The sequence below is a fragment of the Mycobacterium sp. TKK-01-0059 genome (assembly GCF_000709305.1).
In the GTDB taxonomy this organism is placed as follows: Bacteria; Actinomycetota; Actinomycetes; order Mycobacteriales; family Mycobacteriaceae; genus Mycobacterium; species Mycobacterium intracellulare.
Genome location: NZ_KL446995.1, coordinates 346,028 through 403,698, shown reverse-complemented (window position 1 = coordinate 403,698; position 57,671 = coordinate 346,028). Strand labels below are relative to the sequence as shown.

The following is a 57,671-nucleotide window of genomic DNA, read 5'->3' as shown; positions in this document are numbered from 1 at the left end:
GGTTGAAGGTTCGCGTCGCCCCGGTGCGCACCAGCGGCATGACCCCCTACGTGGTCCGATACATCGAATGGTGATCCAGTGAGAACTGAACGGGAAGTCATGCGCCGCAAGCGATTCCGTCTCATCAACTTCGCCTGGATCACCACCGTGGTGACCGGGCTGATGCTTTCTGTGGCCGGCCCCGCTCCGGTGGCCGCGGCCGATCCTGGCGCGTGGGATCCCACCCTGCCGGCGCAGATCAGCGCCGGCGCCCCGGGGGACCCGCTCGCCGTCGCCAACGCCTCGCTGCAGGCCACCGCCCAGGCCACCCAGACCACGTTCAACCTGGGCAAGCAGTTTTTGGGCGGGCTCGGCATCAACATCGGCGGCGATCCCGCTCCCAGCGCGGCCACCCCCTCCAACCCCGGCGGCAAGATCCCGCGGGTCTACGGGCGGCAGGCCATCGAGTACGTGATCAAGCGCATGGGGTCGCAGATGGGCGTGCCCTACTCCTGGGGCGGCGGCTCGCTGGACGGGCCCAGCAAGGGCGTCGGCGACGGCGCCAACATCACCGGCTTCGACTGCTCGGGGCTGATGCGCTACGGCTTCGCCGGGGTCGGCGTGCTGATCCCGCGGTTCTCGGGTGACCAGTACAACGCCGGGCGCCACATCCCGCCGGATCAGGCCAGGCGCGGGGACCTGATCTTCTACGGCCCGAACGGCGGCCAGCACGTCACCATGTACCTGGGCAACGGCCAGATGCTGGAGGCCTCCGGCAGCGCCGGGAAGGTTACGGTCAGTCCGGTTCGTAAGCCGGGGATGACGCCGTTTTTGACCAGGATCATCGAGTACTGATCGCGGGGGCCGGCGACCCATCGGCCGGGCGAGCGTCGACGGGGACCGGCAGGCCTGGAATAGTTGGACGAGGGCACGTCGCTGCCCGGCAGTCGTGTCCGATTGAGCGTGGAGGGTTCTTGATGACAGCAGCAGGTGGGCCGCCGCCAGGCGCCAGTGGTTACTCGGGCCCGGGCGGGCAAGCAGGTTCGCCGGCTCACGAAGCGCCGACGGGCGGGGGCAACGGACTGGCCGCCGAGGTCCAGACCCTCGAGCGCGCCATCTTCGAGGTCAAACGCATCATCGTCGGCCAGGACCAGCTCGTGGAGCGGATGCTGGTCGGCCTGTTGTCCAAGGGCCACGTGCTGCTCGAGGGTGTGCCGGGCGTCGCCAAGACGCTGGCCGTCGAGACGTTCGCGCGGGTGGTCGGCGGGACGTTCGCGCGCATCCAGTTCACCCCCGACCTGGTGCCCACCGACATCATCGGTACCCGCATCTACCGGCAGGGCAAGGAGGAGTTCGACACCGAACTCGGCCCGGTGGTGGTCAACTTCCTGCTCGCCGACGAGATCAACCGCGCGCCCGCCAAGGTGCAGTCGGCGCTGCTGGAGGTCATGCAGGAACGCCACGTCTCGATCGGCGGCAAGACCTTCCCGCTGCCCAACCCGTTCCTGGTGATGGCCACCCAGAACCCGATCGAGCACGAGGGTGTGTACCCGCTGCCCGAGGCGCAGCGCGACCGCTTCCTGTTCAAGATCAACGTCGGCTACCCGTCGCCGGAAGAGGAGCGCGAGATCATCTACCGGATGGGCGTGCGCCCGCCGGAGCCCAAGCAGATCCTCAACACCGGCGACCTGTTGCGGCTGCAGGACATCGCGGCCAACGTCTTCGTGCACCACGCGCTGGTGGACTACGTAGTGCGCGTCGTGACCGCCACCCGTCATCCCGAACAGCTCGGCATGAACGACGTCAAGACGTGGATCTCCTTCGGTGCGTCGCCGCGCGCCTCGCTGGGTATCATCGCCGCCTCTAGGTCGCTGGCGCTGGTCCGCGGCCGCGACTACGTGATTCCGCAAGATGTCGTGGACGTCATTCCCGACGTCCTGCGGCACCGGCTGGTGCTCACCTACGACGCGCTGGCCGACGAGATCTCGCCGGAGATCGTCATCAACCGGGTGCTGCAGACGGTCGCCCTACCCCAGGTGAATGCCGTTCCGCAGCAAGGGCATTCGGTGGCCCCGGTGATGCAACCCGCCGGCGCGGCCAGCGGTCGGTGACCGGGCCCAAGGGGCGGTCGGCTGTCCATCCCCCGTCGATGCAGCGCGGGCAGATCGATGACCCGAAGCTGTCGGCGGCGCTGCGCACCCTCGAGCTCACCGTCAAACGCAAGCTCGACGGTGTGCTGCACGGCGATCACCTCGGGCTGATCCCGGGCCCGGGCTCCGAGCCGGGGGAGTCGCGCGAGTATCAGCCCGGCGACGACGTCCGCCGCATGGACTGGGCCGTCACCGCGCGCACCACCCATCCCCACGTTCGGCAGATGATCGCCGACCGCGAGCTGGAAACCTGGTTGGTGGTGGACATGTCGGCCAGCCTGGACTTCGGCACCACGGTGTGCGAGAAGCGCGACCTGGCGGTGGCGGCCGCAGCCGCGATCACCTTCCTCAACAGCGGCGGCGGCAACCGGCTCGGCGCGATCGTGTCCACCGGCGCGAACATCACCCGGGTGCCCGCCCGCTCCGGCCGCCAGCACGAGCAGACGCTGTTGCGCACCATCGCCACCACGCCGCGCGCGCCGGTCGGGGTGCGCGGCGACCTGGCGACGGCGATCGACGCGCTGCGCCGCCCGGAACGCCGGCGCGGCATGGCGGTGATCATCAGCGACTTCCTCGGGCCGATCAACTGGATGCGCCCGCTGCGCGCGGTCGCCGCCCGGCACGAGGTGCTGGCCGTCGAGGTGCTCGACCCCCGCGACGTCGAACTGCCCGACATCGGCGACGTGGTGCTGCAGGACGCCGAGTCCGGGGTCACCCGCGAGTTCACCATCGACGCGCAGCTGCGCGACGACTTCGCCAAGGCCGCCGCGGCGCACCGCGCCGACGTGGCGCGCACCATCCGCAGCTGCGGGGCCCCGGTCCTGACGCTGCGCACCGACCGCGACTGGATCGCCGACATCGTGCGGTTCGTGGAATCCCGCCGGCGCGGGGCATTGGCGGGGCGGCAGTGACTCGCATATGAGCCTGCCGCTCCTGGGCCCGATGTCGTTGTCGGGCTTCGAACATTCGTGGTTCTTCCTGTTCCTGTTGGTCGTCTTCGGCCTGGCCGCGCTCTACATCCTGATGCAATTGGCGCGGCAGCGGCGCATGCTGCGGTTCGCCAACATGGAGCTGCTAGAAAGCGTTGCGCCCAAACGGCCTTCGACGTGGCGGCATGTGCCGGCCATCCTGCTGGTCGCGTCGCTGGTGCTGTTCACGATCGCGATGGCGGGCCCGACGAACGACGTCCGCATTCCCCGCAACCGCGCGGTGGTGATGCTGGTGATCGACGTGTCGCAGTCGATGCGCGCCACCGACGTGCAACCCAACCGGATGGCGGCGGCCCAGGAGGCGGCCAAGCAGTTCGCCGACGAGCTCACCCCCGGCATCAACCTGGGGCTGATCGCGTATGCGGGGACCGCGACGGTGTTGGTGTCGCCGACGACCAATCGGGACTCGACCAAGGCCGCGCTGGACAAGCTGCAGTTCGCCGACCGCACCGCCACCGGGGAGGGCATCTTCACCGCCCTGCAGGCCATCGCGACGGTCGGCGCGGTGATCGGCGGCGGCGACAAGCCGCCGCCGGCGCGCATCGTGTTGTTCTCCGACGGCAAGGAGACGATGCCGACCAACCCCGACAACCCGAAGGGCGCCTTCACCGCCGCGCGCACCGCCAAGGACCAGGGCGTGCCGATCTCGACGATCTCGTTCGGCACCCCGTATGGCTTCGTCGAGATCAACGACCAGCGCCAACCGGTACCGGTCGACGACGAGACCCTCAAGAAGGTGGCCCAGCTCTCGGGCGGAAACGCTTACAACGCAGCGTCTTTGCAGGAGCTGAAGGCCGTCTACGCGACCCTGCAGCAGCAGATCGGCTACGAGACGATCAAGGGCGACGCGAGCGTGGGCTGGGTGCGGCTGGGCGCGCTGGTGTTGGCGTTGGCGGCGTTGGCGGCGCTGCTGATCAACCGCCGCCTGCCGACTTGAGTCTTCGCCGTCCCGCTGAGCCCGCTTGTAACGCCACGGCGGGATTCCGCGGGCAGATTCATACGGTCAATGCAATTTCCACGTTTGAGGAGGTTGCAGGTGTCAGTTGCTTATCCGCGTTCGATGCGGCGAGAGTTCTTTGATCGGGTGTGTGCAGGGGAATCATTGCGTGAAGCCGGCCGTCAGGTCGGTGTGTCGATCCAGACCGGATGGAGCTGGTGGCATGACGCTGGATCAATGCAATTACGAAGTGGTACGGGCTCTGATACCGGCCTTGCCGAACCAGGTGATCTGACCCGGCCGGGCGCGCGGGGACACCGGCTCAGTTTCGATGAACGCCTGGTGATTATGCGGGGTCTGGACAAGGGCCTCACCCAGGTCGAGATCGCCGACGAGCTCGACCGCGACGCCAGCGTCATCTCCCGTGAGCTCAAACGCAATCGCAATCCCGACGGGGATTACCACGCTGGTCTTGCCCATGCCCGCGCCGCCAAGAAAGCCAAGCGTCCCAAAGCATTCAAACTCCAAGACCGCGCGCTATGCGAGGCCATAGAGGACTGGATGGATCAGGGATGGAGTCCCAAACTGATCGCCGATGTCTTGGCGCGCGATCACCCCGATGACAGGCTGGCACGGGTGAGCCACGAAACCATCTACCAGTGCCTCTACGTCCAAACTCGTGGTCAACTGCGCGCCGACCTGAGTAAGCGTTTGTCGACGAAACGCGCGGCCCGCAAATCCCGGGACCACACCGAACGGCGGGGGAAATTCCACGATGTGTTCACCATCAGCGACCGGCCCGCCGAGGCCGCCGACCGCGCGGTGCCCGGCCACTGGGAAGGTGATCTGATCGTCGGCCCCAACAGCGCCATCGGCACCCTGGTCGAGCGGTCCACCCGCTTTACGATGCTGCTGCATTTGCCCGGCGATCACACCGCCGAGACGGTGGCCGGCGCGATGATCGAAGCGATGCGCCAGTTACCCGAACACCTTCGTCGATCAATCACCTGGGACCGTGGCAGCGAAATGGCCCGCTGGCGCGACATTCACCTGCAACTCAACACCCCGGTCTATTTCTGCAATCCGCACTCGCCCTGGCAACGCGGCACCAACGAAAACACCAACCGCCTCCTGCGCTTCTGGTTCGAAAAGGGCAGCGACCTCAGCGGTTACACCCCAGCAGACCTCAAACGCATCCAAGACACCCTCAACCGACGACCGCGCCCAACCCTTGACCTCGACACCCCCGCCCAACGCCTGGCCGCCCTCCTCGACCAAGCCGCCTAACAAAAATGCATTAGCCACTTGACTTTGAGGCGCGATTTTTCGCCCTGGCGTTACAAGCGGCGGCCTCGGGCGTCGCGCACCCGGCGAATGATGTCGGAGGGATGGTGCTCGGCGATGACGCGGACGACGATCCAGCCGTAACGCTCGAGCATCTCGAGCCGGCCGATGTCCTTGGCGTATTGGGCGCGCAGGGACCGATGGTGGTCGCCGTCATACTCGACCGCGACCTTGATGTCCTCCCACCCCATGTCCAAATACGCCTCGGCCCAACCCCATTCGTTGCGTATGGCGATCTGTGTCTGCGGCCGCGGGAAGCCGGCATCGATCAACAACAGACGCAGCCACGTTTCCTTCGGGGACTGAGCCCCGCCGTCGACCAGTTCGAGAACCACCCTGGCGGCCCTCATGCCGTGGCGGCTGCGGTAGCGGTCCGTGAGCACCTCGACGTCGGCCATCTTCAGCTCCGTCGCTTGCACCAGCGCATCGATCGCGGCGACAGCGATGGCTCTGGGATGACGACGTGCCAAGTCAAGCGCGGTACGCGCCGGCGTGGTGATGCGCATCTGCTCGACGACGGTGATCTCGTCCGGTTCGATGCGTTCCTCCCAGACGTGTACGCCCGGGGCCGGACGTCGATTGGTATCGATGATCTCGGCGGGTCGGGACGGGTCGATCCACCGAGCGCCATGCATGGCGGAGGCCGAGAAGCCCGCCAGGACGCCCCGTCGGCGCGATCGCAGCCAGCACGCCTTGGCCCGCAGCATCGCCGTCAGTTCGGCATCCCTCGGCAGGTACACATCGCGATGCAGGGCGACGTAACGACTCCGCAGCTCATGCCGCGACATCAGTCGAGCGGCCAGGGCTTCACTGCCCAGGAATGGGTCGGTCATGACGAGAGTGTGCTGAGTCACACCGACACCGGATCGCGCTCGTAACGCCACGGCGGGATTTCGCGCGATTTTTCGCCCTGGCGTTACGGCCGGTGGGAAAAAGGGGGACGAGTGAAAAGGGGGAGGTTTCGGCCCGCGTGAGCCGAGGCGATAGGTTGACGGGGTGACTGACACGGCCACCGAGAACACCACCGAAAGTGCTGCCGACTACGGCAGACCCGCATTCGTAGCCCGCTCGGTCCTGGTTACCGGAGGAAACCGGGGGATCGGTCTGGCGATCGCGCAGCGGCTGGCCGCCGACGGCCACAAGGTGGCGGTCACGCACCGGGGATCCGGGGTGCCCGAGGGGTTGTTCGGCGTCGTGTGCGACGTCACCGACAACGAGGCCATCGATCGCGCCTTCAAGGAGGTCGAGGAGCACCAGGGCCCGGTTGAGGTGCTGGTGTCCAACGCCGGCATATCCAAGGACGCATTCCTCATCCGGATGACCGAGGAGCGGTTCGAGGAGGTCATCAACGCCAACCTCACCGGGGCGTTCCGGGTGACCCAGCGCGCCGCGCGCAGCATGCAGAAAAAGCGGTTCGGTCGCATCATCTACATCGGCTCGGTCTCCGGCAGCTGGGGCATCGGCAACCAGTCCAACTACGCGGCCGCCAAGGCCGGCCTGATCGGCATGGCCCGCTCGATCTCCCGCGAGCTGTCCAAGGCCAACGTGACCGCGAATGTGGTGGCGCCGGGCTACATCGACACCGAGATGACCCGTGCCCTCGACGAGCGGATCCAGGCGGGTGCGCTGGACTTCATCCCGGCCAAGCGGGTCGGCACCGCCGCCGAGGTCGCCGGGGTGGTCAGTTTCCTGGCATCCGAGGACGCCAGCTACATCGCCGGCGCGGTCATCCCGGTCGACGGCGGCATGGGTATGGGTCACTGATTTCAACGACGACACAACGACTTTAAGGACGGACATGGCTGGACTGCTCGACGGCAAACGGATCCTGATCTCGGGGATCATCACCGACTCGTCGATCGCGTTTCACATCGCCAAGGCGGCCCAGGAAGCCGGGGCGCAGTTGGTGCTGACCGGTTTTGACCGGTTGCGCCTGATTCAGCGCATCGCCGACCGGCTGCCGGAGAAGGCGCCGCTGATCGAGCTCGACGTGCAGAATGAGGAGCACCTGAACTCGCTGGCCGAGCGGGTGACGGCCGAGATCGGCGACGGCAACAAGCTCGACGGCGTGGTGCACTCGATCGGGTTCATGCCGCAGACGGGCATGGGCATCAACCCGTTCTTCGACGCGCCGTACGAGGACGTCTCCAAAGGCATTCACATCTCGGCGTATTCGTACGCCTCGCTGGCCAAGGCGACGCTGCCGATCATGAACCCCGGCGGTTCCATCGTCGGCATGGACTTCGACCCGAGCCGCGCGATGCCGGCGTACAACTGGATGACGGTCGCCAAGAGCGCGCTGGAATCGGTCAACCGGTTCGTGGCGCGCGAGGCGGGTAAGTTCGGCGTCCGCTCCAATCTCGTTGCCGCGGGCCCGATCCGGACCCTGGCGATGAGCGCGATCGTCGGCGGCGCGCTGGGCGAAGAGGCCGGCGCCCAGATGCAGCTGCTCGAGGAGGGTTGGGACCAGCGCGCCCCGATCGGCTGGAACATGAAGGACCCGACACCGGTCGCCAAGACGGTGTGCGCGCTGCTGTCGGACTGGCTGCCGGCGACGACGGGGACGATCATCTACGCCGACGGTGGCGCCAGCACGCAATTGCTTTAGGGCCTAATGGAATTCGACGCCGTCCTGCTGCTGTCCTTCGGTGGGCCGGAAGGCCCCGAGCAGGTGCGGCCGTTCTTGGAGAACGTCACCCGGGGTCGCAACGTGCCGCCGGAACGCCTCGACCACGTCGCCGAGCACTACCTGCATTTCGGCGGGGTGTCACCGATCAACCGGATCAACCTGGCGCTGATCGAGCAGTTGCGCGCCGAACTGACCGACCGCGGCCTGGACATCCCGGTCTATTTCGGCAACCGCAACTGGGAGCCCTACGTCGAAGACACCGTCGCAACCATGCGCGACAACGGGATTCGCCGAGCGGCGGTGTTCACCACCTCGGCGTGGAGCGGCTATTCCAGCTGCACACAATACGTCGAGGACATCGCTCGGGCGCGACGCGCCGCCGGGCCGGACGCACCCGAATTGGTCAAGCTGCGGCCGTATTTCGACCACCCGCTTTTTGTCGAGCTGTTCGCCCGGGCGATCACCGACGCGGCCGAGACGGTTCCCGGCGCGCGCCTGGTGTTCACCGCGCATTCGATCCCGGTGGCCGCCGACGAGCGGCTGGGCCCGCGGCTGTACAGCCGGCAAGTCGCCTACGCCGCAAGCCTTGTGGCGGCCGCCGCCGGATACGGCGATTACGACCTGGTATGGCAGTCGCGGTCGGGGCCGCCGCAGGTTCCGTGGCTTGAGCCCGACGTCGCCGACCACGTGGCGGCCCTGGCGGAGGCGGGCACGACGGCCGTCGTCGTCTGCCCGATCGGTTTTGTGGCCGACCACATCGAGGTGGTGTGGGACCTCGACCACGAGTTGGCGGGACAGGCCGAGGCCGCGGGGATAGTCATGGTGCGGGCGTCAACGCCCAACGCCCACCCGCGTTTTGCGCAACTGGCCGTCGACCTGATCGACGAATTGCGCCACGGCCGGGCGCCCGAACGCGTGACTGGTCCCGACCCGGTGCCCGGCTGCCTCGCCAGCGTCGACGGCGCGCCATGCGAGCCGCCGCACTGTGCGGCCCGCTATCAGGACTAGTCCGCCCAGGCCGAATGCAGGATCGCGGTCACGGCGGCCATCCGCGCCGAACGCACCACGGCGGTCAGCGGTCGCAGCGCGTCGCTGGCGATGCGGGCCTCCGACGACGACTGCGTGCCCAGCGGTTCGAGGCCGGCGGCGATGGGCGCGGCGAAACGGTCCGGTGAGTCGGACCGGCTCAGCCCCGCGCTGACCGCGATGATGGCGTCGACGTGCGCGGCGTTCTCCAGCACCCGCAGCGCGCGCGACGGCGCGTGATCCGGAATGCGGTGTTGCCGTGCGGATTCCAGCAATTGTTCGACCAGTCCCCGCGGATCGTCGACGTCGGCCGCGGCCGAGCCCAGCCCGATGGTGCCCAGCGCGTCGGCGGCCGAGCGCACGGCGGACCGCAGGGTGTATTCGGCGTCGCCCAGCTCGTAGTGGTCGAGTATCGGGGCGCCGGGCAGCGAGTACACGGTCCACGTCAGCGTGCACAGTTCGGCCAGGCCGGTCTCGTAGTCGTCGGGCGTGTCGTCGTCGTCCTGATAGGAGAATTCGGGGACCAGGCCGACGGCGGTGGCGGGGGTGTGGGGGTTGGCGATGATGATCGCCTCGCCGGCGGACAGCGCGTCCCGCTCGAACTGTGTTCCCGGGGCCAGGCCGCGCACATCGCCGGGTACCGGCAAAACCATGTTGATGGTCCCGCGCATCAGGGGAGGCGCCCCCCGCGTCGACGTGGGGCGGCCCACCGCGGCGCGCAGAGTCTGCAGCAGCGTGACCGTCCCGGCGTCGTTGACATCGGGCCACGGCAGCCCGGTATGACCCGCCGCCACGGCATCATACGCGGTCACCGATTGCTTTGGCGCCCAAACGGATAACGCGTCCAGGACGTCGTCGGGCGCGGCCTTACCCGCGAGCCAGGCATTGGCCCACAGGGACAACGAAACACTGGGACACCACACCAGACGCAGTGTAGTTGTTTTGCCCCGCACAGGCGGATCACGCGTATCCTTGCCGCATGCACGCCGCGCTGCTTTGGCTAATATTCGCGCTGGTGCTGGCCGGTGCGGAGGCGCTCACAGGCCATATGTTTTTGGTGATGCTCGGCGGGGGCGCGCTGGCCGCGGCGCTCACGAGTTGGTTGCTGGATTCGCCGGTCTGGGTGGACGGCGCGGTGTTCCTGGTCGTGTCGGTGCTGCTGCTGGTGGTGGTGCGTCCGCCGCTGCGGCGCCGGCTGACGCCGAACGTGCCGCGGTTGGGAATCGAAGCGCTGGAGGGCAAAACCGCGCTGGTGCTCGAGCGCGTGGCCCGCGACAACGGTCAGGTGAAGCTCGACGGCCAGGTGTGGACCGCGCGTCCGCTCGACGAGAACGACGTCTACGAACCGGGCGAGCCGGTGACCGTGATGCAGATCGACGGCGCCACCGCGGTGGTCTTCAAGGCCGGCCTGTAGGGCTGCGAGAACGGCTGCGAAAGAAAGGAACTCCGATGCAAGGTGCGGTTACTGGTCTGGTGCTGCTGGCGGTGCTGGTGATTTTCGCCATCGTCGTGGTGGCCAAGTCGGTGGCCCTGATACCGCAGGCCGAGGCCGCGGTGATCGAACGGCTGGGCCGCTACAGCCGCACCGTCAGCGGGCAACTCACCCTGCTGGTGCCGTTCATCGACCGCATCCGGGCCCGGGTGGACCTGCGTGAGCGGGTGGTCTCGTTCCCGCCGCAGCCGGTGATCACCGAGGACAACCTGACCCTCAACATCGACACCGTCGTCTACTTCCAGGTCACGGTTCCCCAGGCGGCCGTCTACGAGATCAGCAACTACATCGTCGGCGTCGAGCAGCTCACCACCACCACGCTGCGCAACGTGGTCGGCGGCATGACGCTGGAGCAGACCCTGACATCGCGCGACCAGATCAACGGGCAGCTGCGCGGCGTGCTCGACGAGGCCACCAACCGCTGGGGCCTGCGGGTCGCGCGGGTCGAGTTGCGCAGCATCGACCCGCCGCCGTCGATCCAGGCGTCGATGGAAAAGCAGATGAAGGCCGACCGCGAGAAGCGGGCGATGATCCTGACCGCCGAAGGTATGCGCGAGGCGGCCATCAAGGAGGCCGAGGGCCAGAAGCAGGCGCAGATCCTGGCCGCCGAGGGCGCCAAGCAGGCGGCGATCCTGGGCGCCGAGGCCGACCGGCAGTCCCGGATGCTGCGCGCCCAGGGTGAGCGCGCCGCCGCCTACCTGCAGGCGCAGGGGCAGGCCAAGGCCATCGAGAAGACGTTCGCCGCGATCAAGGCGGGCCGGCCCACCCCTGAGATGCTCGCCTACCAGTACCTGCAGACGCTGCCGGAGATGGCCCGCGGCGACGCCAACAAGGTGTGGGTGGTGCCCAGCGACTTCAGCGCGGCGCTGCAGGGATTCACCAAACTCCTGGGCACCCCGGGCCAGGACGGGGTGTTCCGCTTCCAGCCCTCGCCGGTCGAGGACGCGCCCAAGCACAGCGCCGACGACGACGCCGACGTCGCGGACTGGTTCTCCACCGAAACCGACCCCGCGATCGCCCAGGCGGTGGCCAAGGCGGAGGCGATCGCCCGTCAGCCGGCGGAAGGCCCGGGCGAGCTGACTCAATAGGATTGCGGGATGAGTGCGTTGACTTCCCCCAAGACCTATGCGGCGCTTGGCGCCTTCCACGCCGTCGACGCGGTACTGTGCGGCGTCCAGGTGGCCCCGATCAAGAAGGTGCTGGATGACGTGGGCCTGCCGGAGAACGTTCGGCCCGTGTTGCCGGTGGTCAAGGCGGCCGCCGCGGTCGGCCTGCTGTCGGTCACCCGTTTCCCCGTCCTGGCGAGGGTGACGACGGCGATGCTGACGCTGTATTTCGTGGTGGCGGTCGGCGCGCACGTCCGGGTGCGCGACAAGGTCGTCAACGGCCTTCCGGCCGCGCTGTTTTTGGCCCTGTTCGCCGCGATGACGGTAAAGGGCCCGGACCGGGGTTAGTCCAGCTTCAACTCGACCAGCGGCAGCGGGGTATTCGTGTCGGTGATCGGCGCGCCGAGCGTGTCCTCGAGCACCGGGCGCATCCGCTCCCACGTTTTGGGGTGGCGGCTTCGATAGTCGGCCAGCGTGCGGTCGGCCTCGTGTTGGTCGAGGACGCGCGCGGCGGCGGGCCTGGGCGCGTGGCTGCCGGCGTAGACCCGTACTCGAGGGTTGGCCGCAATGTTGCGGAACCACTGGGCTTTTCGGCCAAATCCGGAGGCCACGACGTAGGTGTCGGGGGACGGGTGGTCGATGACCTCCAGCACCGCGTGGCGCGGCGCTCCGGATTTGCGGCCGATGTGTTCGAGCAACAGGATGCGCGAACCGAACAGCGCGCCCGCACGGGCCTTGTAGATCCAGATCGGTGCGCGCATCAGGTGGCGCGACCGCAGCAGCCGTGCGGCGAGTTTGGCGGGGAGCGGAGACGATTGATCTCGTGACACGCTCCCCATCCTGCACTCAGGGGCGCGGCGCGGGGGACGGTGGCGGCGGGGGCGGCGTCGGGAGACCCTCGTGCGGCGGTCCCGGCCAGGCGCCGTGCGGCGGTTCCAGCGGGCCCGGCGGGCCGGGCGGGCCGGGCGGGCCGGGCGGCGGCGCAAATCCGAACCCGCCCGGACCGGCCATCGGCGGCGGAGGGGGCCCGTGGAACAGCATCGGCGGCGGCCCGGGGGGCGGTGGCGGGCCGGGTGGCCCGACGCTGACGATCCAGGCGAAGGCGATGGCCGCGACGGTGCCGACCGCGCCCACCAGCGCTCCCGCCACCCCGGCGGCGATCACCACACCGGTGGGGTGACGGCGTCGCTCGGGCGGACGGTGGGCGGGCGGCGGATTGCTCGGCGGATTGGTGTCGATGTCGTCGTTCGTGGTCATGTCACGGACGGTAGGAGCCGGATCTGAAGTGGATCTGAAGAAACCCCAGTCCCATCCGCCACTGCCGTCACGAGCGGAAGGAAGCGGTGTTGTGCCCACCTCCGCGCGACAATGGCCGCGACGCCGCGCCAAGAGCGAGATTGTCGCTCGGAGGTGGGCACCAAACACATAGCCGACCTCCTGTGACCAACGAGGCCGCCGTGGCGGGAGAGGCCGGCGCCTTCAGGTTCGTTTCAGCACCGGCGCCGACAATGGTGGTCATGACGGATTGCGTCCGCCCGGCCGCCGGTCGCGGCGGCGGCTTCAGCGTCGGCACACCGCGGGTGCTGGTCGTCGAAGACTCAGAGACCATCCGGGAGATGGTCAGCGAGGCGCTCGCCGATGTCGGCTATCACACCGACGCCCGCTGCGACGGCGACGGGCTGGAAAAGGTGCTCGACGGCATGCGGCCCGATCTCGTGGTGCTCGACGTGATGCTGCCGGGCCGCGACGGCTTCGCGCTGATCGACGTGATCCGCGAATGGGGTGACATCGGGATCGTCATGATCACGGCTCGCGACGGGCTGCCGGACCGGTTGCGCGGCCTCGACGGCGGGGCCGACGACTACGTCATCAAGCCGTTCGAGTTGGCCGAGTTGGTGTCGCGGGTCGGCGCGGTGTTGCGCCGACGCGGGCGGCTGCCGCAGGTGGTTCAGGTCGGCGACGTGACGCTGGACCTCGGCGCGGGTGTCGCCGCGCGCGGCGGTCACCGGCTGGATCTGACCGCCACCGAGCTGCGCGTGCTGGCCTTTCTCGTGGAGCAGCGGGGCAGGATCGTCAGCGCCGGACAGATCCTGAACGGCGTGTGGGGCTATGACGCCTATGACCCCAACCTCGTGCAGGTGCACGTCAGCGGACTGCGGCGCAAGCTCGAGGCGCACGGACCCCGGATCCTGCACACCGTGCGCGGCATCGGCTATCGGCTGCAACCCGAGCGGCCATGACGGGCCCATCGACGACGCCGACTCCGTCGCTGCAACGGCGGGTGACCCTGGTGGTCTTGGCGCTGCTGGCCGTCCTGCTGATGGTGCTCGGGGTGACGATCGACGTCACGATGGGTGTGCTCACCCGACGCAATCTGCACGACCGGCTGCTCGCCGCGACGTCGCGCGCCGACGCGTTGAGCACCGCGCATACCTCACCGGATCTGATCGCGGCCGAACTGAACGGCGGCGGGATACGCGCGCTCGTCGTCAGCCCCGACGGCACCGCCTACGGAGACCGCGGCATAAGCCCCGACCTGACCGCCGGGCCGGTCGAGCCACCGCCGTTTTATCCGCCTCTGCCGCCCTTTCCGCCACCGCCGCCGCCGTATGCGCCGCCCTACCCGCCACCGCCCTACCCACTCCCGCCCCCGCCCGGCCCCCCGCCGGACGCCACCGCGACGGCCGTGGTGCACCCGCTGCCCGACGGCTCCCGGGTGATCCTGGTCGCTGACACCACGCAGACCACGCAGGTCACTCACCAACTGCGTGGGCTGCTGATCGCGGCGGCCCTGGTCACCTTGCTGGTCGCGGCGCTGCTGCTGATCGCGGTGAGCCGGGCGGCGCTACGGCCGCTGGATCGGCTCACCGCACTGGCCACCGCCATCACCACGGGCGACCGCGGCCGGCGCCTGCATCCCGAGCGCACCGACACCGAACTCGGCCGCGCCGCAAGCGCTTTCGACGGCATGCTGGACGCGTTGGAAACGTCCGAGCGCCGCGCCCGGCGCGCCGCCGACACCGCACAGCGCGCGGAGACGGCAACCCGGCGATTCCTCGTCGACGCCGCCCACGAGCTGCGCACCCCGATCGCCGGCATCCAGGTCGCCGCCGAGCAACTCGCACACGGCGCCTCCGAGCACTTCGACGACGGGCAGTACCGTCGCGCGGACCTGTTGCTCTCCGACGCGCGCCGGGCCGGGCGGCTCGTGTCCGACATGCTGGACCTGAGCCGCATCGACGCCGGGCTGGCGCTCGAGCGCGATGACGTCGACGTGGCCGCCGTGCTCGATGGCGAAGTCGACCGAGCCGCCATGCTGGCACCGCAGATCACGGTGCGCCGCACCGGATTACCGTCGCTGACGCTCCAGGCCGACGCGACCCGGCTGTCGCAGATCGTGTCCAACCTGCTCGACAACGCCCGCCGGTACACGCCGGCCGGCGGCGCCATCACCGTCGACCTTGGCGCCCACGACGACGTCGCGGAGGTCACCATCACCGACACCGGGCCGGGCATCCCGGACGACGAGCGGGATCGCGTGTTCGAGCGGCTGGTGCGCCTGGACGCCGGACGCGCCCGAGACCACGGGGGTGCCGGGCTCGGACTGGCGATCGCGCGGGCCCTGGCGCGCGCCCACGGCGGCGAACTCGTGTGCCTGCCCCACGAGGGCGGCGCTCAGTTCCGGCTCAGCCTGCCCAGGGCGTAACGGGCCGATGCGAGCGGTGGCCGTCGCCGAAATCCATTCGGCGCGACCACCGCTCGTTCAGCGCTAGGAGACCGCCTCGCTCACCACCCCGGCGGTGGCGGCTGATGCACCGGTCCACCCGGCCCCGGCGGCGGGGGTCCCAGCGGCCCGCCCGGTCCGGGTGGTGGTGCACCGAATGGCCCACCCGGCGGTGGCCCGCCCGGCCCCGGTGGCGGCGGGGGCGGCGGATCCGCACTCGCCACCGCGGCGCCGAGGCCGGCCACGGCGGCCCCGAGGGTCCCCGCGACCAACGAACCCGCGATGAGTTGCTTGAATTTCACTCGACCCATCCATCCTTCCCATCGGCGTTTCCTTACTTGGCGGCGCGAAACCGTCCGTGTCGCGCCGCTTATCGCGACGGTAGGAAGTCAGCCTGAAGTGGACCTGAAGAAGGAAGATCGGGCCTGGAGCCGCTCCACAAGCAGCCCGTCAGCGTGGGGACGACGGCGCGGTGATCGCGGTCAGGCGCCACTTGTCGAGCCACGGCCGCACCAACTCGGCGACGGAGAATTTGGCGCGGGCGGCGCACCCGGCTTTGGGCGTGTAAGGATCGCCGCCGCGGATGAGGATGCCGACGGCGCTGACGGTGCCGTCGCGTTCGTAGTGGTACACCGGCCCACCCGAATCGCCGCACTGGCCGCTCGCCAGGAACACGACCTTGCTGGCGGTGATCTCCACGATCTGCCCGCAGGCGTCCGCGCCCGAACCCATGCCGAACTTGCACAACTGTTGTCCGACTTGAAGATTGGTGGCGACGCCGGTGACCGGTAGCGACGCGGCGACCGCCGCGGACTGGGGAACGTTGTCACCGTCGAGTGTGATCAGGCCGATGTCGTGCTGTTCGTCGTGGACCCCCTCGCTGATCGTCTCGGTGAACGTGCCCAGGGTGGTGTAGGGAAGGACCCCGCCCAGGTTCATCGTCACCTTGCTCCGCTGACCGGGGCGATTGCAGTGACCGGCGGTGAGAATCCCGGCCCGGCCGGCGCTGGTATGTACCAAAAACCCTGCGGTGCAACCTATTCCACCGGACCCGTCGGCATACTCGACGTAAATGCCGGCACCCGGGCCGATGGCGCTGGCCGCGGGCAGATCGATCGGCGCCAGGGTCGGCGGCGCTAGGGGAGACTGCCGCGCCGGGGTCGCGGCCCTGGGGTACAGGCAGACGGCCGCCACCAGGGCGGCGGTGCTGCACACCGCCGCCAGGACGAGCAGTGTGGTGTGCAGTTTGGCGCGCTGCGGCACGTCGGCGAAACGGCTCTTCGGCGCGCGTCGCCGCTGGTCCCGGCTGGGCAAAAAGCCCAACACGGCCAGCACCGCCAACACCAGGGCACTGAGCGGCAGCGCGACGGTACGAGCCGGCGAATAAGGCGACCCCCAGCTGGCGAACTCCAGCGCGTACACGCCCCCATTAGATCGGTCTTTGCCGCCTCGCGCGGCGCTCTCGACAGAGTTGGTGGATCAGCTCACGGTGGCCGGCTCGGGGGAGGGTTCGTCGTCGACGCGACGGTGCGCCCGGCGGTGGTGCCGACGGAAGTGGCGGACCTCGATGATCAAGCCCGCCAGGCCCAGCGCGCTGGTGATCGCCGACACCAGGTACAGCAGCGAGCTCGGGTGACCGGCCAGCGCGTCGCCGAGGACGACGACGGCGGTGGTGCCGGGCAGCAGGCCGGCCAGCGTCGCCAGCCCGTACGGCAGCGCCCGCACGCTCGACGCGCCGGCGGCGTAGTTCAGCGCCGAGAACGGCACCGCTGGAATCAATCGCAGCGACACGATCGCCAGCCAGCCCCGCCGCCGCAGCCGTTCTTCCACCGTGTCGATCGATCGGTGGCGCACCAGGCGGTTCAATCGCCACCCGGCCGCGCGGACCAGCAGCAGGGCGATCATCGCGCTCGCCGTGCTGGCGACCACCGCGATGGCCACACCCAGCAGCGGGCCGAAGAGGAGCCCGGCCGCCAGCGTGAACGCGGTCCGCGGGATGGGCACCACCGTCACGACGATGTGGGCGACGAAGAACGCCAGCGGGAACCACGGTCCGAGGGACTGCGCCCAGTCACGCATCTGCACCGGCGAGGGCAGCGGAAGCCACGACGCCAGCACCAGCAGCGCTGTGATGCCCACCACTGTCCAGACGATCCGCGACCGGGACACACTGCGCGCGGCCGCGCCGGTCGCGTAGCCGAGATCGCGAAGCGTCGCGGTGATTTTGCTGGTGGCGGAACCCGTCACGGCATCCAAGGTTACGGGGCGCAGATGAATTGGGCGTTGCCCGCGGCTGGCGTTTCGTCCCGAGTCTGCTCGGCTGACGGCACCTGGCGGTTTTTAGCGGAGAGCTCCCATCAATTAGCCTCAGTAGCTAAGTGGTTATCCCCAAAGCTGTAGCCCAAATGCTGGGAAAAGGGAGCAATCGGTGTCCATTGATGTACCCGAGCTCGCCGGCCTAGAACAGGTTCGCGGGCGTTGGCGCAGTGCGGTCGCCGGAGTGCTGGCCAAGAGCACCCGGAAGGACCCCGAGCAGTTGGGGGACGCGCCGGAGCGGCTGCTGGAGACCCCGACGTACGACGGGATCGCGATTCGCGCGCTCTACACCGCGCTCGACGAGCTGCCCGAACCGCCGCTGCCGGGCGAGTGGCCCTACGTGCGGGGCGGCGACGCGCTGCGCGACGTCAAGACCGGCTGGCGGGTCGCCGAGGCGTTCCCGGCCACCCCGGTGCCCGGCGTCGCGGCAGCCGACGTCAACTCCGCGATCCTCGACGCGCTCGGCAACGGGGCCAGCGCCCTGGTGCTGCGGATCGGGGAGTCCGGCGTCGCGCCCGGCCAGCTGTCCGACACGCTGCAGGGCGTCTACCTGAGCATGGCGCCGCTGATCCTCGAAGCCGGCGCCGACTACGCGGCGGCCAGCGACGTGGCCTTGGCGCTGGCCGAAGAGGTGGAACCCGACCAGCGCGCCACCGTGTCGATCGACCTCGGCGGCGACCCGCTGACCGCGGCGCTCAGTGAGCGTGCCGCCCCGAAGATCGAGGACGTGGTCGCCGTCGCCAAGCGGGCCGCCGAGCACACCGGCGTGCGGGCGATCACCGTCGACGGACCCGCGTTCCACAATCTCGGCGCCAACGCGACATGGGAGCTGGCCGCCGGTGTCGGGGCCGCGGTGAGCTACCTACGGATCCTCACCGAGGCGGGGATGCCGATCGGCCAGGCGTTGCGGCAGATCAGCTTCCGGTTCGCCGCCGACGACGACCAGTTCATGACGATCGCCAAGTTCCGCGCGGCGCGCAACTTGTGGGCGCGGGTCGCCGAGGTCGTCGGCGAGCCGGATGCCGGTGCGGCCGTCATCCACGCCGAGACTTCGCTGCCGATGATGACCCAGCGCGACCCCTGGGTGAACATGCTGCGCTGCACGCTGGCCGCCTTCGGCGCCGGCGTCGGTGGCGCGGACTCGCTGCTGGTGTTCCCGTTCGACGTGGCGATCGACGGCGGATTCCCGGACACCGCAACCAGTTTCGCGCGCCGCATCGCGCGCAACACCCAGCTGCTGCTGCTCGAGGAGTCGCACGTGGGCCGCGTGCTGGACCCGGCCGGCGGGTCGTGGTTCGTCGAGGACCTCACCGCCCGGCTGGCCGAGCAGGCCTGGCAGCATTTCCAGGGGATCGAGGCGAACGGCGGATTCACCGAGGCCGTCGACTTCATCGCCGGCCAGATCGGCGAGATCGCCGCCCGCCGCAGCGACGACATCGCGCACCGCCGCACGGCGATCACGGGTGTCAACGAGTTCCCGAACCTCACCGAACCGCCGCTGCCGCACAGCGACTCGTCGTATTCGCCGCTCGCCGCCGGCAAGCTGGTGCGATACGCCGCGGAGTTCGAAGCGCTGCGCGACCGCTCCGACGCCTTCGTGGCCCGCACCGGCGCGCGCCCCCAGGCGCTGTTGCTGCCGCTGGGCCCGTTGGCCGAGAACAACATTCGGGCAACCTTCGCGTCGAACCTGTTGGCCGCCGGGGGCATCGAGGCGGTCAACCCCGGAACCGTCGACGCCGCCGGCGTCGCGGCGGCGGTGGCCGACGCGGGGACGCCGACGGTGGCGGTCATCTGCGGCACCGACAAGCGCTACCAGGACGAGGCGTCCGGTGTCGTGCAGGCGGCGCGCGCCGCCGGCATCGACCGGGTGTATCTGGCCGGGCCCGAAAAGGCCGTGGCCGACGCCGAGCACCAACCGGACCAATTCCTGACCGCGAAGATCAATGCGGTCGAAGCACTGTCGGATCTGCTCACGAGGCTGGGGGCGTAGCCAGTTATGACGACCACTGCACCTGCTGTCGGCAGCTTCGCCGATGTGCCGCTGCACAGCGAACGGACCATAAAACCGGCGACCGCAGCCGCCGTCGAAGAACACGTCGCCGCGGCCGCGGCCGCGCACTGGTACACGCCCGACCAACTGCAATGGCACACACCGGAAGACATCGACGTCAAACCGGTCTACATCGCCGCCGACCGCGCCGCGGTCGAGGCCGACGGCTATCCGCTGCACAGCTTCCCCGGCGAACCGCCGTTCGTGCGCGGGCCGTACCCGACGATGTATGTCAACCAGCCGTGGACGATTCGGCAGTACGCCGGGTTCTCCACCGCCGCCGAATCCAACGCCTTCTACCGACGCAACCTGGCGGCCGGACAGAAGGGCCTGTCGGTCGCGTTCGACCTGGCCACCCACCGCGGCTACGACTCCGACCACCCGCGCGTGCAGGGTGACGTCGGAATGGCCGGTGTGGCAATCGATTCCATCCTCGACATGCGGCAGCTGTTCGACGGCATCGACCTGTCGACGGTGTCGGTGTCGATGACCATGAACGGCGCGGTGCTGCCGATCCTGGCGCTGTACGTGGTGGCCGCCGAGGAGCAGGGTGTCCCGCCGGAGAAGCTGGCCGGCACCATCCAGAACGACATCCTCAAAGAGTTCATGGTGCGCAACACCTACATCTATCCGCCCAAGCCGTCGATGCGCATCATCTCCGACATCTTCGCCTACACCAGCGCCAAGATGCCGAAGTTCAACTCCATCTCGATCTCCGGGTACCACATCCAGGAGGCCGGTGCCACAGCGGATTTGGAGCTGGCCTACACCCTGGCCGACGGGGTGGACTACATCAAGGCCGGCCTGGACGCCGAGCTGGACATCGACAAGTTCGCGCCGCGGTTGTCCTTCTTCTGGGGCATCGGGATGAACTTCTTCATGGAGGTCGCCAAGCTGCGGGCGGGCCGGCTGTTGTGGAGCGAGCTGGTCTCCCAGTTCGACCCGAAGAGCGCCAAATCGCTGTCGCTGCGCACACATTCGCAGACCTCGGGCTGGTCGCTGACCGCGCAGGACGCCTTCAACAACGTCGCCCGCACCTGCATCGAGGCGATGGCCGCCACCCAGGGGCACACCCAGTCGCTGCACACCAACGCGCTGGACGAGGCGCTGGCGTTGCCCACCGACTTCTCCGCCCGCATCGCCCGCAACACCCAGCTGGTGCTGCAGCAGGAGTCGGGCACCACGCGGCCCATCGACCCGTGGGCGGGCTCGTATTACGTGGAATGGCTGACCCATCAGCTCGCGCAGAAGGCCCGCGCCCACATCGCCGAGGTCGCCGAGCACGGCGGCATGGCCCAGGCCATCAGCGACGGGATCCCCAAGCTGCGCATCGAGGAGGCGGCCGCGCGCACGCAGGCCCGCATCGACTCCGGGATCCAGCCGGTGATCGGGATCAACAAGTACCAGGTCGAGGAGGACCAGGAGGTCGAGGTCCTCAAGGTCGAGAACAGCCGGGTGCGCGCCGAGCAGCTGGCCAAGCTCAAGGAGCTGCGGGAAAGCCGCGACCAGCAGGCCGTCGACGCCGCGCTCGCCGAGTTGTCACGCGCCGCGGCCGCGCACGGTCGTGCGGGTGAGGACGGGCTGGGCAACAACCTGTTGGCGCTGGCCATCGACGCGGCCCGCGCCAAGGCCACCGTCGGCGAGATCTCCGACGCGCTGGAGAAGGTCTATGGCCGTCACCAGGCGGAGATCCGTACCATCGCCGGCGTCTACCGCGACGAAGCTGGAAAGGCCGGAAACATGGCCAGCGCAACCGAACTGGTCGAGAAGTTCGCCGAGGCCGACGGCCGCCGCCCCAGGATCCTGGTGGCCAAGATGGGGCAGGACGGCCACGACCGGGGCCAGAAGGTGATCGCGACGGCGTTCGCCGACATCGGCTTCGACGTCGACGTCGGATCGCTGTTCTCCACGCCCGAGGAGGTGGCCCGCCAGGCCGCCGACAACGACGTGCACGTGGTAGGGGTGTCCTCGCTGGCCGCCGGTCACCTGACGCTGGTGCCGGCGCTGCGCGACGCGCTCAAAGAGGTGGGGCGCCCCGACATCATGGTGGTGGTGGGCGGCGTCATCCCGCCCGGCGATTTCGACGAGCTGTACGAGGCCGGGGCCGCCGCCATCTTCCCGCCCGGCACGGTGATCGCCGACGCCGCAATCGGCTTGCTGCACAAGCTCGCCGAGCGGCTGGGTTACGACCTCTAATGATGCGCGCGAGACGGCAACTACCGACAGGGTTACTCGGGAAATGCGTCGCCAGTTGCGGTCTCGCGGTGTGGAAATGAACCCAAAGCAGCTCGCCGAGGCGGTCCGCAACGGTGACCGCGCTGCCCTGCCGCGCGCCATCACCTTGCTGGAGTCCACCCGCAAAGACCATCAGGAGAAGGCGCAGCGGCTGCTGCTGGAGCTGACGCCCGACGCGGGCAACGCGCACCGGGTGGGCATCACCGGGATCCCCGGGGTGGGCAAGTCCACCACCATCGAGGCCCTCGGCATGCACCTGATCGAGCTGGGCCATCGCGTGGCGGTGTTGGCCGTCGACCCGTCGTCGACGCGCACCGGCGGCTCGATCCTCGGGGACAAGACCCGGATGGCGCGCCTGGCCGTGCACCCGGATGCATACATTCGGCCGTCGCCCACGTCGGGGACCCTGGGCGGGGTGGCCAAGGCCACTCGCGAAACGTCGGTGCTGTTGGAGGCCGCCGGTTTCGACGTGATCCTGATCGAGACCGTCGGCGTCGGGCAGTCCGAGGTGACCGTGGCCAACATGGTCGACACCTTCGTGTTGTTGACCCTGGCGCGCGGCGGCGACCAGCTGCAGGGCATCAAGAAGGGCGTGCTGGAGCTGGCCGACATCGTCGTGGTGAACAAGGCCGACGGGAACCACCTTCCGGAGGCGCGGACCGCCGCGCGCGAGCTGTCCGGGGCGATCAGGTTGATCTATCCGCGCGAAACCCTTTGGCGGCCACCCGTTCTCACGATGAGCGCCGCCGAAGGAACGGGCCTCGACGAATTGTGGGACACCGTCGAACGTCACCGTCAGGTGCTCAGCGAGGCGGGGGAGTTCGAGGCGCGCCGCCGCGGCCAGCTGGTCGACTGGACCTGGCAGATGGTGCGCGACACCGTGCTGGACCGGCTGGCGTCCAACCCGGCGGTGCGCAAGATCCGGGCCGACGTCGAGCGAAAGGTCAAGGCGGGGGAGCTAACCCCGGCCCTGGCGGCCCAGCAAATATTGACGGCCGCGTCGGGTTAACGGTTCGGTCAATAATCGGGGGTTTCGCTCCTGCCGGTTGTGTAATCCAAGTAAATTCAAAGTGTGACGGTGGATAACCGAGTCAATCGCCGCGCGGTCCGTGTCCACGATGACCTTGACGCAGGTCACCGTGTGTCCGGCGCGGCGGACTCACACTTCGGGTGCGTCGTTCGTAGCTTTTCCAGCATGTTTCCCGCCCGCCGGTTCGGTGGCGGGGCGTTGGCCGTCTATGTCGACGGCCAGCCCGTCGTGGACGTCTGGACGGGTTTTGCCGACCGTGGCGGCCAGCGGCCGTGGTCGGAGAACACCGCCCCGATGGTGTTCTCCGCGACCAAGGGGATGGCCGCGACCGTCATCCACCGGCTCGCGGACCGGGGGCTGATCGACTACGACGCGCCGGTTGCCGAGTACTGGCCCGAGTTCGCCGCCAACGGTAAGGCCGACATGACGGTGCGGCAGGTGATGCGGCACCAGGCCGGCCTCTCGGGGCTGCGCGGCGCCTCCAAGGACGACCTCCTCGATCACATTGCGATGGAGGAGCGACTGGCCGCGGCGGCTCCCGGGCGGCTGCTCGGCAAATCTGCCTACCACGCGCTGACCTTCGGCTGGCTAATGTCGGGTCTGGGCCGGGCGGTGACCGGCAAAGGTATGCGCACGCTGATTCGCGAGGAGCTCGCCGGACCGCTGGGCGTCGACGGCCTGTACCTGGGCCGGCCGCCGGCCGGGTGCCCGACGCGGGTCGCCGAGATCGTCGCGCCGCAGAACCTGCTGGGCAGTTCGGTCGTCAACTACGTCTCCCGCAAGGTCGCCAACGAACTCTCCGGCGGGTTCCGGGCGATTTATTTCCCGGGCATGGTCGCCGCGGTCCAGGGCGACACCCCGCTGCTCGACGCCGAGATCCCGGCGGCCAACGGGGTGGCCACCGCGCGCGGCCTGGCGCGGATGTACGGCGCCATCGCCAACGGCGGCGAGGTCGACCGCATCCGATTCCTCTCCCGCGACCTGACGGCAAGCCTGACGGGTGAGCGCAGCCTGCGGCCGGACCGAAACATCTACGTGCCGTTGGCTTTCCACCTGGGTTATCACAGCCTGCCGATCGGCGGTGTAATGCCCGGTTTCGGTCACGTCGGGATGGGCGGCTCGGTCGGATGGGCCGACCCCGCCTCGGGGGTGGCGTTCTCGCTGGTGCACAATCGACTGCTGACGCCCCTGGTGATGAGCGATCACGCGGCGTTCGTCGGGATCTACGCGCTGATCCGCAGGGCCGCGGAGAAGGCACGCAAGAGCGGATTCCGATCGGTCACCGAGTTCGGGGCGCCGTACTGCGAGCCGGGAGCCGTCGCCGGCTGACGCGGAAGGCGCCCGCGCAGGCGGTGTCAGGTCCGCGTGCACGGAGCGCCATAACTGGGCGCGTAAATTGACAGGAGCGCTTAACATCGGTCGCCCGATGCGAATGACGGCGTTCGACTAGCTTCGGCTTAGTTGTCAGGGCGATGTAATCTGTGCGGATGCTCGTCAGTTCGTCCTTGCGCATTCCCGCGGTGTCGCCCGAAGACGTCGGCCGGTAATCCAGGCTTTGCGGATGTGTTGATGACTGGACTGCGATATTTGTACCTGGGCGTCGGGCGGCGGGGATTGTTCAGATGAGCGCAAATCCAACAGTTTCCGGCGCCAGTTGCGGGCCCAAGCGGCGATGGTCGACAAGTCCGACGCTCGCCCAGGCATTCGACACCCGAAGTAACGCACTGAACGCGTGGCGACTGGTGCTGGCGTCCGGTGTCATCCTGCAGCACTCTTGGCCGCTCACCGGCCGCAAGATCTACCCGCCGATCGAGCAGCTGCTCACCCAGGTGTGGGTCGACGGATTCTTCGCCATCTCGGGATTCCTCATCACGGCGAGCTGGGTGCGCAACCCGCGGCTGCGCGAGTACTTCGTCGCGCGGATTCTTCGCATCTTTCCGGGACTGTGGGTCTGCCTGGCCGTGGTGGCTTTTGTCATCGCCCCGATCGCCGTGGCGATCCAAGGGGGTTCGCCCGCCAAGCTGCTGCTGTCTCCGTCACCGGCCTTGTACGTGCTGAACAACGCCGTATTGAACATATATTACGAGAGCATCGATGGGACGCCGAGAAGTGTCCCGTATCCGGGAGTGTGGGACGGGGTCCTTTGGACCCTCATATTTGAGTTGTTTTGCTATGTGGCCGTCGCCATTGCCGGCGTGATTGGACTCTACAATCGGCGATGGCCCGCACCAGCGGTATTCGCCTTTTTTCTGGTCGCTACCGCGCTGGTTTCTTACCCGATCGGGACGCTGCCCACTTTCCCCCAGATGATCGTGCGTTTCGCCATTGTGTTCGCGGCAGGAGCACTTCTGCACGAGTTCCGGGACAAGATCCCCGCCCGATGGTCACTCGTCGCGGTGGGCGCGGTCATCGTGGTGGTGGCCGGTTTGGTCGTTCCCAATTACCGGATAATCGCGGCCATTCCGCTGGCCTATGCTGTCGTCGTTTCCGGAGCGCTGATCCACCAGCAGCGCTTGAGATTGCGGACGGACCTTTCCTACGGCGTGTACATCTACGCGTGGCCCGTGCAGCAGCTGTTGGTGATCTGCGGGCTCGGCTTTTTGCATCCGGTCGCGTTCACCGTTCTCGCCGGCGTCGCGACCCTGCCGCTGGCCGCACTGAGCTGGTTTCTGGTGGAAAAGCGTGCCCTTGCGCTCAAATCCCGCTTCAAGCGCAAAGCACGTGTAAAGGACGGTGTGACCGCTGAGTCGCCACCGCCCGCGCACACCGCCGTCGCGGGCGACTAAACCTGCTCGGATTTCACACTGCATAACCTCGATCTCACCTTTACCTAGAGATATTAAAAGGCGTGGGGTCGAAGGACTTCACCTGCTAATACACGTTGCTGAAGAGGTCTCTTGAGGGTGCGGCGGCGTTGCCGGGGACGCGTTATTGGACTTTGCCCCAGAAATTGCAAACTCATGCATAATGACCCGTGATCCCGGGGGCCGCATGACGCGCAATTGAGAGGTGTTGGTCCGCGATGACAGCTGCTACCCGGACGAGTCAAGCCGCCAACCTCCCCGAGGCTTCCGCCCATCCCGGAACCGCTGTTCGTCCGGTTGCGCTGTTCGTGCTGGGAATGGCGAGGTCCGGGACCTCGGCGCTGACCCGGGTTTTGTCGCTGTGCGGCAGCACGCTCCCGGCCGGAATGTGCGGCGCCGACGGAAACAACCCGCGCGGTTATTGGGAGCCGCGCGCGGCGATCATGCTCAACGAAACGATCCTGCGGCGCCACGACAGCAACTGGTACGACCCGACGCTGCGCCTACAGGAGGAGTGCGCGTTCGGCGCCGAGGAGAAGGCGTCCTGTATCGCGGAGATCGCGGCGTATCTGGGCACACTGCCTGCAGCGCCGCTGGTGGTCATCAAGGAGCCGAGGATCACGGCGCTGACCAGCCTGTGGTTCGAGGCGGCGCGCCAGGTCGGCTTCGACGTCGCCGCCGTGATCGCGGTGCGCCACCCGCAAGAGGTTGTCGCCTCGGCGGCGAAGTACGTGAACACCTCGCCGGAGCTCTCGAGCGCATTGTGGCTCAAGTACAACCTGCTCGCCGAGCGGCACACCCGCGGGATCCCGCGCGTGTTCGTCGACTACGGCAATCTCCTCGACGACTGGCATCGAGAGATCAAGCGCATCGCCGCCACGCTGGAAATCGATCTGGACACCGCCGATGAAAGCGCCATCGAGGAGTTTCTCACCCCCGAACTTCGTCGCCAGCGATACGGCGGCCCGGTGGCGGACCATTTCGGCGCGGACTGGATCTCCGCCGTCTACGAGGCGCTGCGCAGAGCCGCGCAGGACTACCCCCTGCACGTAGCGACCCTGGATCGGGTTTTCGAGTCGTATCAGGCTGGTGAGCGAGATTTCCGGATGGCCTTCACGGATTTCCACGCCCGCACCAACAGCATGCTCCGTCGGGTGTTCCGGCCGTTTATCGTCAAGAGGATCCTCGAGGTCGCCGCGATGGTGCACCGGCGCAGGGGAGCCTGGGCCTAGTCCTCAGCGCGACGCCCAAAGGTTAAGTAAGCAAAACAGTTTCGTAAAAACGACACCTAGGTCGTTTGGGCCTTCTATAGTCTTTTGCGGGCGCAATAATTAGATGGTTCTCACGGGGCCCGACTTAGGACATTTTCTGGCGTTGCCCAGTCCTTCAGGGATTTGACCTGCGGATTCGCTGGGCATCGGGTCGAAATCTGCACACTAAATCCTGGGCTCTAGGGTCCTGTGGTGGCCTATGTGCGCACCGTAAAGACCGCCTCGGGCGCGACTGCGGTGCAGATCGTGTGGTCGACCCGGCGTGGGTCGCGCAAGATCGAGCATTTGGGCTCGGCGCACGACGACGGCGAGGTCGAAGCACTCAAGGCCGCGGCCCGCCAGCGCCTGGCCGAGGGCCAAACCACCCTTGACCTCGGGCTGGCCACCGTCGGTATTGATGGTGATCCGTTGGAGATCGTCTCGACGAAGTCGACCCCGCTGTGGGAATCGTTGTGCGCGGCCTACCAGGTGCTCGGTTTCGACGCGGCAACCGGCGGCGATGAGGTGTTCCGCGATCTGGTGTTGGCCCGCATCATCGAACCGACCAGCAAGGCCGACTCGCTACGGGTGCTCGCCGAGACCGGCCTCGAACCCGTCGACTACCGCACGGTCACGCGTCGACTGCCGAATTTCGCTAAACCTGCTGTGCGCCAAGCACTGTCAGCGGCGTGCGCGGCTCGCGCCGGACTGGGCCCCACGTCGCTGGTGCTCTACGACGTCTCGACGTTGTACTTCGAAACCGATACCGGTGACGGGTTCCGCGAACCGGGATTCTCCAAGGAACGCCGCCTCGAGCCTCAAATCACCATCGGGCTGCTCACCGACGCGTCAGGGTTCCCGTTGGCCGTCGAGGCGTTCGAGGGCAACAAGGCCGAGACTGCGACCATGCTGCCAGTGATCAACGCGTTCAAGGCCGCCCACAACCTCACCGATGTCATCGTCGTCGCCGATGCCGGCATGATCTCTGAAGCCAACCAGATCGCGCTGAAAGCCTCGGGGTTGTCGTTCATCCTGGGCATCAAGATCCCGTTCGTGCCCGATGTCGTGCGCGAATGGCGCGACAAACATCCCGACCGGGACATCGACGATGGGCAGATCTTCACCCAACCCTGGCCCGCGACCAGCAGCGAGAAGACCCGCGGCATCCCCGACCGAGTCGTCTACTACCAATACCGCAACGACCGCGCCCGCCGCACGCTGCGCGGCATCACCGAGCAGGTCACCAAAGCCGAGAAGGCCGTTGACGGGCGAGCCCCGGTCAAACGCAACCGATTCATCAAGCTCACGGGCGCCACCAAGAGCGTCAACCGAGAGTTGGAGACCAAGGCCCGCAGCCTGGCTGGGCTGAAGGGCTACACCACCAACCTCGTCGAACACACACCGGAGTTCGTCATCGGGGCCTACCACCAACTCTGGCGCATCGAGAAGAGCTTCCGGATGTCCAAGCACGACCTGCAGGCCAGGCCCATCTACCACCACAAGCGCGAATCCATCGACGCTCACCTGACCATCGTGTTCGCCGCCCTGGCCGTCAGCCACTACATCGAGACCCAAACCGGCTGGAGCATCAAGAAATTCGTCCGCACCGCACGCCGCTACCGAACCGTACAGATCAAAGCAGGCAAGCAAGTCCTGACCGCTGTCGACCCGCTACCCGACAACCTCCGCGACGCCATCGCCAAGATCAACGGCAGCCATGCACACTAAATTGTCCTAAGTCGGGTATAGTCTTTTGCGGGCGCAATAATTAGATGGTTCTCACGGGGGGCAGAAGTTGCCGGTCGCACGTCAAGCCTGACTCTGCATGCGGAGTGCGGCAGGTCGTCTCCTCTTTGCCAAAGTTGTTGAGCGGGCCGGGATTTAGCTCGCCGACATCGTAGTGGGCGCGATGGTGTCGATTCCGAACGGTTGCTGCGCGGGTTGACGCGCGCGTACGCCAGATCGGAAACCCCTGGATATCAACCAAAATCCGATAGTCGCTCAGTTGCACGACCAGTGAAAGGTTTGGATTCGCGATGAGATTGGCCCGAATGACCAAGCCCGTCGAAAACGCCGCCACTTCCTCCAGCTCCCTCGGCGCCGGAAACCGCCCGGTCGCCCTTTTCGTGCTGGGACCGCAACGGTCGGGAACCTCGGCGCTCACCCGGGTGCTCTCGCTGTGCGGTGGCACGCTGCCCGCCGCGATGCTGGGCGCCGACGCCAACAATCCGCTCGGGTATTGGGAACCGCGAGCGGCCATCTCGCTCAACGAAACGATCCTGCGCCGTCTGGGGACCAATTGGTACGACCCCTCGCTTCGCTTTCTGGATGACGATTCACCCACCAAAGAAAGCAAGGCCTGCGTCGCCAAAGTCACCGAGTATCTGTCCACCCTGCCGGCGGCGCCGCTCGTGGTGATCAAAGAACCCCGCATCACGACACTGTCCGACCTGTGGTTCGAGGCGGCGCGCACCGCGGGGTTCGACGTCGCCTCGGTGATCGCCGTACGTCATCCGCAAGAGGTGATTTCGTCGATCGAGAAGTCCTGGCATGTGTCTCCCGCACTCGCGAGCGCGTTGTGGCTGAAATGCAACATCCTGGCCGAACGAAGTTCACGCGGTGTGCCGCGGGTGTTCGTCGACTACGCGAACCTCCTCGACGACTGGCGTCGGGAAATGAAACGAATCTCCACGGAACTGCCGATCGAATTGCACGCCCAGGACGAGGACGCCATCGAAAGCTTCCTCACCCCCGGTTTGCATCGGCAGCGGCACTGCGGCGCCGTGAACGACCTTTTCGGCGCCGATTGGATATCCACGGTCTACGAAGCGCTTCGCGAGGCCGCGCAGGACGACCCCATCGACATGTCAACGCTGGACCGCGTTTTCGCGGCCTACCGGGCAAGCGAGCGCGATTTCCGTAAGGCGTACGAGGACTTTCACGGCTTGTCCAACAGCATGCTGTTCCGGCTTTTCCGGCCGGCCATCGCCAGGCCGGTGATGGAAATTCTCGCCATGGCCCACCGGCACAGGGGGACGTGGGCGTAGCGCCTTTCGCACATTCGGTGCGGCCCGGATGTGCCGCCGATCTGCTCGGCGGAATCCCCTGATACTCGCGGTAAGTGCCCGATATGATCGACCGGACCGCGATCTCGGCGAATGCGTCGACCGCATATTTCCTCGGCATCCGAAACGGGAGGCGTCGATTCGTGTCAGCGTCCGTGCTCATCACCGGCGGGGCGGGATTCATCGGGTCGGCGCTCGCACGTCGTCTCCTGGAAGCCGGATACGACGTCGCCGTGATGGATGTGCTGCATCCCCAGGTACACGGGGGAGATCGGCCGATCGAGCTGCCGCCATCGGTGCGTTTGTTCACCGGCGACGTCACCCACGCGCCCGACTTCGACGCGGTGCTGCGGCTGTTCCGCCCCATGCAGGTCGTGCACCTGGCCGCCGAGACCGGAACCGCCCAATCGCTGTCCGAGGCCACGCGGCACGGCTCGGTGAACGTCGTCGGAACCACCCAGCTCCTCGACGCCCTGAGCCGCTCGGGACTCGTGCCCGAACAACTCGTCCTGGCCTCATCGAGGGCGGTGTACGGCGAGGGCTCGTGGCAATCGGGCTCGCAGATCTTCTACCCGCGACCCCGCAGCCACGCGCAACTCGTCGCGGGTGCCTGGGATCCGCAGGGTCCTGCGGGTGAGCAGGCGGTGCCGCTGCCGAGCCGCGCCGACCGAACCGAACCGCGACCCACCAACGTTTATGCGGCGACCAAGCTCGCCCAGGAACACTTGATGGCCGCCTGGACGTCCGCGCATGACACCAAGCTCAGCGTGCTGCGTTTGCAGAACGTCTACGGACCGGGGCAGTCGCTGACCAACTCGTACACCGGAATCGTCGCCCTGTTCGCGCGGTTAGCGCGCCAGGGACTGGCGTTGGAGGTCTACGAAGACGGCCGCATCGTGCGCGATTTCGTCTACATCGACGCCGTCGTCGACGCGCTGTTCGCGGCGGTAGAGCGCCCGGCAACCCAGCCGCGCTGTCTCGACATCGGGTCCGGCCACGCCACCACCATCCACGAGCTGGCCAACAAGGTAGCCGCCATGTGTGACGCACCCGCACCGACCGTCGTCGGAAAATTCCGCGACGGCGACGTCCGCGCCGCGAGCTGCGACATCGAGCCGGCCATCAACGCACTCGACTGGCACCCGAAGTGGACCCTCGACGACGGTCTGCGCGCGCTGCTCGACTGGATCGGCGAGCGGCCCAGGGACTCCTTCCGGTCCGTTCCTCGGCCCGGTGCTCCCCGTGGCAGATCATCCCGGACCCCGTGACCAGGTTGCAGTGTCACTGCGTCGGGACGGGTGCGGGAAGAAGACGTTCCCGACGGTGGTCTGGTCGTTAAAGTGATGTCCGGGTGTCACCACCACCACCGAGGGCGCAACCGAAGGGCTTGGATTCGCGATGAAATGTGTGTTGGCCAGCTATGGAACGCGTGGCGACATCGAGCCTTCCGTGGTGGTCGCCCGCGAACTGCAGCGCCGGGGACATGACATGGTCATGGCCGTCCCGCCCGATTCGGTGAGCTTCACCGAGGCGGCCGGGCTGGCCGCGGTTCCTTACGGGCTGGATTCGCAGACCTGGCTTGACGTCTACCGCAACTTCTGGACGTCTTTCTTCCGCGGATTCTGGAAGGTCCGGGAGATGCGCGGGATGTGGCGCGAGATGTGGGATCTCAGTGACCAATGCTGGGGGCGGATGAACTCGACGCTCCTGTCGCTCGCGGAGGGCGCCGACCTGCTGTTTGCCGGGCAGAGTTACCAGGAGCCCGCCGCCAACGTCGCGGAGTATTACGACCTTCCGCTGGCCACCTTGCACCACGTTCCGATGCGGCCCAATGGCCAGGTCGTTTCGATCCTGCCGCCGCCGTTGGCCCGGTCGGCGATGACGGCATTCGACTGGTACTGCTGGCGCCTGAACAAAAAGGTCGAGGACACCCAGCGCCGACAGCTCGGGCTCCCGAAGGCGACAGCGCCGTCACCGCGGCGGATCGCTGACCGCGGAGCGTTGGAAATCCAGGCCTATGACGAAGCCTGCTTCCCCGGGCTGGCCGACGAATGGGCGAAATGGGGCGGCCTGCGTCCCTTCGTTGGCACCCTGACGATGGAGCTGATTACCGAGGCCGACGACGACGTGATGGCCTGGATCCATGCGGGGACACCGCCTATCTGCTTCGGATTCGGCAGCATGCCGGTCGAATCGCCGGCCGACACCGTCGAAATGATCGGCTCTGCTTGTTCGCAGCTGGGCGAGCGAGCATTGATCTGCGCCGGCAGGAGCGACTTCAGCGGCGTCCCGCGTGCCGACCACGTCAAGGTGGTGGGCCCGGTGAATTACGCGACGATCTTTCCGGTTTGCCGCGCCATCGTTCACCACGGCGGCTCCGGCACAACTGCCGCCAGCCTGCGTGCCGGCGTTCCCACGCTGATCCTCTCGATGGATGCGAATCAGACCATCTGGGGCGCTCAGCTCAAACGGCTGAAAGTCGGTACCACACGGCGGTTTTCGGCCGCCGATCATCAATCCTTGGTGAAGGATTTAGGCCAAATCCTCGCCCCGGATTACGCGCAGCGCGCCCGCGACATCGCCGCTCAGATGACCAAACCGGCCGACAGTGTCGTCAAAGCCGCCGATGTCGTGGAAAAGTTTGCCGGCTCACGCAGTCGCGCCTGAGACAGCAAACGTGCTTAGCGGCCATTGCGCTGGGGAATTAGGAGAATTTTTGGCCTTCGGATTGGGCGGGCGGACCCATCCGGACGACTTCCCATTTTCCCAAGACACGATGTCGACGGTCTGGCACACTGACCTAATAGCAGGCGACAACGCCTAGGTTCAGCCATACCACACAAGGGGGTCGTCATACTTCTACGGTCCGGGGGAAAGGCCGATGAGGTTGGCTTCGCCGCACTGGACGACACGGGTGCGCTCTCACTACTCCGTCCGGTCGCCGGATGCCAAATCCGTTGCGAAACAACTGCAACCAATGTCGCACGTGCAAAGACAGCAGTCAAAGTTGCCCACGCCGTCAGAGATTGATTAAGGTTACGTCGCGATGAAATTTGCTGTGGCAAGCTATGGAACGCGTGGCGATATCGAGCCTTGCCTCACCATCGGTCGTGAACTGATGCGCAGAGGCCATTCGGTGCGTATGGCTGTTCCGCCTAATCTGGTCGATCTGGCTGAAGCTGCTGGGCTTCCCGCCATCGGCTACGGGCCGGATATGCACGACTTTTGGAGCGACGAGTTCATTCGGGACTTCTGGAAAAATTTTCTCAAAGGTCCGATCAGCTTGATGCGCGAAGCTTGGGAACCAGTTCTGAGAAACTGGCACGAAATGAGCTCGGCGCTGATGTCGGTGGGCGCCGAGGCTGATTTGCTGTTCACCGGCCAGCTTTACCAGGATCTAGCAATTAACGTCGCCGACTATTACGACATTCCGATGGCGACGTTGCATTACATTCCGATGCGCCCGAACGGCCGGCTTGTGCCGAGGGTGCCCGGGCCCGTGGTTAGGGCCGGCATGTCGCTGTACGACTGGGTCTGTTGGCGGATGAACAAGAAGGCGGAGGATAAGCAGCGACGTGGACTCGGCCTGGCTACCGCTACGGTCGCTTCACCGAGTCGGATCGCCAAACGCGGTTCGCTGGAAATCCAGGCCTACGACGACGTTTGCTTTCCTGGGCTGGCCAACGAATGGGCTAAGTGGGGTGGGCAGCGGCCATTTGTGGGCTCGCTGACCATGGAACTGACAACTGAATGCGATGACGAGGTGTTGGCGTGGATCGCCCAGGGCACGCCGCCGATCTGCTTCGGTTTCGGCAGCATGCCGGTCGCCGAGTCGCCGGCCGATACGGTGAGAATGATCGGTGCTGCCTGCGCGGAGTTGGGAGAACGGGCATTGATCTGTTCCGGTTGGAGTGACTTCAGCGACGTCCCCCAGTTGGACCATGTCAAGGTCGTCGGCGTGGTCAATTACACGAAGATCTTCCCTGCGTGCCGCGCGGTCGTCCATCACGGCGGCTCGGGCACCACGGCTGCCGGTCTGCGCGCAGGAATTCCCTCGCTGATCCTCTGGACGGCAGGCGATCAGCCGCTCTGGGGGGCGCACATCAAGCAACTGAAGGTGGGCACCTCCCGGCGGTTTTCAGCCAGCACGCCCGAAACCCTTATGGCAGACCTGCGGAAAATCCTTGCCCCGGAATACCTCACCCGCGCCCGTGAAATGGCGACGCGGATGAGCAAACCCGCCGAGAGCGCAGGGCACGCCGTGGATCTTCTGGAGAATTTCGCTCGTTCACAAGTTTGCGTCCCCGGGTTGAAGCAGGGCGAAGCAGCTGAGCCACCGCAGCGCGGCAATATCGGCCGCTAACCCGTAACTTGATCCTCGTGAGGAAGCGGCCATCCGCTGCCGCACACGGCATCGCGTGAGCACGCGAGATCGACGGTGCGGCTTACTGTGGCACAAGCCCTCTGAGATCGCTGAAATGCTAGGTATAAGAGACGGTTTGCCTACTACAAGGGATGGCGAAACAGGTCATGGTGAACGCATCGCATTCCCTACGAATGCGGCGCGCGCCTCAATGTTATGGTTGCCGCCGTGGCAACAGGGCTAACGACCGGCACTCGCCTCAGGATGTTGTGGGTGCGCACCGAATACTGGCTTGCGCGCACCCTGCTGCCGGATGTCTACGCCAACGACGCGTTGATCACTTTCAACAATTTTCACGGGTTCCTCGATGATCCCGAGTTCCAGCGTGCCTACCAGCGCGGTGCGCGCACCCTCGGCAACGAGGATTGGTACCAGTGGCAATGGCGCGTGCATGTGGGGCTGTGGGCGGCCGCCAGCGCCAGCCATCTCGAGGGCGATTTCGTCGAGTGCGGCGTCAGCTATGGGTTTTTGAGCAGTGCCATCATGGAGTACCTCGATTGGGATCGGCTGGGCAAGACGTTCTACCTGCTTGACACATTCGCGGGACTCGACCCGCGGTTCGTCACCGACAACGAACGCCAAACCGGGGCGTTGGAAAAAAGCGAAGGACAGCTGCGCAACGGGATGTACGTCAACGGTGTCGACAATGTGCGTGTTAACTTTGCGCAATGGCGTAATCATCGCATCATCGTGGGCGCGGTTCCGGAGACACTCGATCAGGTCGATGCGCCGTCAGTAGCTTACCTGCATATCGACATGAACTGCGCGCCCCCCGAAGTGGCTGCATTGCGTTTCTTTTGGCCGCGACTCACACCCGGTGCGTTCGTGCTCCTGGATGACTATGCGAACCGGGGACGCGACGAGCAGCGCATCGCCATGGATGAGGTGGCGAGCGAATTGGGAGTGAAAATTTGCACGCTCCCGACCGGTCAGGGTCTGCTAATCAAGCCAGCCCGCTGAGGTTTGGTAATCGTCAAGCGAAACAGACAGTCTCGCAATGGTTTAGCAAATTCGACTCGCCAGGTTTGCATCTGCCGAAAATGACGCCATCTATCCGTTCCTAGGCGGTTCCGGCGCGGTCGCGCCTGGCCTGCCGCAGGGTAGCAAAATACGCCTTCGCCAGCTTCTTGAACTCCTGGTTTGGGTTTACGACATGCGCCAAGAACCCGATCACGCGGCTGACGTTAAGCAGACCGAAATAGGCGGATAATCGCGCCTTGCGGACGAACCCTGATTGCTCCCCGTGCTGCCGCCAATAGGTATTCTCGTCGCCGCTAAAACTATCGGTCGGTGCAGCCGTGTAGTAGTAAAGCGCTACCGATCGTCTCCATTTGCCTTCAGCAATGGGAACCGGGAACCCGTGCACGGACCCGTCGTCGGTGCGGAAGATGACGATCCTTCCCCAGTCCGGTACGACCGTCTGGATAGCCTGACCCTGCTGGTCATAGAGCGATAGACAACCGCCGTCCTCGAGCGACCAGGCGTCATTCAGGTAAACGAGGACGTTGATGCGTCGGTGAAGATTCGAGACGCGGTGGTAGTGAAAGTCGGTATGGGGACTCAGGACACCACCTGGACCGCTGAGGTGTAGGCCACCCCCGATCAGATAGGGATCCGGAAGTAGCTGCTTGATGCCAGTAATTTGCTCAAGCACCTTCAAAAATCGCGGTTCGGAAAGCTCTCGGATGAGTGCCCTAAAAGGCTCCGGAATCAGGCCGATGTCGAAGCAGTAACGCTTGTTGTGCTGGTAACGGTTGCCCGACTCAGCCCAGCCCGGCCACGACATGTCAGGAAACGCGTTGGCCGCTGATGGAGAAAGGCGAAGAAGGTCGTCCAGAACGAGGTGCGGAAAAGGCTCGGCCGCCTCAAACTCACGCCGCAGGTCGGATGCGTTGCACTCGAGTTCCTCGACGTTGAAAATGGCATCTGCCATGGTAGTTGTCCCCTGAAGTGTGCGGCTCGAACAATACTGACGATACAACGTTGCGGTGCCTGGCCCGGCGGTTCAGAACGGCCGACTGATGGATGCCGACTCATCCGCGGTTATTCACAGCGGGCAGAAGCGTCTCCACGACAGACAGACTGGGTTGAGATCGCGCCTAGCCTCTTCATCAACGTGTAACCAAAAGGGCCCACCCTCACATCGGGCTCACTGTATCCGCGCTATCTGTATCTTTTCGACCTTCCGGCAGCTAGCACCGCTGTGGCGTCGGGATCGATCGTACGGCACAACAGAGATGAGAGGGGCTAAATGATGCAGGCTCGGGGGCCGTTGCCGCGCGGGCCAGCTGGGCCGAGGCTGACGTGACGGTGGGGACCACCTTGCTCGTGTACGATCTGGCCAGAATCGATCCAGCTATTCGGCGCAGTTGCTTGCATACAGGCACAGCAAATCGTCGGTGAACAGCAGAATACTTTGGCTACTAGTTTCGGAAACTCAAACGCGCGTCGATGGCGGCGACCGGGGGCTAGGCTCATCGCCGGAAGTACTGGCATGGGAGATAAGGGGCAACTTTGACCGTGACGGCTCGGGATACACAATCTCTGTATCTGGACCTGCTGCGACGCAACCTGACCAGATACGGTCTCGACGAGCTGGTACCTGTGGGGTGGTACCACCTGGGACGGCCTCTTTTCAAAGCTCGCAACTTCGTGCTCGTGCGGAAGCGCCGATTCGATCAGCACAAGCGCGACTTAGGCCTGGACTGGCCTGCCGACGCCGAAACAATGATTGGAATGCAGAGGCTCACCAGTCTGCAGCACTGTGTTGAGACCGTCCTGGACGAAGACATTCCCGGCGATTTGGTGGAATGTGGGGTGTGGCGCGGAGGCGCTTCCATTCTGATGCGCGCCGTTTTGGCAGCTTATGGCGATGAGACGCGGCGTGTGTGGTTAGCCGATTCGTTCGAGGGCCTGCCACGCCCGGACACTGCGAATTACAAAGCAGATAAGGGCATTAGACTAGATCTCTTTCGCTTCCATCGGGTATCGGTAGAGGAAGTCAAAGCTAACTTTGAGCGCTATGGGATGCTCGATGACCGAGTCCGCTTTCTGCCTGGCTGGTTCAAAGACACCCTGCACGTTGCTCCGATAGACCGCATTGCTGTCTTGAGGCTGGATGGCGACCTCTACGAATCCACGATCCAAGCGCTCGATGCGCTCTATCCGAAACTGTCGTCCGGCGGTTTCTGCGTCATAGACGATTACCATGCAATTAACGCGTGCAAGCAAGCTGTCACGGACTATCGCGCCAAACATGGAATCTCGGCCGAGATTGTAGAAATAGACGGGACCGCTATCCTGTGGCGCAAGGACTGAAGCGGCTTTGGAGCGGCTATCGTCGGTGAAAATGCCTGGGGCGTAATGAATCCGGTGCTGTCGCCCCAAGCTCAGCGACATCGCGACCCGACGGCTTTCGGTACGATAGGCCGCGCGCGACGCGGCTGGACGAGCGGAGGCCGGTGAAGCTAGGACAGGTATTCGACCCGCGAAATAACGCGCTAAACGCGCTGCGTCTAGCGCTCGCCGCCGAAGTGATGCTGTTCCATTCTTGGTCCGCCACGGGCCGTCTGCCTGCCACAGCCATTCGCCAGCTTCTTTTCGCGGTAGGGGTTGACGGATTCTTTGCGATTTCCGGGTTCCTCATCTCTCGGAGCTGGCTCAGCGATCCGCGAGTTCGTGACTACCTTGTGGCCCGAGCCCTTCGCATCCTCCCCGGGTTTTACGTCTGCCTGATCATCACCGCGTTCGTTTTCGCCCCAGTCAGTGTGGCGATTCAGGGTGGCTCGCCAAAGAAGCTCTTGGGGTCCACGGGGCCCATCGAATACATCTTGAAAAACAGCGCATTGGCCTACCTGCAGCAAGGTGTCTCCGGAACACCGCATGGAGTTCCTGCCGCAGGCGATTGGAACGGGTCTTTGTGGTCGCTCGTATACGAGGCGATGTGCTACCTCGCTGTCGCTGGCATCGGCTTGGCCGGGCTTGCCAGTCGCAAATGGATTTCTCCAGTGATGTTGGCATTCGCAGCTTTTGGGGCGATGTTACTTCCGCCGCTCACACTTACGCAGGCATGGACCATCCCCCAGCTCGTTGTGCGCTCGGCCATCATGTTTGCGGCTGGAGCCCTCCTCTATCAGTGGCGAGACGTGATCCCTGCGCGATGGTCGCTCGTCGCGGTGAGCGTGATCATGGTCCTTGCGGCTAGCCAACTGCCGGATTACCGCTTGGTAGCTGGCCTTCCGCTGGCCTATGCCGTCATCGTGTCAGGTTCCCTGATCAAGCATCGGCGCTTGATATTGCGGACGGATCTTTCCTACGGCGTATATATTTATGCATTCCCAGTACAGCAGCTGTTGGCCATCTGCGGGCTTGTGAATCTTAATCCGCTTGTGTTCTTTCCCGTCGCGGCTATAGCCACGTTGCCGCTGGCCGCCGCGAGCTGGTTCCTGGTCGAGAAGCCAGCGATGTCGCTCAAATATCGGCTCAAGCGGAAGTGGTCTGCCCCTACCGCATCTCAAGCTGAGGTTCATAACTTCGCCGCCGGCGATCTTGGTGCCGGACAGCCGACCCCAGATGACTCGGATAGCGCCTAGTGCCCTGCATCTGAATCGCATGGCCCGTGCCAGACCAATCATCTCGCGGGGTCACCGATGTTGCTACGACGCCCTTGAAGCGCCATCAATCGCCTCGAGATGGAGATTTTCTTGAGGGCTTTAGAAGGTGTCAACGAAAGAAGGCTGGATACCGCGAAGGGGCTTCGGAGAAGCTGACCTTGTGGACGGGCGGATGCTTGTTGAGGCGTCATCAGCGCTGGGCCGTGGCGAACGCCCTCCGCCAACGGGTTTCATGGTCCTTGACACGGGTAGGCCTCTGCTATGGCATTAGCATTGATCACCGGCGCGTCCAGTGGAATTGGTCTCGAGCTAGCGGAGCTATTTGCGGAGCGGGGATATGACCTGGTGGTGGCGGCCGAAAACGACGGGATCTACCCAGCGTCCACCACGTTGTCGCGGTGGGGCGTCGATGTTCGGCCGGTACAGGTTGACCTACGTAACCCGGAAGGCGTCGAAAAGCTCTATCGGCAGGCCACAGAGGGTGATCGTCCGATCGATGCGGCCGCGCTGAACGCCGGCATCGGCGGCGGGGGAAGTTTCGTCGAGGGCGACCTGGCGCACGATATGTCCATCATCGACCTCAACGTGCGCTCGACCGTGCACCTGGCCAAGCTGGTGCTGCGCAACATGACCCGGAGCGGCGCGGGGAGGGTGCTGCTCACGTCGTCGCTGGCGTCGATGGCGCCCGGGCCTTTCGAGGCGGTTTATCACGCCTCCAAGTCGTTCGTTCAGTCCTTCGCCGGGGCCTTGCAGGACGAATTGCGTGATACCGGAATCACTATCACCTCCCTGCTCCCCGGCACCATCGAGACCAACTTCTTCAACCGCGCGGGTATGGACGAGACGCGTGCGGGGCAAAAGCCGAAGGATGACCCGGCCGAGGTTGCCAGGCAGGGTTTCGAGGCGATGATGCGCGGGGACCGCAAGGTCGTCGGCGGATCTCTGACCACCAAGACCGTGGGTGTGGCCCTGCGTTTCCTGCCCGATTCGCTCAAGGCGGTCGCCAGTCGGATAAATTCTACCCCCGCCGGGCGACGATAAGGCGGCCTCAGCCAACCACTTTCCGGTGGACGGCCTCCTCCAAGAGGTCGGCGGTGGTCCCGATGCTCTCGGCGGGCTTGCTCATCCGGGCGGAGAGTTCCCGGGCTCTGGTCGCGTAGTCCGGGGCGAGGATGGTACGCAGGTCCGCCACCAGCGAGCGTGGGGTGGTGGCCGAAAAGCGTCGGGCGGCACCTACTTTCAAGCGTTTGATCTGGGCCGCCCAATACGGCTGATCGGCCGAACTCCACAGGGCCAAGGTGGGGATTCCCGCGCGCAGGCTCGCGGCCGTGGTGCCCGAACCGCCGTGATGAACGACCGCACGGCAGGCGGGGAAGATGGACGCGTAGTTGACCGGGCCGACGACTTTGACGTGGTCGAAATGCGGCACGTCGCTGAAATCTGTGCCGCCGAAGCAAATGAGCGCCCGCTCGCCCAGCTGTGCGCACGCCGCACCGATCATTTCGACGGTGGCGGTGGGTGATTCGACGGGTATGCTCCCGGACCCGAAGCAGATGGGTGGTGTTCCCGAGGCGATCCACGAGGCGACATCGTCGTCGGCGTCGGTCGCCAACTCCATGGTGAGTGCGCCGACGAACGGACGGCGGCTACCCCATTTCGCCCATTCGGCGGCCAAGCCGGGAAAAAACACGTCGTCGTAGGTTTGGATTTCCAGCCAACCGTGGTCGGCGATTCGTCGCTGCGAACGATGTGTCGCCTTGGGCAGTCCGAGTTCTTGGCGCTGCGCGTTGTCGACCTTCATCGTCGAGCGCCAAAACAGCCACTCGATCGCCGTCATCGTCGAGCGGACCAAAGGGGCCGGCATGCTGGGCACCAGGCGGCCGTTGGCGCGCATGGGGAAGTGATGCAACGAGGCCAACGGAATGTCGTAGTACTCAGCCACATTGGCGGCGGCCTGCTCGAAATTCAGGCCGGTGGCGAGCAAGTCGGCGCCGTCCGCGAGCGACTTCAGCGTCGTGCTCACGTCCGGCCAATACTTGATGATCGGGTCCCAAACTTTGGGCAGCTGCCTGATCGGATTGCGGAAGAAATCCGCCCACATGTTCCGCAGGAATTCCTCGTCGAGGAACTCCTGCACTTTGGGGCCGTAAGGAACGGCTACCAGCCCGGTCGATTCGACGAAGGCAACCAGTTCCGGGGGGACGGCCAGTCGTACGTCGTGCCCTCGGCGCACCAGTTCGCGACCCACGGCGGCGGAAGGCTCGATGTCGCCGCGAGTTCCGTAACTCGCCAGGGCAAACTTCATTGTGGGTCCCAGCCTTGTGTTCCTTGACTTCGAATCGGTCTGGTCGTTGTGCTGAGACTAGCTAATCAGCGCATCTCCAGCGTGAAGAAGACTGTGAAATCAGCGGGCAGCTTACCGCGTGAGCGATGTCGCCCCTGTGTCGTCGACACTGTCCGCGACGGTGGCGCCGATTACTGATGGTGCTCGGAAGTGGTTGACCGCGGAGAATGGGCCAAGTCAACAGGTTGCCCAGGCATCGGGTGTCGCACGGCCCTTCAGTCAGACGATTTCGCGATAGATTCGTGCCGTGTCTGCGGCGCACTTGTCCCAGGAGAAGGCGGCGAGGCGTTCATATCCACGCGCTCGCAGGTCTGCTTGCAGGGCCTCGTCGGTTGCGACGCGCTCAAGAGTAGTGCGTAATTCCTCGGGGCTATTGGGATCGAAATATGCGCCTGCGTCTGCGACTACTTCGGGGATCGATCCTGCGTTGCTGCACACAACCGGGCACCCGTGGCTCATGGCTTCGAGGGGTGGAATCCCGAATCCTTCGTATTTTGAGGGGCAGATGAACGCGGCGGCCGCCTGGTAATGTGCCGCGAGTTCGCGGTCGGTGCCTGACTCGAAACGCACCTGGTCGCCGATCCCCAGCCGATTGATTTCTTCCTGCTCGTCGCGGCGCAACGGGGGTCCGCCGAAGGCTATCAATTCGAATTCCCGCAGTACCGGAGAGCTGCTATACGCCTGCAGCAACGTGCTGAAATTCTTATATCCCCCTCGCAGTCCGACGTACAAGAGCGTCGGTCTTTGTCCGCGTAAACCGTCCTGTGCCGAGTCAGCTTCGGCAGTCAGCGAATAGCCAAGGTGCACGACACTGGTGCGCGCTGGGTCGATATCGTGAAGACGTACCAGGTCTTGCCTGGTGTTCTCGGAGATGCAGATGATGTGGTCGGCGCGTTTGACCGCCGCGCGCTTGGCGGCGATCGCAAGTTTGGCGTTAGGCATGAAGAGCTCGTGGATCATGTCGTAGACCGTGACGACGCGGCGCCGTGCCTTACCCAATGGTTTGGCGGAGAAATAGGTTTCGTGCACGATGTCGGGATTGGCTCCCCTCCATGCTAGGGGCGCAGCCAACCGGTTTGTCAGTCCGAGCGCAAGGGGGATGCCTGCGAATTCGGAGCGCACGTACTTGCCCCGCGTGAGGCCGCGGGCGGAGTCGTTCGCCAGGTAGTTGTTGATGTGCAGTGGGGCGATGACCGATGCCTCCACGCCGTGGGCGGGAAGGCGGCTTGCCAGTTCGACGAAATAGCGTGAAACACCACCGTATCGCTGGTAAGCGAAGATGTGATGGTCGAATGCGACTTTCATAGGGGCTGGACTCCCGTGTGTTCGGCCTCAACCATGGCTTTGACGACGTCGTGCATTCGGTAGGTCGGCGACCAGCCGAGCACGTCTCGTGCTCGGGACGCATCGCCGAGCCCTCCGGTGAGATCGGAAGGGCGCCTAAGCGCCTCGGAAAGATCGGTATGTTCTCGCCAGTCAAGACCGAGGTGATTAAAGGCGGTCTGTGCGAATTCTTCGAGAGTGTGGCTTTGTCCGGTGGCGATCACGAAGTCTGAGCCGCTGGGTTGCTGCAACATGCGCCACATCGCGTCGACATATTCAGGTGCCCATCCCCAGTCTCGTTTGATGGCAATGTTGCCCAGCGTCAAACGTGAGCGCTCGCCTTTGGCGATGCGGACCGCGGCGGCCACAATCTTCTTGGTCACGAAACGCTCGGGGCGCAACGGCGATTCATGGTTGAACAATATGCCGGTGCTGGCGTGCAGCCCGTATGCCTCCCGGTAGTTGGCGACCAGCCAGTGTGCTGTGCTTTTCGCTACGGCGTAGGGGCTGCGGGGGCGGAAGGGGGTTTGCTCATTTGCCGGCTGGCCTTCGGTGTCTCCGAAGCATTCACTGGAGCCGGCGCTGTAAAAGCGGACGGGCTCATCCAGAAAACGTATCGCTTCGAGCAGATTGATCGTGCCGACGGCCATGCTGTCCAGGGTTTCCACCGGCTGTTCAAACGATAGCCCGACTGAGCTTTGGCCGGCTAGGTTGTAAATCTCTTGGGGTTCGGTTTCCCGCAGTACGTTGAGCACGCTGCGGAAGTCATTGGCCGCCATGGATTCCAGGCGAACATGATCCCGGACTCCGAGCCGCACCAGGTTGGGGAAGCCACCGATCTGAGCGTCTCGCGACGTGCCGATTACCTCGTAACCTTTGTCGAGCAGCAGGCGCGCCAGATAAGCGCCATCTTGGCCTGAAATGCCGCAGACAAGCGCTCGCAATAAACCCTCCTGGGGATCGCCCGCACCACCAAAAGTACCGAAGGAAAGAACAGTCCGAACGTACGCCACGGTTGGACCGATGAGCAATCCAACCTCCGTCGGTGCGCTGGCGAAAGATCGTGATCGTGCACCTGTCGTTGCCGCAGGTGAAGCCGGGTAGGCGCACCCGCAACCGGGTCGATGGCCCACCACCGGCAGATTGGCACTCGTTCGACATGATCATGCAGTTGGCCGGTCTCACCGCAGTCGATCCAGGTCAGCTCCTGGGCGATCGCCGCACCAGTGATCGTCACCAAACTCAATCGTGCGCATGATCGTGTCGGCAACAACGTTGAGCGGGCAGGCACTGGCCTCAGACACGGGCAACCTCGGTGGTGTGGCGGTCGAGTATAGGAACCCGAATCGTCACGCACCGAGGTCCCACCTCAACTCAGCGACACGCATTCACCGTGATCAACCAACCAACCACGCACTCTCATTTCGGAAGAGCCGTTAAACTCGTGGGGTCATTGCGCATCGCCAACCCGGCTCTGGTGATCTACATGGCGGCGCAGGCGTTTGTACGGCGAAGTTATGCTGAGCCGTTCGAGGATGTTGGTTTCGGGATAGGGAGCAGTACGGAGTGCGAATTGAGATAGGAAAGCGCCCGTGAACGAGCAGGAAAAAGTTGGCGCTGTATGTGGGCTTACCCTCCTCTCTTCTCAATGGATTTCCGCGTCCACTAGTGCTCGATACTCATACCATTTCGCCGCGCTTGGGGGCCCCGCAGGATATTGCGGCGACGATTGTCGAAGCCCTGCCGGGTCGGTGCCCATCCGGATCGTCCCTGGGGGCACCGTGACAACCCGAAAACCGTCGTTTTGGAAGTACCTTGAGAACCGTGTGGAGTTCGAGATCGATGACTCCCTGGACAATAAGCTGCTGATGTCAGTGGCGCCGCGCGGGTTCCTGCGCAGAAAGATGTGAACGTGAATGGCCAAGTTCGAATAAGTGTCGGCATTCCCGTCTACAATGGCGGGGCGTCTCTTGAGCAGGCCCTCAGATCTATAAATTCTCAGTCGTTCCGCGACTACGAGGTGATCATCTCCGACAATGCGTCGACAGATAATACAGCTCAAATCTGTCGAGAAATGGCTGCAATTAATCCCCGAATAAAGTACTTTCGCCAGGAAAACAATATTGGCGCCGCTGCCAATTTCAAGTTCGTTTTGGATAAAGCAGTCGGTGAATATTTTCATTGGCTTGCCGCAGACGATACGCGGTCAGACAATTTCTTGGAGTTGAATATCAACTTCCTGGAGGAAAATGTCGACTATGTAGCGTCAACCTGCCCGAACAGGTTCATGGGGCAGGCTGAAGCGGACAATGTCACCTTCTCGCTTGTCGGCACTCCGGGCGAACGCTTTGCGGGCTTTATGGACCATTGCTGGCAATCTCAAGCTGTGTACTACTCTGTGGTTCGGACCGCGATCCTGCGCCAATGTGATGTCATCGGTCAGTCATTCTGGGCGGCAGATTGGGCGATCGATCTGTTCCTTGCCTCGCGTGGAAACATAAATCGAACCGATGGCGGCTGGTTGGAACTCGGTGTGTCGGGAGCCAGCAGCCGCGCGGACGCATACCGTGTTCTCCGAGGTCGCCGCATCGAAGCTGTACTGCCGTTCTTCACTTTCTCGGCCTACGCGCTCAAATTGGCTAAGTCTTTCCCCCTGACCGACAGGGTGTCGCTATTGTCTCGGCTCGTAGTACTCAACTGGCGCGTGGCCTATGGGAGAGTATTCACCGCGTTGTATCAGCGGTACAAGGCCGGTATGCGCCCAATGCTGAGGGGCGACTGAATGCTGCGCAGTACCAAGTAAGTCACTATTTTGTTATCGCCTGGGTATCAAAGCGGTTAGATCAGCTGCCCACGGCTCTGTACAGAGCTTGCCGGGCTGTCGCAGCCTTGCTAAGAAGCCGCACGTCACCGGATCCTGCGGAGATACCCGTCCGGCGCCATGGTTAGTTGTAATTTTTGCGGAATTTTGCGGTCAATCTCGAACTCGGAATGCGACTTGAGAAATTCCCAGACTGCCGTCTTCGGGTTGTTGCCTGGGCCCCACGGCCGGTCGGGGTATTTGTCCGCGCCCAAGTCCTCGATTACGGTATCGAATACCACGCAATAGCTATTCGGAGTCACAAGAGGTGCGTAGGCCGACAATTCGGCAAGGACGTGCTCATGCGTGTGGTTGCTGTCGAGACAAACGAGCACGGGGCCATCGCTGCGCGCCAGACCGTGAACCTGTTGAATTATGTCCGGGTCAACGCTGGACCCTTCGATCATCGTAATGTATTTATACATTGGGTGGGCTTCTATCGCAGCACGATTATGAGCCCGTATGTCGATATCGACGCTGATTACGCGTCGGCTGGGAGCCCGCACGTCAAGAGGTGTGTCATTGGTGATCGCGTCACACATGTCAAGCAGTGCGAGCATGGAAGCGCTGAGGATCAATGACCCCCCATGCGCGATCCCCGTCTCGACAATCACACTAGGCTTAACCTTCCAAATCAACTCCTGTAGACAGACGATGTCCTGCGGGTATTGGATGATCGGCCGGCCGAGCCACTCGAAATTGTACGAGTAGCGATGCGTAACGCTTCGATCGGTCCATTCGGAAGATAGGCGAGCGATTTCGTGGTCTTTCGCGAGAGCCTCTACATTCTCGATCACGCTCCGCTGATGGTCTGTCAGACTTTGGTCGGCCACGTTCATTCTCCTAAGGTGATTGACGGCCCCAGCTCAAGCGGAGTCGAGAGTCGAGCCCGCCGGAGAGGATGATACTTGTGTCGATTTTCGGTGTCTCCTTGTCTGAGACGCCGGTGGTTGGAGTCCGCACTTGGAAGTTGCGATTTGGGGGACCGGCCGTGGCCGTCGTCGCTGTTCATTCGACGGCAACGCGCCCGGAGATCCCCTCACACAGTACCGATCACTATCGTGCCGAATCCGCAACTGAAGCTACCCAAGGCGGGCCCGGTGTCTCACCACCCCCGCACCGTTTAGCGCAATCAGCGGCATGGCGGTCCTGTGTTTCAAGCAGCGGAGCAACACGAAAACGCTCGGTGCAGTGAAACGCCAAGTCAACCACGGCACCAAACCAACCTGCACGACGATGTCACCGGAGGTTTGCAACTCATGACACTGCTGCGTCGATCATGTGTGGTTATTGCCCACTAGCGACGCCTCAAGCGGATGGACGACTCTTGGTAAAACCTTGACAAAAAACGTAAAGCAGCCCGGGTGTGCGCAACCGCATGACATGGCATACGAAAGGGGTATGGCTGCCCCTTTTATCGTTGTGCTGTATGCGTGCACCGACTGATCAAATCAGATCAATTTTCCGTAAGTCGTCAGAATAGCCCGGGTGTTTACGACGCACATACCTGACGAACAGAAGACGCGAGATGCTGGAGTTGCTGTATATGGGTACACCTGGGTGCGGTACTGCCATGGACAATGTGTGCAGATGTATCAGTGTAAGGCCATTCCCATATCGTCATCTCTCATTGCACACCAACAACTTTCGGAGGGTCAAACGCATTGTCAGGTTTGGCGCCAAAACGTAGCAAATCGTTACGGCCATACTCGTCGGCTATGTTTTCCACGAGTTTGCGTACTGTAATTCCTTGTCCTGAACAGATGTTGACAGCGCCTTTGCGATCACTTAGCGCGGTGTCCACAATCATGCTGGCTGCGTCTTTCACGTCCATGAAGTCCCTGACCTGATCCCCACGCGATAGCAGCACCTCTTCACCCGCTGTGAGTTGCCGGCGCACATAGGGAATCAGGCGACGCTCATCCTCGCCCTCGCCATACAGGTAGAAGATCCGGCACCACGCAAAGCTGTCGGCATCGAAGTAGCGGCTCAGCGTCATGTAGGCCGACGCCTTACACGCCGCGTACAGCGTAGTGGGTGCCAGCGGGGTGGTAGTGGTCAGTACGCCTGCTGCGGTGTCGTATTCAGCGCAGGTACCGATACCGACGAATCTCTTACCCCCCGCTTCGTGAAAGGCTTTGGCCAGTTTCAATGTGCCGGTGAGGCATTCCATGTTCTGTGGGGATTGCAGATACTTGCCGGGCTCGGCGTACCAGGCCAGATGGATGAGTGTGTCGGAGCCGGCCAACAGTTCAGATAGGTTGGAGATGTCCGTCGTGAACAGGTCGTTCACCGTGGCCACATCGACCGACGTTGGTAGATCGCCGCCGTCGCGAACCACAGCCCGTACGCGCTGACCGCGCTCGAGCAGCTCCCTGAGCACCTGCCGGCCGACAAAGCCGGTAGCTCCGGTCACGACGACAGTCATGACCAGACGAGGATGTCGACGAAGACGGGCTTGGCCCCCAGGTGGACGATCGGCGCCGCCGAGGCGATCCAGTTGGTGTCGGCCATGATGACCTCGTCGCCGGGCCCGATTCCGAGCGCAGCCATGCCCATGTGCAGTAGGCCCGTGCAACTCGACGTGGCGATCGCGTGCTTGACGCCGAGGTGCTCCTTATACGAGTTCTTGAACCTCCCGATGTACGCATAACACTGCTCACCCCAGCCGTTCGCGGCGGCATCGGTGGCGTAGCCCACCTCGAGGTCGGTGATCGACGGCTTGGTGTACGCGATACGGGGCTTCACAGGAAGCTCAATTCAGGAACCGCCGTCACGAAAATCGCACCTGCCTCGGCAAGATCTTTCAGCTGCGTCCGCACTTCCTGAGCGATGTTCCTGGGCAGGATCACCACGTAGTCTGGCGAATTTTCCCACAGCGCCTGCGGCGCGCGGATTGGAATGTGGCTTCCCGGCAGGAATTTCCCTTGCTTGGATGGTGCGGCGTCACAGACGTAGGGCAACAGGTCGGGCCTGATACCGGCGTAGTTCAGCAAGGTGTTGCCTTTGGCGGCCGCTCCGTAGGCGGCCACTCGTCGGCCGGCACGCTTCTGTTCGATCAGAAAGGCCACCAGATCGTCCTTCACCCGGTCGGTTCGCTTCTGGAATTCGGTGTAGGTCTCCAGCCGAGTCACCCCGAACTCGGCCTCGCGCGCGAGCAGCGCGGCGACGCGGTCCCTTGTGACGATCGCTGCGTCGGTGTGGCAGCCATATACCCGTAGGCTACTGCCGTGAGTTGGCAGCTCCTCGACATCCCACACGCGCAGGCCGGCTTCGGCGAAGATGCGGACCACCGCGGTGAGTGACAGGTAAGAGAAATGCTCGTGGTAGATCGTGTCGAACTGGGTCTGCTCGATCAATGGGACAAGGTGCGGAAATTCCAGTGTGACAGTGCCTTCCGGCTTGAGCGCTGCAGCCAATCCCCGGGTGAAGTCGTTGATATCGGGCACGTGTGCGTAAACATTATTGCCGGCGATCAGATCCGCCGACCGTCCTTCATCTGCCAGCCCGCGACCTAGGGCTTCACCGAAGAATTCCCGCATGACTGGGATGCCCAGCGCCTCGGCAGCCGCCGCCGTGCTTGCCGTCGGCTCGATTCCCAGGCAGGGAATCCCCGCTGCCACAAAGTTTTTCAGAAGATAGCCGTCGTTAGAGGCGACCTCGATGACGAAACTCTCGGGCCCAAGCTGCAACCGGTCGGTGATCATGCGCGCGTAGTCGGCGGCGTGATCGAGCCAACTGCTCGAAGTGCTGGAGAAGTAGGCGTAGTCGGCCCTGAACAATTCCTCAGCCTGGGCGTAGTCCTCGGTCTGCACCAACCAGCACCGGTGACACACCCTCACGCGCAGCGGGTAGTGCACCTCGGGATCGGACAGCTGCTCGGCGTAGACATAGGCGTTAGAAGGCGGTGCAAAGCCCAGGTCCACAAAGCTGTGTTCCAACGCCATGTCGCAGTGTCGGCATTTCATAAGGCGACTCCGGTGAAATCGGCACTCAATAGCGGATGGGAAAGGTCACGGGGCGAAAGGTCTTGTGGCGGCAATGGCCACGTGATGGCGAGCCGCGGATCGTCGTGCCGTAGACCGCCCTCGGAGGCCGGGTTATAGAACGCGGTGTGCAGGTAGAGCAACTCGCTGTGGGGCTCCAACACCTGGAAGCCGTGGGCGAAACCCTCAGGAATGACTAGCATTTGCGCGTCGTCCTGGGTCAGTTCCACGGCGTGCCACTGCAAGAAGGTCGCGGATCCGGCGCGCAGGTCGACCGCGACGTCCACGACCCGACCGCGAAGGCACCGGATCATCTTCATCTCCGCGTGCGGCGGGTGTTGGAAATGCATGCCGCGCACGGCGCCGACGCTGCTGGTACGGGAGTGATTGATCTGCACGATCTGGCGCTGGCCCAGCACGGGCTGCAGTTCCTCGGCACAGAAGAGGCGGGTGAAGGCGCCGCGGGCATCCCGGTGCGGTACCGATTGCGCAATCTTGACGCCGGCCAGCGGTGTGTCAAGGATTTTCATGTTGTCGCCCAACCTAATCCCGCGCTGGCCGCATCGGCGACGTAGGTCTCCAGTTCCTCGGCGCTCGGCAGTGCACCCGATTCCATCAGAAGGCGATACCAGATGGCTGTGTGATGGATTGCCTGGTCCAGCTTCCACACGGGACGCCACCCCAACTGTATCCGCGCCTTGGCGCTGTCGAGTTGCAGTAGGCCTGCCTCGTGCGGCTGGGGATCAGATGTCACTTGCCAGCGCAGCTGCGGCCAGGTGTGCGCAAGATCGTGGAGTACCTGCTCGACGGTCCGGTTTCCTTCGCCGTCCGGCCCAAAGTTCCACGCGTCGGCGCAGGCAGTGTCGCCCGCCACGAGTCGCTGACCCAGCACCAGATAACCGCTGAGGCAATCTAATACGTGCTGCCACGGTCGCGTCGCGTGCGGCGAGCGAATGACGAGGGGCTCGCGGGCGGCAACCGAACGCACCAGGTCTGGAATCAGTCGGTCCTCGGACCAGTCGCCACCGCCAATCACATTGCCGCCGCGGGCCGTTGCGAGTAGCGGTGCCGACGGCTGTTGCAGAAACGCGGTCCGATAGCTCGCAGCCACCAACTCGGCGCCGGCTTTGGACGCGCTGTAGGGATCGTGACCTCCCAGGCGGTCTCGTTCACGGTACGCCCAGGGCCATTCGCGGTTTTCGTAACACTTGTCGGTCGTGACGACGACGATGGCACGCACGTCCGGTGTGCGGCGGGCGGCCTCGAGCACATGCGCAGTGCCCATCACATTGGTGGCCCAGGTGGCGATCGGCTCGCGGTAGGAGCGACGGACCAAGGGCTGTGCTGCCAAATGGAATACGATCTCGGGTTTTGCAGTGTCGAATACCCGACGGACTTCCGCTTCGTCGCGGACGTCGATGCGGTGATCCTGGATCGCTAGTTGCAGTAGGTTCCAATGGCTCGGCTCGGACGTCGGATCTAGTGCGATGCCGGTGACTTCGGCGCCCAGCGATTGCAGCCACAGACACAACCAGCTGCCTTTGAAGCCGGTATGACCGGTAACCAACACGCGGCGCCCGCGATACGCCGATCCGAAAGCGTTCAATTCCAGCATTTCCACGGCGCTTCGCCGCTACTCCAGAGTTCTTCGAGCATGTTCTTGTCCCGCAGCGTGTCCATGGGCTGCCAGAAGCCGGAATGCTCGAAGGCCATCATTTCGCCATCGGCAGCGAGACGGGTCAAGGGTGGGCCTTCCCACGAGGTCTGGTCGCCCTCAATGTAATCGAGTACCGAGGGCGACAGGACGAAAAATCCGCCATTGATGAGGCCGCCATCACCTCGCGGCTTCTCGACAAAGCCCGTTACTTGTTCACCGGCGCACTCCAGGGCCCCATAACGTCCCGGCGGGAGCACCGCGGTAACCGTGGCGCGGCGGCCGTGTTGGCGGTGGAATTCGACGCTCGCGCCGATGTTCACGTCGCTCAGCCCGTCACCATAGGTAAAGCAAAACGCTTCGTCATCCCGAATGTAGGCTTCCACTCGCTTGAGGCGCCCGCCCGTAAGGGTGTTCTCACCCGTATCCACCAGCGTCACTCGCCAGGGCTCCGCATGGTGCCGGTGGACTTCCATCTTGTTGGCGGACATATCAAAAGTGACGTCCGACATGTGGAGGAAATAATTGGCGAAATATTCCTTGATCACATACCCCTTGTAACCGCAACACACAATAAAATCGTGGATACCGTGGTGGGAGTAGAGCTTCATGATGTGCCATAGGATTGGTCGTCCGCCGATCTCCACCATGGGTTTGGGGCGGATCGTGGTTTCTTCGCTCAGGCGAGTACCAAACCCGCCGGCCAACAATACGGCTTTCATCGGCATCCCTTTCGACAGCTCCGTCGGCTACTTCCGGATCTAACGCGCCGCACCAGGCCCACTGTGCCACGAGACATCTGACTGACTACCTAGATCCAGTGTGCGGGCGCGGCGCGCCCCCTTGGGCCGACGCTTTGCTAAGAATAAAGTTGCTGACCGAGAGATCGCGGATCGGCCCGCGACGGGTGCGGGCAGCGGGAATAGGACTCACGTGGAACTCAATCTCAATCCGCTGGCCCTCCTCGCGCAAGCCCTGACGGCGGGCGAAGCTAGGCAGCGCACTCTGGTTGGCCGCGGGCTCGCGTGGCAGGTGCGTGAACGGGAAGTCGTCAACGGCCTAGCCGACGTGGAATTCTCGGTGTTCAGTCAATTCGGCGACGACGGCATCATTCAGTGGCTCATCCATAGGCTTTCGGGATTGAGCGAGACGTTCGTAGAATTCGGCGTCGGGGACTACCGAGAGTCCAACACCCGGTTCCTGCTGCTGAACGACAACTGGCGCGGACTGGTGATGGATAGCTCCGATCGAAACGTCGCCGTCATCAAGCGCGACGAGATTTCGTGGCGCCATGATCTCCAGAGCGCATGCGCCTTCGTGACGGTAGAAAATATCAACCAGTTGATGCTGGATCATGGGTTCGAAGGCGAGATCGGACTTCTTCATATCGACATTGACGGCAACGACTACTGGATCTGGCGTGGCCTCACTGCCGTACGACCCGCGATCGCGATCATGGAGTACAACAGCGTGTTCGGCGCCGAACGCGCGATCACGATCCCCTACGACCCGAATTTCAGTAGAGCACGCATCAACAATCTGTACTTCGGCGCCTCGCTGCCGGCTATGTGCGACCTCGCTACTTCCAAGGGATATGACTTTGTCGGTAGCAACAGTGCAGGGAACAACGCTTATTTTGTTCGCTCCGACCTGCAGCACGGACTTAAGGTCCTGACCGCTGCGGAGGGCTACGTGACATCCAAGTTCGCCGAGTCCAGGGACAGCAAGGGCCGGCTGACTTATCTCCGGGGCGAGCGGCGATTGGCTTCCCTAAAAGGATTGCCCGTGATCAATACCCGGACGGGCGCCGAAGAGGAGCTCTGAGTGTTGATCGACCCCTCGCCGTGTGACTGTGCTGGGCGATTACGACCCAGAAGGTTCTACCTGCGCGACCGGTAAACAGCCTGGAACAGAAGCGTGAAGGGAGCCTAAGCGCCGCAGGCAGGGACGTGACTCACCTAAGAGAATCGTGCATTCAAGCTGGGGCTCGTACCATGACCTCTTGACGTAGCAGGGACGACTTCGATGATGGGATGCCAGACGTTTGGGTGACGAGCATGCACCGACAGAAGTAAGGATCTTATGAAGCGAGCGCTCATAACCGGAATCACCGGACAGGACGGCTCGTATCTTGCCGAGCTGCTGCTAGCTAAGGGATACGAGGTCCACGGGCTCATCCGTCGAGCTTCAACGTTCAATACCTCCCGGATCGATCATCTCTACGTCGATCCACATGAATCGGGTGCGCGACTACTCTTGCACTACGGCGACCTCACCGACGGCACCCGATTGGTCACTTTGCTCAGCACCATCGATCCCGACGAGGTTTACAACCTTGCTGCGCAGTCGCACGTGCGTGTCAGCTTTGACGAACCGGTGCACACCGGCGATACCACGGGCATGGGATCGATCCGACTGCTCGAGGCCGTTCGCCTCTCTCGAATCGACTGCCGCTTTTACCAGGCCTCCTCGTCGGAGATGTTCGGTGCGTCGCCACCACCGCAGAACGAGCAGACACCATTTTATCCGCGCTCACCATACGGCGCGGCAAAAGTCTTCTCTTACTGGGCGACACGCAACTACCGAGAAGCGTACGGTTTGTTCGCGGTGAACGGCATCTTGTTCAACCACGAATCGCCCAGGCGCGGCGAAACATTCGTGACCCGAAAGATCACGCGAGCAGTTGCGCGCATCAAAGCCGGCGACCAGTCAGAGGTGATGTCCCAGGAGCGGTGTAAAAGGGGCGTCACGTAGGCTCCCTGTTTTGCGTTGGTGATTTTATGCGATCGCTGACGAATTGGATGCCGCCACGGCGAGCATGTCTTGGTCTTACTTAGATCGCCTCAATGCTCACTGACGCCGGTTTCGGATTGCCGGTCGAATCCGTTGCAGCAGTTGGAAGTCCCGTCGGTGGCAAGTCGACCGTTGTGTCCGACAGACCGTGCATCCGATCACCCCGGCGCGATGGAAAGGAATCACCGGAATCATCGAGGTTTTAACCCTGTGCTGCTGATGGCTCGTGAATAGATACTCGATCGGACCGCCCACTCCTCGAACGGGAGGACATCTTTGACCACGACCGTGCCCCAAGGCCGTCAACTGCACCTCGCTGGGTTTTTCTCGGCTGGCAACGTGACCCACGCCCACGGTGCGTGGCGTCACGTGGGCGCTACGAATGGCTTTCTCAGCGGTGAGTATTACAAGCGGATCGCTCGGACGTTGGAACGCGGGAAGTTCGATTTGTTGTTTTTGCCGGACGGTTTGGCGATCGAAGACAGTTACGGTGGGGATCTTCAGACCGGCGTCGGCCTGGGCGGTCAAGGCGCGATCGCCCTGGAACCGACCAGTGTTGTTGCAACAATGGCCGCGGCGACCGACAGATTGGGTTTGGGCGCGACGGTTTCCACGACGTACTACCCGCCCTACCACGTCGCGCGGATCTTCGCGACGCTGGACCATCTGTCGGATGGCCGGGTGTCCTGGAATGTGGTGACGTCGCTTAACGACTCGGAGGCGCGCAATTTCGGGGTCGACAAGCACCTAGAACACGATATCCGCTACGACCGTGCCGACGAGTTCCTTGAGGTCGTGAAGAAGCTGTGGAACTCCTGGGGCGACGATGCTCTGCTGTTGGACAAGGCGGGCGGGCGGTTTGCCGACCCGAAAAAGGTCCAATACGTTGGGCACCAGGGCAAATGGTTGTCGGTTCGCGGCCCGTTGCAGGTCCCCAGGTCACCGCAGGGCGAGCCGGTTATCCTGCAGGCGGGATTGTCACCGCGCGGTCGGCGCTTCGCCGGGCGGTGGGCCGAAGCGGTGTTTAGTATCTCGCCGAATCTGGACATCATGCGTGCGACCTATCAGGACCTCAAGGCGAATGTGGCCGCCGCTGGCCGCGATCCGGACCAGACGAAGGTTTTCACGGCGATCATGCCGGTCCTCGGAGAGACTGCGGCCATCGCCCGAGACCGGCTGGAATACATCAACTCGCTGGTGCATCCTGAGGTCGGTCTGTCGACCCTGTCGAGTCATAGCGGGATTGATCTCTCGGCGTATCCGTTGGACACCAAGTACGCCGATATCGTGGCCGACCTTGGTGACCGGCATGTGCCGACCATGTTGCAGATGTTTTCCGCGACCGCTGGCGGCAGCGACTTGTCGCTCGGGGAACTGGGACGGCGATACGGGACCAACGTCGGGTTCGTGCCGCAGTGGGCGGGAACAGCCGAGCACATCGCCGAGCAACTCGTCAGCCATTTCGAGGCTGGTGCCGCAGACGGGTTCATCATCTCTGCGGCCTATCTGCCCGGCGTCTACGACGAGTTCGTTGATCAGGTGGTGCCGTTGCTGCAGGAGCGCGGAGTGTTCCGCACCGAGTACGAGGGAACTACCTTGCGCGAGCATCTCGGGTTGAGCCGCCCCACCGGTAGGAGCGTGCAATGACCACGACTCCGGTCGAGCGTGATGTCCTGGCCTACAGTAACTGCCCGGTTCCCAATGCGCTGCTGACCGCCTTGGAAGCGGGTTTGTTGGCGCAGGAGGGTATCGCCCTGGAGGTGTTGAGCGGCGCCCAGGGCGCTTTACACTTCACCTACGACCATCCCGCCTACACCAGGTTCGGTGGGGAGATCCCGCCGTTAGTCAGCGAGGGGCTGCGGGCACCGGGGCGTACCCGCCTGCTGGGCGTCACCCGCTTCGCCGGGCCTCAGGGCTTTTACGTGTGCGCGGACAGTCCGGTGCGGTCGCCCGCCGAGTTGGCGGGCCGCCGGGTCGGGGTCTCGGCGGCGGCGATTCGCATCTTGCGCCGCGAGCTGGGTGACTATCGCCAGCTCGACCCGTGGCGGCAGACATTGATCGCCCTGGGCACCTGGGAGGCTCGGGGCCTGCTGTCCACGCTGGAGCGCGGCGGTGTGAAACTGGGCGATGTCGACCTGGTCGCCATCGAGACTCCCGGCGTGGATCTGCCCGCGGACCGGTTGAGCGCCGCCACCAGCGTCAAGGGCGCCGATCTGTTCCCCGCGGTGGCCCACCACCAAGCCGGCGTCCTAGACGCTGGCACAGTCGACGCGCTGTTCAGCTGGTTGCCGTGGGCTGCCGAACTGGAAGATCTCTACGGCGCTCGTGTACTGGCCGACCTCAGCGGCGACCAACGCAACCTATACGCCAGCGTCTGGACGGTCAGCGCGCAGCTGGTCGAGACCCACCCCGATCTGGTGCAGCGGCTCGTCGACGCCGCGGTGCGCGCTGGCCAGTGGTCCCGTCACCACCACGACGAGGTGGTGACAATCCATGCCGCCAACCTCGGCGTGGCGCCCGCGGCGATCGACCGAGGATTCGGCCCCGACTTCGCTGAGCACCTAGTGCCACGCCTGGACGAATCCGCCATCAACCTGCTGGACCAGACACAGCGGTTCCTCCTCGACAACGACCTGATCGATCACCCGGTCGATCTTGAGCAATGGGCCGCACCGGAGTTCTTAGCCGCAAGCCTGAACCGATCGACACCAGGAAACGGATCATGACACTGACGACCAACACCGCGAAGCCCCGGCCAGCCGACCTCGCCGACCCCGTTGCCGTAGCGCGTGATCTGGCCCGGACATGGCAGGACGGCCTCATCGAGCGCGACCGTGCCGGCGGATCGGCCACCACCGAACGCGAGGACCTGCGCGCCAGCGGCCTACTGTCGCTGGCAGTTCCGCAACGGTTCGGGGGATGGGGTGCTGACTGGCCCACCATCTTCGAGGTGATCCGCGAGATCGCCAAAGTAGACGGCTCCTTGGGTCATCTGTTCGGGTACCACACCGTGTGCATCGCGTTCATCGAGCTCTTGGGGTCGAGCGAACAGACGGAGCACGTCTACCGCCAGGTGGCGCAACACAACTGGTGGGCCGGCAACGCATCCAGCGAGAACAACAGCCACGTGCTGGACTGGAAGGTCCGTGCCACACCCCACGAAGACGGAAGCTACCGATTTGAAGGCACCAAGCACTTCACCAGCGGCGCCACGGATTCAGACCTGCTGCTCGTCTTTGGAGTAGTTCAAGACGCGTCAGCGCAGCAGGGATCGATCATCACCGCGGTGATCCCGACCGACCGAGCCGGCGTCACAGTCAACGACGACTGGGACGCCCTGGGCATGCGTCGCACCGACAGTGGCACCGTGGAGTTTCACGACGTGGAGGTGCGCGCTGACGAGGTTCTCGGGGGCCCCAACGCCATCATCAATGACTTCTTCCAGTTCCAGCCCGCCAGCCTGTTCGGGCCACTGGTCCAGCTGAGCTTCGCCAACGTCTACCTTGGGATCGCGCAGGGGGCGCTCGACGCCGCGCGCGACTACACCCG

Annotated in this window: 52 protein-coding genes and 1 pseudogene (2 of these 53 running past the window's edge); 35 read left to right on the top strand and 18 right to left on the bottom strand. The window is 64.5% G+C overall.

What is annotated here, in order from left to right; all coding sequences use genetic code 11:
- The 6 genes from ripA to K883_RS23695 form a co-directional block, all read left to right on the top strand.
- Positions 1 to 74, top strand: partial view of an NlpC/P60 family peptidoglycan endopeptidase RipA gene (ripA, locus tag K883_RS23720; RefSeq protein ID WP_051197740.1) — the end only. It extends 1,363 nt beyond the left edge of the window; 74 of the gene's 1,437 nt are visible here — the last part of the coding sequence; its start codon lies beyond the left edge, outside the window; the stop codon is at positions 72 to 74.
- A 25-nt stretch (positions 75 to 99) separates the two neighbouring features.
- On the top strand, positions 100 to 834 hold the full coding sequence (ripB, locus tag K883_RS23715) for an NlpC/P60 family peptidoglycan endopeptidase RipB (RefSeq protein ID WP_008257972.1): 735 nt from the start codon (positions 100 to 102) through the stop codon (positions 832 to 834).
- A 122-nt stretch (positions 835 to 956) separates the two neighbouring features.
- Positions 957 to 2,090, top strand: a complete 1,134-nt coding sequence (locus K883_RS23710; protein WP_020822895.1) for a chaperone MoxR1 — start codon at positions 957 to 959, stop codon at positions 2,088 to 2,090.
- Between the two features lie 38 nt (positions 2,091 to 2,128).
- Positions 2,129 to 3,040 carry a DUF58 domain-containing protein gene (locus tag K883_RS23705; protein ID WP_020822894.1) on the top strand — a complete coding sequence of 304 codons (912 nt, stop codon included), beginning with the start codon at positions 2,129 to 2,131 and terminating at the stop codon, positions 3,038 to 3,040.
- Positions 3,041 to 3,047: 7 nt separating this feature from the next.
- Entirely contained in the window at positions 3,048 to 4,055 is a 1,008-nt protein-coding gene (locus K883_RS23700) for a VWA domain-containing protein (RefSeq protein ID WP_008257965.1), read from the top strand.
- Positions 4,056 to 4,148: 93 nt separating this feature from the next.
- Positions 4,149 to 5,342 (top strand): IS30 family transposase, encoded by a 1,194-nt coding sequence (locus tag K883_RS23695; protein WP_369751691.1) that lies wholly within the window; start codon positions 4,149 to 4,151, stop codon positions 5,340 to 5,342.
- Positions 5,343 to 5,392: 50 nt separating this feature from the next.
- Here the strand turns inward: K883_RS23695 and K883_RS23690 are convergent, their stop codons facing one another.
- Positions 5,393 to 6,232 (bottom strand): type IV toxin-antitoxin system AbiEi family antitoxin, encoded by an 840-nt coding sequence (locus K883_RS23690; protein WP_020822893.1) that lies wholly within the window; start codon positions 6,230 to 6,232, stop codon positions 5,393 to 5,395.
- A 163-nt stretch (positions 6,233 to 6,395) separates the two neighbouring features.
- On the opposite strand from K883_RS23690, the gene fabG1 reads away from it, so the two are divergent.
- The 3 genes and pseudogenes from fabG1 to K883_RS23675 form a co-directional block, all read left to right on the top strand.
- A complete protein-coding gene (gene fabG1 / locus K883_RS23685; RefSeq protein WP_008257961.1) occupies positions 6,396 to 7,163 on the top strand; it encodes a 3-oxoacyl-ACP reductase FabG1 in 768 nt (255 codons plus the stop codon).
- A gap of 34 nt (positions 7,164 to 7,197) precedes the next feature.
- Positions 7,198 to 8,007: an NADH-dependent enoyl-ACP reductase InhA gene (inhA, locus tag K883_RS23680; RefSeq protein ID WP_009953267.1), complete on the top strand. Its 810-nt coding sequence runs from the start codon at positions 7,198 to 7,200 to the stop codon at positions 8,005 to 8,007.
- Between the two features lie 6 nt (positions 8,008 to 8,013).
- A pseudogene (locus K883_RS23675) lies at positions 8,014 to 9,061 on the top strand (ferrochelatase); the annotation flags it as partial.
- On the opposite strand, the gene K883_RS23670 reads toward K883_RS23675, so the two are convergent.
- Entirely contained in the window at positions 9,033 to 9,977 is a 945-nt protein-coding gene (locus K883_RS23670) for a hypothetical protein (RefSeq protein ID WP_014711972.1), read from the bottom strand. The pseudogene K883_RS23675 and the gene K883_RS23670 sit on opposite strands and share 29 nt — an antisense overlap.
- A 56-nt stretch (positions 9,978 to 10,033) precedes the next feature.
- Between K883_RS23670 and K883_RS23665 the strand changes: the two genes are divergently transcribed.
- Genes K883_RS23665 through K883_RS23655 form a run of 3 tightly spaced genes read left to right on the top strand, consistent with a single transcriptional unit; the run spans position 10,034 to position 12,000 of the window.
- Positions 10,034 to 10,468 (top strand): NfeD family protein, encoded by a 435-nt coding sequence (locus tag K883_RS23665; RefSeq protein ID WP_008257952.1) that lies wholly within the window; start codon positions 10,034 to 10,036, stop codon positions 10,466 to 10,468.
- A 35-nt stretch (positions 10,469 to 10,503) separates the two neighbouring features.
- The gene (locus K883_RS23660) at positions 10,504 to 11,634 is read left to right on the top strand and encodes an SPFH domain-containing protein (protein WP_014711971.1); all 1,131 of its coding nucleotides are present in this window, start codon (positions 10,504 to 10,506) and stop codon (positions 11,632 to 11,634) included.
- A gap of 9 nt (positions 11,635 to 11,643) precedes the next feature.
- Positions 11,644 to 12,000, top strand: a complete 357-nt coding sequence (locus K883_RS23655; RefSeq protein WP_008257948.1) for a DoxX family protein — start codon at positions 11,644 to 11,646, stop codon at positions 11,998 to 12,000.
- Here K883_RS23655 and K883_RS23650 read toward each other — a convergent pair.
- Both K883_RS23650 and K883_RS23645 read right to left on the bottom strand, forming a co-directional pair.
- Positions 11,997 to 12,491, bottom strand: coding sequence for a nitroreductase family deazaflavin-dependent oxidoreductase (locus K883_RS23650; RefSeq protein ID WP_036456021.1), 495 nt, complete (start codon positions 12,489 to 12,491; stop codon positions 11,997 to 11,999). The two genes, K883_RS23655 and K883_RS23650, sit on opposite strands and share 4 nt — an antisense overlap.
- A 7-nt stretch (positions 12,492 to 12,498) precedes the next feature.
- The gene (locus tag K883_RS23645) at positions 12,499 to 12,909 is read right to left on the bottom strand and encodes a hypothetical protein (RefSeq protein ID WP_036456019.1); all 411 of its coding nucleotides are present in this window, start codon (positions 12,907 to 12,909) and stop codon (positions 12,499 to 12,501) included.
- 251 nt (positions 12,910 to 13,160) lie between these two features.
- On the opposite strand from K883_RS23645, the gene K883_RS23640 reads away from it, so the two are divergent.
- Both K883_RS23640 and K883_RS23635 read left to right on the top strand, forming a co-directional pair.
- Entirely contained in the window at positions 13,161 to 13,892 is a 732-nt protein-coding gene (locus K883_RS23640) for a response regulator transcription factor (RefSeq protein WP_036456178.1), read from the top strand.
- Positions 13,889 to 15,358 carry a sensor histidine kinase gene (locus K883_RS23635; RefSeq protein ID WP_036456017.1) on the top strand — a complete coding sequence of 490 codons (1,470 nt, stop codon included), beginning with the start codon at positions 13,889 to 13,891 and terminating at the stop codon, positions 15,356 to 15,358. Before K883_RS23640 ends, K883_RS23635 begins: the two co-directional genes overlap by 4 nt.
- A gap of 80 nt (positions 15,359 to 15,438) precedes the next feature.
- Here K883_RS23635 and K883_RS27700 read toward each other — a convergent pair whose 3' ends face one another.
- The 3 genes from K883_RS27700 to K883_RS23625 all read right to left on the bottom strand — a co-directional run bounded on the left by K883_RS27700 (position 15,439) and on the right by K883_RS23625 (position 17,623).
- Entirely contained in the window at positions 15,439 to 15,687 is a 249-nt protein-coding gene (locus K883_RS27700; RefSeq protein ID WP_156035658.1) for a hypothetical protein, read from the bottom strand.
- 139 nt (positions 15,688 to 15,826) lie between these two features.
- Positions 15,827 to 16,798, bottom strand: coding sequence for a S1 family peptidase (locus tag K883_RS23630; RefSeq protein ID WP_036456015.1), 972 nt, complete (start codon positions 16,796 to 16,798; stop codon positions 15,827 to 15,829).
- A gap of 57 nt (positions 16,799 to 16,855) precedes the next feature.
- Positions 16,856 to 17,623, bottom strand: coding sequence for a TVP38/TMEM64 family protein (locus tag K883_RS23625; RefSeq protein ID WP_036456014.1), 768 nt, complete (start codon positions 17,621 to 17,623; stop codon positions 16,856 to 16,858).
- A 181-nt stretch (positions 17,624 to 17,804) separates the two neighbouring features.
- Between K883_RS23625 and mutA the strand changes: the two genes are divergently transcribed.
- The 12 genes from mutA (at position 17,805) to K883_RS23565 (ending at position 35,509) form a co-directional block, all read left to right on the top strand.
- On the top strand, positions 17,805 to 19,682 hold the full coding sequence (mutA, locus tag K883_RS23620) for a methylmalonyl-CoA mutase small subunit (protein ID WP_036456012.1): 1,878 nt from the start codon (positions 17,805 to 17,807) through the stop codon (positions 19,680 to 19,682).
- Between the two features lie 6 nt (positions 19,683 to 19,688).
- Positions 19,689 to 21,938 (top strand): methylmalonyl-CoA mutase, encoded by a 2,250-nt coding sequence (scpA, locus tag K883_RS23615; protein ID WP_036456011.1) that lies wholly within the window; start codon positions 19,689 to 19,691, stop codon positions 21,936 to 21,938.
- Between the two features lie 76 nt (positions 21,939 to 22,014).
- The gene (gene meaB, locus K883_RS23610) at positions 22,015 to 22,986 is read left to right on the top strand and encodes a methylmalonyl Co-A mutase-associated GTPase MeaB (protein WP_036456008.1); all 972 of its coding nucleotides are present in this window, start codon (positions 22,015 to 22,017) and stop codon (positions 22,984 to 22,986) included.
- Positions 22,987 to 23,049: 63 nt separating this feature from the next.
- Positions 23,050 to 24,336 (top strand): esterase/beta-lactamase LipL, encoded by a 1,287-nt coding sequence (locus K883_RS23605; RefSeq protein ID WP_036456007.1) that lies wholly within the window; start codon positions 23,050 to 23,052, stop codon positions 24,334 to 24,336.
- Between the two features lie 293 nt (positions 24,337 to 24,629).
- Positions 24,630 to 25,793: an acyltransferase family protein gene (locus tag K883_RS23600; RefSeq protein WP_051701183.1), complete on the top strand. Its 1,164-nt coding sequence runs from the start codon at positions 24,630 to 24,632 to the stop codon at positions 25,791 to 25,793.
- Between the two features lie 335 nt (positions 25,794 to 26,128).
- Positions 26,129 to 27,043, top strand: a complete 915-nt coding sequence (locus K883_RS23595; protein WP_036456006.1) for a sulfotransferase family protein — start codon at positions 26,129 to 26,131, stop codon at positions 27,041 to 27,043.
- A gap of 276 nt (positions 27,044 to 27,319) precedes the next feature.
- A complete protein-coding gene (locus tag K883_RS23590; protein ID WP_014711087.1) occupies positions 27,320 to 28,789 on the top strand; it encodes an IS1634 family transposase in 1,470 nt (489 codons plus the stop codon).
- A gap of 308 nt (positions 28,790 to 29,097) precedes the next feature.
- Positions 29,098 to 30,108: a sulfotransferase family protein gene (locus tag K883_RS23585; protein ID WP_036456005.1), complete on the top strand. Its 1,011-nt coding sequence runs from the start codon at positions 29,098 to 29,100 to the stop codon at positions 30,106 to 30,108.
- A gap of 173 nt (positions 30,109 to 30,281) precedes the next feature.
- A complete protein-coding gene (locus K883_RS23580) occupies positions 30,282 to 31,394 on the top strand; it encodes an NAD-dependent epimerase/dehydratase family protein (RefSeq protein WP_255358961.1) in 1,113 nt (370 codons plus the stop codon).
- 130 nt (positions 31,395 to 31,524) lie between these two features.
- Entirely contained in the window at positions 31,525 to 32,793 is a 1,269-nt protein-coding gene (locus K883_RS23575) for a glycosyltransferase (RefSeq protein ID WP_036456004.1), read from the top strand.
- Between the two features lie 379 nt (positions 32,794 to 33,172).
- Positions 33,173 to 34,489 carry a glycosyltransferase gene (locus K883_RS23570; RefSeq protein WP_051701182.1) on the top strand — a complete coding sequence of 439 codons (1,317 nt, stop codon included), beginning with the start codon at positions 33,173 to 33,175 and terminating at the stop codon, positions 34,487 to 34,489.
- Between the two features lie 216 nt (positions 34,490 to 34,705).
- Complete coding sequence (locus K883_RS23565) at positions 34,706 to 35,509, top strand: class I SAM-dependent methyltransferase (RefSeq protein WP_179945126.1); 804 nt, start codon at positions 34,706 to 34,708, stop codon at positions 35,507 to 35,509.
- A gap of 100 nt (positions 35,510 to 35,609) precedes the next feature.
- Here K883_RS23565 and K883_RS23560 read toward each other — a convergent pair whose 3' ends face one another.
- On the bottom strand, positions 35,610 to 36,482 hold the full coding sequence (locus tag K883_RS23560) for a 2OG-Fe(II) oxygenase (RefSeq protein ID WP_051701181.1): 873 nt from the start codon (positions 36,480 to 36,482) through the stop codon (positions 35,610 to 35,612).
- A 587-nt stretch (positions 36,483 to 37,069) separates the two neighbouring features.
- Between K883_RS23560 and K883_RS23555 the strand changes: the two genes are divergently transcribed.
- From K883_RS23555 to K883_RS23545, 3 genes are all read left to right on the top strand, one after another.
- Entirely contained in the window at positions 37,070 to 37,867 is a 798-nt protein-coding gene (locus tag K883_RS23555; protein ID WP_036456002.1) for a TylF/MycF/NovP-related O-methyltransferase, read from the top strand.
- A 143-nt stretch (positions 37,868 to 38,010) separates the two neighbouring features.
- Positions 38,011 to 39,141 (top strand): acyltransferase family protein, encoded by a 1,131-nt coding sequence (locus K883_RS23550; RefSeq protein ID WP_036456001.1) that lies wholly within the window; start codon positions 38,011 to 38,013, stop codon positions 39,139 to 39,141.
- A 282-nt stretch (positions 39,142 to 39,423) separates the two neighbouring features.
- Positions 39,424 to 40,203, top strand: a complete 780-nt coding sequence (locus K883_RS23545; RefSeq protein WP_036456000.1) for an SDR family NAD(P)-dependent oxidoreductase — start codon at positions 39,424 to 39,426, stop codon at positions 40,201 to 40,203.
- 7 nt (positions 40,204 to 40,210) lie between these two features.
- Here K883_RS23545 and K883_RS23540 read toward each other — a convergent pair whose 3' ends face one another.
- From K883_RS23540 to K883_RS23530, 3 genes are all read right to left on the bottom strand, one after another.
- Positions 40,211 to 41,467 (bottom strand): glycosyltransferase, encoded by a 1,257-nt coding sequence (locus K883_RS23540; protein WP_036455999.1) that lies wholly within the window; start codon positions 41,465 to 41,467, stop codon positions 40,211 to 40,213.
- A 258-nt stretch (positions 41,468 to 41,725) separates the two neighbouring features.
- Complete coding sequence (locus tag K883_RS23535) at positions 41,726 to 42,811, bottom strand: glycosyltransferase family 4 protein (RefSeq protein WP_014382797.1); 1,086 nt, start codon at positions 42,809 to 42,811, stop codon at positions 41,726 to 41,728.
- A complete protein-coding gene (locus K883_RS23530) occupies positions 42,808 to 43,860 on the bottom strand; it encodes a GDP-mannose 4,6-dehydratase (RefSeq protein WP_237394579.1) in 1,053 nt (350 codons plus the stop codon). The genes K883_RS23535 and K883_RS23530 overlap by 4 nt, the downstream gene beginning before the upstream one ends.
- A gap of 881 nt (positions 43,861 to 44,741) precedes the next feature.
- Between K883_RS23530 and K883_RS23520 the strand changes: the two genes are divergently transcribed.
- A complete protein-coding gene (locus K883_RS23520) occupies positions 44,742 to 45,611 on the top strand; it encodes a glycosyltransferase family 2 protein (protein WP_237394578.1) in 870 nt (289 codons plus the stop codon).
- Positions 45,612 to 45,736: 125 nt separating this feature from the next.
- Here K883_RS23520 and K883_RS23515 read toward each other — a convergent pair whose 3' ends face one another.
- From K883_RS23515 to rfbF, 7 genes are all read right to left on the bottom strand, one after another.
- Positions 45,737 to 46,528 carry a cephalosporin hydroxylase family protein gene (locus K883_RS23515; RefSeq protein ID WP_036455997.1) on the bottom strand — a complete coding sequence of 264 codons (792 nt, stop codon included), beginning with the start codon at positions 46,526 to 46,528 and terminating at the stop codon, positions 45,737 to 45,739.
- A gap of 788 nt (positions 46,529 to 47,316) precedes the next feature.
- Positions 47,317 to 48,117, bottom strand: coding sequence for an NAD-dependent epimerase/dehydratase family protein (locus tag K883_RS23510; RefSeq protein WP_036455996.1), 801 nt, complete (start codon positions 48,115 to 48,117; stop codon positions 47,317 to 47,319).
- Positions 48,114 to 48,437, bottom strand: a complete 324-nt coding sequence (locus K883_RS23505) for a DegT/DnrJ/EryC1/StrS family aminotransferase (RefSeq protein ID WP_036455995.1) — start codon at positions 48,435 to 48,437, stop codon at positions 48,114 to 48,116. The genes K883_RS23510 and K883_RS23505 overlap by 4 nt, the downstream gene beginning before the upstream one ends.
- The gene (locus K883_RS23500) at positions 48,434 to 49,657 is read right to left on the bottom strand and encodes a class I SAM-dependent methyltransferase (protein WP_255358946.1); all 1,224 of its coding nucleotides are present in this window, start codon (positions 49,655 to 49,657) and stop codon (positions 48,434 to 48,436) included. The genes K883_RS23505 and K883_RS23500 overlap by 4 nt, the downstream gene beginning before the upstream one ends.
- Entirely contained in the window at positions 49,654 to 50,217 is a 564-nt protein-coding gene (locus K883_RS23495) for a dTDP-4-dehydrorhamnose 3,5-epimerase family protein (protein ID WP_231119624.1), read from the bottom strand. The genes K883_RS23500 and K883_RS23495 overlap by 4 nt, the downstream gene beginning before the upstream one ends.
- Complete coding sequence (gene rfbG / locus K883_RS23490; protein WP_233042791.1) at positions 50,202 to 51,290, bottom strand: CDP-glucose 4,6-dehydratase; 1,089 nt, start codon at positions 51,288 to 51,290, stop codon at positions 50,202 to 50,204. Before rfbG ends, K883_RS23495 begins: the two co-directional genes overlap by 16 nt.
- Positions 51,278 to 52,051, bottom strand: coding sequence for a glucose-1-phosphate cytidylyltransferase (rfbF, locus tag K883_RS23485; protein WP_026071340.1), 774 nt, complete (start codon positions 52,049 to 52,051; stop codon positions 51,278 to 51,280). Before rfbF ends, rfbG begins: the two co-directional genes overlap by 13 nt.
- Positions 52,052 to 52,262: 211 nt before the next feature.
- Here rfbF and K883_RS23480 point away from each other — a divergent pair, with 211 nt between their 5' ends.
- The 5 genes from K883_RS23480 to dszC form a co-directional block, all read left to right on the top strand.
- Positions 52,263 to 53,153 (top strand): hypothetical protein, encoded by an 891-nt coding sequence (locus tag K883_RS23480; RefSeq protein WP_036455992.1) that lies wholly within the window; start codon positions 52,263 to 52,265, stop codon positions 53,151 to 53,153.
- 258 nt (positions 53,154 to 53,411) lie between these two features.
- The gene (locus K883_RS23475; protein WP_081914405.1) at positions 53,412 to 54,083 is read left to right on the top strand and encodes a GDP-mannose 4,6-dehydratase; all 672 of its coding nucleotides are present in this window, start codon (positions 53,412 to 53,414) and stop codon (positions 54,081 to 54,083) included.
- A gap of 327 nt (positions 54,084 to 54,410) precedes the next feature.
- The gene (locus K883_RS23470; RefSeq protein WP_036456163.1) at positions 54,411 to 55,769 is read left to right on the top strand and encodes an LLM class flavin-dependent oxidoreductase; all 1,359 of its coding nucleotides are present in this window, start codon (positions 54,411 to 54,413) and stop codon (positions 55,767 to 55,769) included.
- On the top strand, positions 55,766 to 56,848 hold the full coding sequence (locus tag K883_RS23465; protein WP_020821772.1) for a type 2 periplasmic-binding domain-containing protein: 1,083 nt from the start codon (positions 55,766 to 55,768) through the stop codon (positions 56,846 to 56,848). The genes K883_RS23470 and K883_RS23465 overlap by 4 nt, the downstream gene beginning before the upstream one ends.
- On the top strand, positions 56,845 to 57,671 hold the 5' portion of the coding sequence (gene dszC, locus K883_RS23460; RefSeq protein ID WP_015388811.1) for a dibenzothiophene monooxygenase. It continues 421 nt past the right edge of the window; 827 of the gene's 1,248 nt are visible here — the first part of the coding sequence; its start codon is at positions 56,845 to 56,847; its stop codon lies off the right edge, out of view. The genes K883_RS23465 and dszC overlap by 4 nt, the downstream gene beginning before the upstream one ends.

Coding starts and splice junctions, on each gene's coding strand:
- inhA (WP_009953267.1), top strand. CDS start 7,198: ATGGCTGGACTGCTCGACGGCAAACGGATCCTGATCTCGGGGATCATC.
- K883_RS23595 (WP_036456006.1), top strand. CDS start 26,129: ATGGCGAGGTCCGGGACCTCGGCGCTGACCCGGGTTTTGTCGCTGTGC.
- K883_RS23500 (WP_255358946.1), bottom strand. CDS start 49,657: ATGAAATGCCGACACTGCGACATGGCGTTGGAACACAGCTTTGTGGAC.
- K883_RS23655 (WP_008257948.1), top strand. CDS start 11,644: ATGAGTGCGTTGACTTCCCCCAAGACCTATGCGGCGCTTGGCGCCTTC.
- K883_RS23465 (WP_020821772.1), top strand. CDS start 55,766: ATGACCACGACTCCGGTCGAGCGTGATGTCCTGGCCTACAGTAACTGC.
- K883_RS23510 (WP_036455996.1), bottom strand. CDS start 48,117: ATGACTGTCGTCGTGACCGGAGCTACCGGCTTTGTCGGCCGGCAGGTG.
- K883_RS23535 (WP_014382797.1), bottom strand. CDS start 42,811: ATGAAAGTCGCATTCGACCATCACATCTTCGCTTACCAGCGATACGGT.
- K883_RS23705 (WP_020822894.1), top strand. CDS start 2,129: ATGCAGCGCGGGCAGATCGATGACCCGAAGCTGTCGGCGGCGCTGCGC.
- K883_RS23515 (WP_036455997.1), bottom strand. CDS start 46,528: ATGAACGTGGCCGACCAAAGTCTGACAGACCATCAGCGGAGCGTGATC.
- meaB (WP_036456008.1), top strand. CDS start 22,015: ATGAACCCAAAGCAGCTCGCCGAGGCGGTCCGCAACGGTGACCGCGCT.
- K883_RS23650 (WP_036456021.1), bottom strand. CDS start 12,491: ATGGGGAGCGTGTCACGAGATCAATCGTCTCCGCTCCCCGCCAAACTC.
- K883_RS23635 (WP_036456017.1), top strand. CDS start 13,889: ATGACGGGCCCATCGACGACGCCGACTCCGTCGCTGCAACGGCGGGTG.
- K883_RS23565 (WP_179945126.1), top strand. CDS start 34,706: ATGGTTGCCGCCGTGGCAACAGGGCTAACGACCGGCACTCGCCTCAGG.
- rfbG (WP_233042791.1), bottom strand. CDS start 51,290: ATGCTGGAATTGAACGCTTTCGGATCGGCGTATCGCGGGCGCCGCGTG.
- K883_RS23545 (WP_036456000.1), top strand. CDS start 39,424: ATGGCATTAGCATTGATCACCGGCGCGTCCAGTGGAATTGGTCTCGAG.
- K883_RS23690 (WP_020822893.1), bottom strand. CDS start 6,232: ATGACCGACCCATTCCTGGGCAGTGAAGCCCTGGCCGCTCGACTGATG.
- K883_RS27700 (WP_156035658.1), bottom strand. CDS start 15,687: ATGGGTCGAGTGAAATTCAAGCAACTCATCGCGGGTTCGTTGGTCGCG.
- K883_RS23645 (WP_036456019.1), bottom strand. CDS start 12,909: ATGACCACGAACGACGACATCGACACCAATCCGCCGAGCAATCCGCCG.
- K883_RS23700 (WP_008257965.1), top strand. CDS start 3,048: ATGAGCCTGCCGCTCCTGGGCCCGATGTCGTTGTCGGGCTTCGAACAT.
- rfbF (WP_026071340.1), bottom strand. CDS start 52,051: ATGAAAGCCGTATTGTTGGCCGGCGGGTTTGGTACTCGCCTGAGCGAA.
- K883_RS23585 (WP_036456005.1), top strand. CDS start 29,098: ATGAGATTGGCCCGAATGACCAAGCCCGTCGAAAACGCCGCCACTTCC.
- scpA (WP_036456011.1), top strand. CDS start 19,689: ATGACGACCACTGCACCTGCTGTCGGCAGCTTCGCCGATGTGCCGCTG.
- K883_RS23710 (WP_020822895.1), top strand. CDS start 957: ATGACAGCAGCAGGTGGGCCGCCGCCAGGCGCCAGTGGTTACTCGGGC.
- K883_RS23560 (WP_051701181.1), bottom strand. CDS start 36,482: ATGGCAGATGCCATTTTCAACGTCGAGGAACTCGAGTGCAACGCATCC.
- K883_RS23540 (WP_036455999.1), bottom strand. CDS start 41,467: ATGAAGTTTGCCCTGGCGAGTTACGGAACTCGCGGCGACATCGAGCCT.
- K883_RS23575 (WP_036456004.1), top strand. CDS start 31,525: ATGAAATGTGTGTTGGCCAGCTATGGAACGCGTGGCGACATCGAGCCT.
- K883_RS23640 (WP_036456178.1), top strand. CDS start 13,161: ATGGTGGTCATGACGGATTGCGTCCGCCCGGCCGCCGGTCGCGGCGGC.
- K883_RS23600 (WP_051701183.1), top strand. CDS start 24,630: ATGAGCGCAAATCCAACAGTTTCCGGCGCCAGTTGCGGGCCCAAGCGG.
- K883_RS23475 (WP_081914405.1), top strand. CDS start 53,412: ATGAAGCGAGCGCTCATAACCGGAATCACCGGACAGGACGGCTCGTAT.
- K883_RS23660 (WP_014711971.1), top strand. CDS start 10,504: ATGCAAGGTGCGGTTACTGGTCTGGTGCTGCTGGCGGTGCTGGTGATT.
- ripB (WP_008257972.1), top strand. CDS start 100: ATGCGCCGCAAGCGATTCCGTCTCATCAACTTCGCCTGGATCACCACC.
- K883_RS23665 (WP_008257952.1), top strand. CDS start 10,034: ATGCACGCCGCGCTGCTTTGGCTAATATTCGCGCTGGTGCTGGCCGGT.
- K883_RS23570 (WP_051701182.1), top strand. CDS start 33,173: ATGAAATTTGCTGTGGCAAGCTATGGAACGCGTGGCGATATCGAGCCT.